Source organism: Nostoc sp., assembly GCF_036917455.1.
Lineage (GTDB): Bacteria > Cyanobacteriota > Cyanobacteriia > Cyanobacteriales > Nostocaceae > Nostoc.
The window spans coordinates 1-57,671 of the sequence record NZ_JBALDK010000141.1; the positions used below are offsets into that span (position 1 = coordinate 1).

At 42.9% G+C, this 57,671-nt stretch carries 52 protein-coding genes and 2 pseudogenes; 23 read left to right on the forward strand and 31 right to left on the reverse strand.

The window, feature by feature from the left end; genetic code table 11:
- Positions 1 to 526 precede the first annotated feature (526 nt).
- Together V7K42_RS14300 and V7K42_RS14305 are read right to left on the reverse strand one after the other, a co-directional pair.
- Positions 527 to 1,606 (reverse strand): hypothetical protein, encoded by a 1,080-nt coding sequence (locus tag V7K42_RS14300; protein ID WP_334917179.1) that lies wholly within the window; start codon positions 1,604 to 1,606, stop codon positions 527 to 529.
- 53 nt (positions 1,607 to 1,659) lie between these two features.
- Positions 1,660 to 2,643 (reverse strand): hypothetical protein, encoded by a 984-nt coding sequence (locus V7K42_RS14305; RefSeq protein WP_334917181.1) that lies wholly within the window; start codon positions 2,641 to 2,643, stop codon positions 1,660 to 1,662.
- Between the two features lie 576 nt (positions 2,644 to 3,219).
- Here V7K42_RS14305 and V7K42_RS14310 point away from each other — a divergent pair.
- From V7K42_RS14310 to V7K42_RS14330, 5 genes are all read left to right on the forward strand, one after another.
- Positions 3,220 to 3,972 carry a winged helix-turn-helix domain-containing protein gene (locus tag V7K42_RS14310; protein ID WP_094345638.1) on the forward strand — a complete coding sequence of 251 codons (753 nt, stop codon included), beginning with the start codon at positions 3,220 to 3,222 and terminating at the stop codon, positions 3,970 to 3,972.
- Positions 3,973 to 4,025: 53 nt separating this feature from the next.
- Positions 4,026 to 5,345, forward strand: a complete 1,320-nt coding sequence (locus tag V7K42_RS14315) for a sensor histidine kinase (protein WP_334917183.1) — start codon at positions 4,026 to 4,028, stop codon at positions 5,343 to 5,345.
- Positions 5,346 to 5,373: 28 nt separating this feature from the next.
- The gene (gene phoU, locus V7K42_RS14320) at positions 5,374 to 6,042 is read left to right on the forward strand and encodes a phosphate signaling complex protein PhoU (RefSeq protein ID WP_334917185.1); all 669 of its coding nucleotides are present in this window, start codon (positions 5,374 to 5,376) and stop codon (positions 6,040 to 6,042) included.
- Positions 6,043 to 6,560: 518 nt separating this feature from the next.
- A complete protein-coding gene (locus V7K42_RS14325; RefSeq protein WP_334917187.1) occupies positions 6,561 to 7,193 on the forward strand; it encodes a Crp/Fnr family transcriptional regulator in 633 nt (210 codons plus the stop codon).
- 133 nt (positions 7,194 to 7,326) lie between these two features.
- Positions 7,327 to 8,973 (forward strand): iron uptake porin, encoded by a 1,647-nt coding sequence (locus tag V7K42_RS14330; protein WP_334917189.1) that lies wholly within the window; start codon positions 7,327 to 7,329, stop codon positions 8,971 to 8,973.
- Positions 8,974 to 9,055: 82 nt separating this feature from the next.
- Here the strand turns inward: V7K42_RS14330 and V7K42_RS14335 are convergent, their stop codons facing one another.
- Positions 9,056 to 9,316, reverse strand: a complete 261-nt coding sequence (locus V7K42_RS14335) for a hypothetical protein (protein ID WP_094330293.1) — start codon at positions 9,314 to 9,316, stop codon at positions 9,056 to 9,058.
- A 375-nt stretch (positions 9,317 to 9,691) separates the two neighbouring features.
- Between V7K42_RS14335 and V7K42_RS14340 the strand changes: the two genes are divergently transcribed.
- On the forward strand, positions 9,692 to 10,297 hold the full coding sequence (locus V7K42_RS14340; RefSeq protein WP_334917191.1) for a DUF3318 domain-containing protein: 606 nt from the start codon (positions 9,692 to 9,694) through the stop codon (positions 10,295 to 10,297).
- A 373-nt stretch (positions 10,298 to 10,670) separates the two neighbouring features.
- Complete coding sequence (locus tag V7K42_RS14345; RefSeq protein WP_094330291.1) at positions 10,671 to 10,862, forward strand: hypothetical protein; 192 nt, start codon at positions 10,671 to 10,673, stop codon at positions 10,860 to 10,862.
- A gap of 211 nt (positions 10,863 to 11,073) precedes the next feature.
- Here the strand turns inward: V7K42_RS14345 and V7K42_RS14350 are convergent, their stop codons facing one another.
- From V7K42_RS14350 to acpP, 4 genes are all read right to left on the reverse strand, one after another.
- Complete coding sequence (locus V7K42_RS14350) at positions 11,074 to 11,478, reverse strand: hypothetical protein (protein ID WP_334917193.1); 405 nt, start codon at positions 11,476 to 11,478, stop codon at positions 11,074 to 11,076.
- Positions 11,479 to 12,230: 752 nt separating this feature from the next.
- A complete protein-coding gene (tkt, locus tag V7K42_RS14355) occupies positions 12,231 to 14,258 on the reverse strand; it encodes a transketolase (RefSeq protein WP_334917195.1) in 2,028 nt (675 codons plus the stop codon).
- Positions 14,259 to 14,509: 251 nt separating this feature from the next.
- On the reverse strand, positions 14,510 to 15,760 hold the full coding sequence (fabF, locus tag V7K42_RS14360; protein ID WP_334917196.1) for a beta-ketoacyl-ACP synthase II: 1,251 nt from the start codon (positions 15,758 to 15,760) through the stop codon (positions 14,510 to 14,512).
- Between the two features lie 295 nt (positions 15,761 to 16,055).
- On the reverse strand, positions 16,056 to 16,310 hold the full coding sequence (acpP, locus tag V7K42_RS14365; RefSeq protein ID WP_094330284.1) for an acyl carrier protein: 255 nt from the start codon (positions 16,308 to 16,310) through the stop codon (positions 16,056 to 16,058).
- A gap of 422 nt (positions 16,311 to 16,732) precedes the next feature.
- On the opposite strand from acpP, the gene V7K42_RS14370 reads away from it, so the two are divergent.
- The 4 genes and pseudogenes from V7K42_RS14370 (at position 16,733) to V7K42_RS14385 (ending at position 21,676) form a co-directional block, all read left to right on the forward strand.
- Entirely contained in the window at positions 16,733 to 17,644 is a 912-nt protein-coding gene (locus V7K42_RS14370; RefSeq protein ID WP_334917199.1) for a CoB--CoM heterodisulfide reductase iron-sulfur subunit B family protein, read from the forward strand.
- 443 nt (positions 17,645 to 18,087) lie between these two features.
- Positions 18,088 to 18,447: a hypothetical protein gene (locus V7K42_RS14375; RefSeq protein ID WP_334917201.1), complete on the forward strand. Its 360-nt coding sequence runs from the start codon at positions 18,088 to 18,090 to the stop codon at positions 18,445 to 18,447.
- Between the two features lie 67 nt (positions 18,448 to 18,514).
- A pseudogene (locus V7K42_RS14380) lies at positions 18,515 to 20,044 on the forward strand (efflux RND transporter periplasmic adaptor subunit).
- Between the two features lie 417 nt (positions 20,045 to 20,461).
- Entirely contained in the window at positions 20,462 to 21,676 is a 1,215-nt protein-coding gene (locus tag V7K42_RS14385) for an ABC transporter permease (RefSeq protein ID WP_442938570.1), read from the forward strand.
- A gap of 57 nt (positions 21,677 to 21,733) precedes the next feature.
- On the opposite strand, the pseudogene V7K42_RS28945 reads toward V7K42_RS14385, so the two are convergent.
- The 3 genes and pseudogenes from V7K42_RS28945 to V7K42_RS14395 all read right to left on the reverse strand — a co-directional run.
- Positions 21,734 to 22,024 (reverse strand): annotated as a pseudogene (locus V7K42_RS28945) (CHASE2 domain-containing protein); the annotation flags it as partial.
- An 87-nt stretch (positions 22,025 to 22,111) separates the two neighbouring features.
- Positions 22,112 to 23,773: a PRC-barrel domain-containing protein gene (locus tag V7K42_RS14390; RefSeq protein WP_334917205.1), complete on the reverse strand. Its 1,662-nt coding sequence runs from the start codon at positions 23,771 to 23,773 to the stop codon at positions 22,112 to 22,114.
- A gap of 23 nt (positions 23,774 to 23,796) precedes the next feature.
- Positions 23,797 to 23,994 carry a hypothetical protein gene (locus V7K42_RS14395; protein ID WP_334888449.1) on the reverse strand — a complete coding sequence of 66 codons (198 nt, stop codon included), beginning with the start codon at positions 23,992 to 23,994 and terminating at the stop codon, positions 23,797 to 23,799.
- Positions 23,995 to 24,581: 587 nt separating this feature from the next.
- Between V7K42_RS14395 and V7K42_RS14400 the strand changes: the two genes are divergently transcribed.
- Positions 24,582 to 24,707, forward strand: coding sequence for a hypothetical protein (locus V7K42_RS14400; RefSeq protein ID WP_334917207.1), 126 nt, complete (start codon positions 24,582 to 24,584; stop codon positions 24,705 to 24,707).
- 109 nt (positions 24,708 to 24,816) lie between these two features.
- Here the strand turns inward: V7K42_RS14400 and lpxD are convergent, their stop codons facing one another.
- Both lpxD and V7K42_RS14410 read right to left on the reverse strand, forming a co-directional pair.
- Positions 24,817 to 25,869: a UDP-3-O-(3-hydroxymyristoyl)glucosamine N-acyltransferase gene (gene lpxD, locus V7K42_RS14405; RefSeq protein ID WP_334917209.1), complete on the reverse strand. Its 1,053-nt coding sequence runs from the start codon at positions 25,867 to 25,869 to the stop codon at positions 24,817 to 24,819.
- 134 nt (positions 25,870 to 26,003) lie between these two features.
- A complete protein-coding gene (locus V7K42_RS14410; RefSeq protein ID WP_334917210.1) occupies positions 26,004 to 27,095 on the reverse strand; it encodes a hypothetical protein in 1,092 nt (363 codons plus the stop codon).
- A 291-nt stretch (positions 27,096 to 27,386) separates the two neighbouring features.
- On the opposite strand from V7K42_RS14410, the gene V7K42_RS14415 reads away from it, so the two are divergent.
- Positions 27,387 to 27,872 (forward strand): SMI1/KNR4 family protein, encoded by a 486-nt coding sequence (locus tag V7K42_RS14415; protein ID WP_334917212.1) that lies wholly within the window; start codon positions 27,387 to 27,389, stop codon positions 27,870 to 27,872.
- 140 nt (positions 27,873 to 28,012) lie between these two features.
- Here the strand turns inward: V7K42_RS14415 and V7K42_RS14420 are convergent, their stop codons facing one another.
- From V7K42_RS14420 to V7K42_RS14430, 3 genes are all read right to left on the reverse strand, one after another.
- Entirely contained in the window at positions 28,013 to 29,257 is a 1,245-nt protein-coding gene (locus V7K42_RS14420) for an NAD(P)/FAD-dependent oxidoreductase (RefSeq protein ID WP_334917214.1), read from the reverse strand.
- Between the two features lie 49 nt (positions 29,258 to 29,306).
- On the reverse strand, positions 29,307 to 29,471 hold the full coding sequence (gene rd, locus V7K42_RS14425) for a rubredoxin (RefSeq protein ID WP_334917216.1): 165 nt from the start codon (positions 29,469 to 29,471) through the stop codon (positions 29,307 to 29,309).
- 141 nt (positions 29,472 to 29,612) lie between these two features.
- On the reverse strand, positions 29,613 to 29,807 hold the full coding sequence (locus V7K42_RS14430; RefSeq protein WP_012410758.1) for a hypothetical protein: 195 nt from the start codon (positions 29,805 to 29,807) through the stop codon (positions 29,613 to 29,615).
- A gap of 420 nt (positions 29,808 to 30,227) precedes the next feature.
- Between V7K42_RS14430 and V7K42_RS14435 the strand changes: the two genes are divergently transcribed.
- Entirely contained in the window at positions 30,228 to 30,785 is a 558-nt protein-coding gene (locus tag V7K42_RS14435) for an SRPBCC family protein (RefSeq protein WP_334917218.1), read from the forward strand.
- A 449-nt stretch (positions 30,786 to 31,234) separates the two neighbouring features.
- Here the strand turns inward: V7K42_RS14435 and V7K42_RS14440 are convergent, their stop codons facing one another.
- The 8 genes from V7K42_RS14440 to V7K42_RS28950 form a co-directional block, all read right to left on the reverse strand.
- Positions 31,235 to 33,208: a hybrid sensor histidine kinase/response regulator gene (locus V7K42_RS14440; RefSeq protein WP_334917219.1), complete on the reverse strand. Its 1,974-nt coding sequence runs from the start codon at positions 33,206 to 33,208 to the stop codon at positions 31,235 to 31,237.
- Positions 33,201 to 35,351, reverse strand: coding sequence for an ATP-binding protein (locus V7K42_RS14445; RefSeq protein ID WP_334917221.1), 2,151 nt, complete (start codon positions 35,349 to 35,351; stop codon positions 33,201 to 33,203). The genes V7K42_RS14440 and V7K42_RS14445 overlap by 8 nt, the downstream gene beginning before the upstream one ends.
- Before the next feature lie 419 nt (positions 35,352 to 35,770).
- Positions 35,771 to 36,775 carry an anti-sigma regulatory factor gene (locus tag V7K42_RS14450; protein ID WP_334917223.1) on the reverse strand — a complete coding sequence of 335 codons (1,005 nt, stop codon included), beginning with the start codon at positions 36,773 to 36,775 and terminating at the stop codon, positions 35,771 to 35,773.
- A gap of 1 nt (position 36,776) precedes the next feature.
- Entirely contained in the window at positions 36,777 to 37,175 is a 399-nt protein-coding gene (locus tag V7K42_RS14455; RefSeq protein ID WP_334917224.1) for an anti-sigma regulatory factor, read from the reverse strand.
- Positions 37,162 to 37,623: an STAS domain-containing protein gene (locus V7K42_RS14460; RefSeq protein WP_334917226.1), complete on the reverse strand. Its 462-nt coding sequence runs from the start codon at positions 37,621 to 37,623 to the stop codon at positions 37,162 to 37,164. The genes V7K42_RS14455 and V7K42_RS14460 overlap by 14 nt, the downstream gene beginning before the upstream one ends.
- A gap of 10 nt (positions 37,624 to 37,633) precedes the next feature.
- Positions 37,634 to 38,512, reverse strand: a complete 879-nt coding sequence (locus V7K42_RS14465; protein WP_334917228.1) for an STAS domain-containing protein — start codon at positions 38,510 to 38,512, stop codon at positions 37,634 to 37,636.
- 209 nt (positions 38,513 to 38,721) lie between these two features.
- A complete protein-coding gene (gene clpB / locus V7K42_RS14470; protein ID WP_334917230.1) occupies positions 38,722 to 41,340 on the reverse strand; it encodes an ATP-dependent chaperone ClpB in 2,619 nt (872 codons plus the stop codon).
- A 125-nt stretch (positions 41,341 to 41,465) separates the two neighbouring features.
- Entirely contained in the window at positions 41,466 to 41,621 is a 156-nt protein-coding gene (locus tag V7K42_RS28950) for a hypothetical protein (RefSeq protein WP_442938571.1), read from the reverse strand.
- A gap of 330 nt (positions 41,622 to 41,951) precedes the next feature.
- On the opposite strand from V7K42_RS28950, the gene V7K42_RS14475 reads away from it, so the two are divergent.
- The 6 genes from V7K42_RS14475 to V7K42_RS14500 all read left to right on the forward strand — a co-directional run bounded on the left by V7K42_RS14475 (position 41,952) and on the right by V7K42_RS14500 (position 47,048).
- A complete protein-coding gene (locus V7K42_RS14475) occupies positions 41,952 to 42,335 on the forward strand; it encodes a hypothetical protein (RefSeq protein WP_334917231.1) in 384 nt (127 codons plus the stop codon).
- A gap of 48 nt (positions 42,336 to 42,383) precedes the next feature.
- Positions 42,384 to 42,638 carry a TIGR02450 family Trp-rich protein gene (locus tag V7K42_RS14480; RefSeq protein WP_094342498.1) on the forward strand — a complete coding sequence of 85 codons (255 nt, stop codon included), beginning with the start codon at positions 42,384 to 42,386 and terminating at the stop codon, positions 42,636 to 42,638.
- Positions 42,639 to 43,305: 667 nt separating this feature from the next.
- Positions 43,306 to 44,172: a ferredoxin:protochlorophyllide reductase (ATP-dependent) iron-sulfur ATP-binding protein gene (gene bchL / locus V7K42_RS14485; protein ID WP_012410753.1), complete on the forward strand. Its 867-nt coding sequence runs from the start codon at positions 43,306 to 43,308 to the stop codon at positions 44,170 to 44,172.
- A 32-nt stretch (positions 44,173 to 44,204) separates the two neighbouring features.
- The gene (locus tag V7K42_RS14490) at positions 44,205 to 45,005 is read left to right on the forward strand and encodes a DUF5331 domain-containing protein (protein ID WP_334917233.1); all 801 of its coding nucleotides are present in this window, start codon (positions 44,205 to 44,207) and stop codon (positions 45,003 to 45,005) included.
- A 176-nt stretch (positions 45,006 to 45,181) separates the two neighbouring features.
- Positions 45,182 to 46,585 (forward strand): ferredoxin:protochlorophyllide reductase (ATP-dependent) subunit N, encoded by a 1,404-nt coding sequence (locus V7K42_RS14495; protein WP_322645198.1) that lies wholly within the window; start codon positions 45,182 to 45,184, stop codon positions 46,583 to 46,585.
- Positions 46,586 to 46,817: 232 nt separating this feature from the next.
- Positions 46,818 to 47,048 (forward strand): hypothetical protein, encoded by a 231-nt coding sequence (locus V7K42_RS14500; RefSeq protein WP_334917357.1) that lies wholly within the window; start codon positions 46,818 to 46,820, stop codon positions 47,046 to 47,048.
- A 26-nt stretch (positions 47,049 to 47,074) separates the two neighbouring features.
- Here V7K42_RS14500 and V7K42_RS14505 read toward each other — a convergent pair whose 3' ends face one another.
- The gene (locus tag V7K42_RS14505) at positions 47,075 to 47,329 is read right to left on the reverse strand and encodes a XisI protein (RefSeq protein ID WP_334917359.1); all 255 of its coding nucleotides are present in this window, start codon (positions 47,327 to 47,329) and stop codon (positions 47,075 to 47,077) included.
- A gap of 385 nt (positions 47,330 to 47,714) precedes the next feature.
- On the opposite strand from V7K42_RS14505, the gene V7K42_RS14510 reads away from it, so the two are divergent.
- Both V7K42_RS14510 and V7K42_RS14515 read left to right on the forward strand, forming a co-directional pair.
- Positions 47,715 to 48,272, forward strand: coding sequence for a hypothetical protein (locus V7K42_RS14510; protein ID WP_334917236.1), 558 nt, complete (start codon positions 47,715 to 47,717; stop codon positions 48,270 to 48,272).
- Between the two features lie 77 nt (positions 48,273 to 48,349).
- Positions 48,350 to 48,994: a DUF3318 domain-containing protein gene (locus tag V7K42_RS14515; RefSeq protein WP_094342488.1), complete on the forward strand. Its 645-nt coding sequence runs from the start codon at positions 48,350 to 48,352 to the stop codon at positions 48,992 to 48,994.
- Between the two features lie 216 nt (positions 48,995 to 49,210).
- On the opposite strand, the gene V7K42_RS14520 is transcribed toward V7K42_RS14515, so the two are convergent.
- Positions 49,211 to 50,008, reverse strand: a complete 798-nt coding sequence (locus tag V7K42_RS14520) for a 7-carboxy-7-deazaguanine synthase QueE (protein WP_334917238.1) — start codon at positions 50,006 to 50,008, stop codon at positions 49,211 to 49,213.
- Positions 50,009 to 50,206: 198 nt separating this feature from the next.
- Between V7K42_RS14520 and V7K42_RS14525 the strand changes: the two genes are divergently transcribed.
- The gene (locus tag V7K42_RS14525) at positions 50,207 to 51,256 is read left to right on the forward strand and encodes a sugar transferase (RefSeq protein WP_334917240.1); all 1,050 of its coding nucleotides are present in this window, start codon (positions 50,207 to 50,209) and stop codon (positions 51,254 to 51,256) included.
- Between the two features lie 121 nt (positions 51,257 to 51,377).
- Here the strand turns inward: V7K42_RS14525 and V7K42_RS14530 are convergent, their stop codons facing one another.
- The 6 genes from V7K42_RS14530 to V7K42_RS14555 form a co-directional block, all read right to left on the reverse strand.
- A complete protein-coding gene (locus tag V7K42_RS14530; RefSeq protein WP_334917242.1) occupies positions 51,378 to 52,835 on the reverse strand; it encodes a YcjF family protein in 1,458 nt (485 codons plus the stop codon).
- A 42-nt stretch (positions 52,836 to 52,877) separates the two neighbouring features.
- Positions 52,878 to 53,360 (reverse strand): group I intron-associated PD-(D/E)XK endonuclease, encoded by a 483-nt coding sequence (locus tag V7K42_RS14535; protein ID WP_334917244.1) that lies wholly within the window; start codon positions 53,358 to 53,360, stop codon positions 52,878 to 52,880.
- Positions 53,361 to 53,798: 438 nt separating this feature from the next.
- Positions 53,799 to 54,752 carry an asparaginase gene (locus tag V7K42_RS14540; RefSeq protein ID WP_334838077.1) on the reverse strand — a complete coding sequence of 318 codons (954 nt, stop codon included), beginning with the start codon at positions 54,750 to 54,752 and terminating at the stop codon, positions 53,799 to 53,801.
- Between the two features lie 94 nt (positions 54,753 to 54,846).
- Positions 54,847 to 55,347, reverse strand: a complete 501-nt coding sequence (locus V7K42_RS14545) for a CGLD27 family protein (RefSeq protein WP_334917246.1) — start codon at positions 55,345 to 55,347, stop codon at positions 54,847 to 54,849.
- Positions 55,344 to 55,802, reverse strand: a complete 459-nt coding sequence (gene rsfS, locus V7K42_RS14550) for a ribosome silencing factor (protein ID WP_334917248.1) — start codon at positions 55,800 to 55,802, stop codon at positions 55,344 to 55,346. Before rsfS ends, V7K42_RS14545 begins: the two co-directional genes overlap by 4 nt.
- 513 nt (positions 55,803 to 56,315) lie before the next feature.
- Complete coding sequence (locus tag V7K42_RS14555; RefSeq protein WP_334917250.1) at positions 56,316 to 57,596, reverse strand: glycosyltransferase family 4 protein; 1,281 nt, start codon at positions 57,594 to 57,596, stop codon at positions 56,316 to 56,318.
- Positions 57,597 to 57,671 lie beyond the last annotated feature (75 nt).

Genomic DNA, 57,671 nt, shown 5'->3' on the forward strand with positions numbered 1-57,671 from the left:
CTTCAGGGTTCATAGTAATTGCACTTGCCTGGGTATTGTGAGTGTAACTATCTTCCCTCAATTACACCTATATTTGCAAAAGTGAGATGCTCCCAGGGAAACAGGGAAACCCGCCCACAGGAGTGGCTTCCCTACATATACTTAAATTTTTTCATTAATCAAATCCGATTCCTACATTAAGATTTATATTTATCCCGTTCAAACTTAAGGTTCTTACAGTGGTAATATTATTTACTAACTTTTTTTAGCGAAACTTAAATTTTATATGATATATTTCTGTAATCAACAATACTCGTGATGTAGATAATATTGTAGTAAATTTTCAAATTCAGTATTATGTCTAGTCAAGAGCCAAATTCTAAGCAAGCATTTCAGCAAACACAGGCTACCGGAACAAAGAAGAAACTACAACCCCCCCCAGACATCAAAAAACCAAAGAAAACCGAATAAGAAACGTTATATATAGTTCGTAGTAGAGACTTAATTTAAATTAAGTCTCTACTAATATCATCAAAAAGAAATCAGCTTATTTATTTTTCGCTTGAGTTTTTGCCTGTTCTAAAGCTATTTCTTTGATTGCCTGATAGGAATTAACATTTGAAGTACCTTCAATCGCTTTCACTGCCAAATCCTGAACTTGTTTGAGAGCAGATTCAAGTTGTTTAGAAAGATTTTGAATCCGCGTCTCTTGGTTAGTAATAGTTTGTTCTAGAGATTGCAGTCTCTGTTCATAAAAACGCTTTTGCCCTTCCACTTCCTTAGAATATAAATCTGATTTTACTTTAGCTTGGTAGTGGGCGATGCCTTTGCCTTCTTCTGTAGCTTTCTTGATAGCTGCTTCTTTATCTTTCGGAAAAGCCTCTACCTTAGCTTTTAATTCTTCAAATTGTTTCTCTCTTTCAGCAATTGCTTTCTCTCGTTCAGCCCACTGTTTCTCTGTTTCTTGTAGTAATTCTTCCAGTTGTTTATATAGTGCTTTCTGCTGTTGTTCGTATTCGTCACTTTGTAGCTGACGTTGAAGTTCTAAATTATATTTATACTCTGATGCATCGCGTTGCCGAGTTTTATTCAAGTTTTCATTTCGTTCTTTTATCGTTCGTTGATGTTCCTCCTGTTCTTTTACCCAAGTATTCCTTTGTTCTAATATTTCTTGGAATAACACTTCAGAACGCTGGCTAGATTCTTCCTGATAAGCTTTCGTATTATCTTCATAAGCTTGGATGAGAGTATCCAATATATCATCAGAAACTTCCAACTTGTGCAGTTGTGTTAATTGTTGGATTTCCTCTTCTAAATTTCGCCTGATTTCTTCTAACTTAGAGGCTTTTGTGGTTAGCTGTTCTGATAATTCATTAGCAGCACTGCCAAAACCTAATTGAATCTTCGCCAAGCTTTCAATTGTATTGTTCATCTTCTGTTGGACGCTAGAAAGCTGATTCATAGCTATTTTTTGTTCTAATTTTGGCTGTTCTTTAGTTACAGACTGGTTTTCTTTGGCAACTTTTTCAAGTTCCGATTTCAGCGCTGTTTTTTCTTTAGCTAACTCCTCAAATGCCTGAAGAATTTCTACTTTAGTATTCTTATCAGTCGGCTTTTTCACCACCACAACAAACCTCCTCTTCAGGAATTAAAAATGGTTAAGATGCTAAGAACTTGTAACTATTTAGGATTAGAACTACCAAAAGCCCTCATAGCTAAGTCTTGTGATTGTTTTAATGCTGTCTGCAATTGAGCAGAAATCCCTTCTATTTGCTCAGATTGTTTCTTAATTGTTTCTTCTAGAGATTGAATTTTTTGCTCGTAACTCTGTTTGTTAGATTCCCATTCTCTCTCAAATAAATCAGCCTCAATTTTAGCTTTTTGGCTTGTTTCTTTAATTGCTTCTTCCCTAGCTTTCTTAACGGATTCTTCCAGTTCGTTAGGAAATATAGCTACTTTTTGTTGATACTCTCCAAATAGTGGTTGGCGTTCAGCGAATATCTTCTCTCGTTCTGCCCAATCTTTCTCTTTCTTTTGAGAATTTTCTTGGATTTCTCTTTGTTGTTGACGTTTTACTGCTTTGTAGCTGTCTGTATTGAGTTTACGAGTAGTTTCTAACTTATATAGAGATTCTTCTTGTTCTTGTTGGCGATCTTTAGCTAATAAATCATTATATGCTTGCAGTTTTTCTTCATACTCGGCTTGTTCTTTTTGCCATTCTTTCCGCCTAATTGTAATTTCTTTCTCTAATGCTTCCCTTTTGCTGATAGTATCTTGTTCTAGGGTTTTTAATTTTTCTTGGTGTTCTTGACTTAGAATATCTAGAGTATCCGCTACAACTCTGATTTGTTGAAGCTCTTGTAAGCGTTGCGTTTCAATTTCTATACCTCGGTTCAATTCATCTAGCTTGGAATTTTCCTGAGCTAGTTTTTCAGATAATCCGTTGAGAATACTGCCAAACTCTAATTGTAAATCAGCTAAACCTTTGACAATACTATCAACCGTATATGCAGAAGCTACTTGCAGAATTTCTTGACTTTTTGCCTTATCTGCTTCCTCTTGTTTGGTTGCTATTTTAGATTCCAGCTTTTTTCTTTGGATAATAATTTGTTGAAATGCTTGCATTAGTTGTTGTTTGCTGTCCTTGACTCCAACTGTAGTCATCTTCCAACTCCCTTCAATAGGCAAATGATTTATTGGGTAGCAAGCCATACCAAGGACTACCCTATGCAGACATCAGAGTAGCCTTTGAATTGACATTTTAACGCAGTGTAAATACTGAAATGATCAACAGATGACACTTAGGTGATCCGAATTTTCCACATATTTGTCCTTCTGTTTTTAGGTATAGCAGTTCCCGCTATTGTGAGGTACGTTCTTAGTCCTGAAAAACTAGAAAAGGCTAGAGGAGGTAGCGGGGAGGGGAGAAACTGTACTTCATAACAGCAGGAAGCGCTGTATAGTTTTCCCTTTAAGTTTTTATAGTATTTTTGTACTAAAATAAATATACCCAACGTAATCTCTTCTTGTCAAGACAATCTTTCATGTAATTGCGTCACACAACAAAATCTTAAAAACTGGCAGTCACAGTGATTTAAAAGAGTGACGTAGTGTGTGTCACTTTTTGTAAAGAAAATCTAAAAGAATTAACTCTAGCAGAAACGCCGTTGCACTAAGACGAGATAATAGATTTAATCATGCCAATTGATACAAGCACAGTCCTAGACTTTTGTGATATCAATGTATACCACTGAATCGACCAAATACTCTGCCAGAACGGACATTGGGCAAACCAGCCGTATTCTAGTAGTAGAAGATGAAGAATTAATCCAGGAAATGCTAGCTGTAGCCCTGGAAGAGGAAGGTTACGGGGTGATAACTGCCCCCGATGGGCGGTCTGCTATAGAGTATCTCAAAAGTTTTGAAACCAACTCAGGGGAAGTTCCCTTCGATCTGATCGTTCTTGATTTGATGCTACCGCAAATCAATGGGTTAGATATTTGCCGTTTGCTGCGTCATCAAGGCAACCCAGTACCTATTTTAATGCTCAGTGCGAAGGGTAGTGAAACTGACCGCGTTCTGGGGTTAGAGGTGGGAGCAGATGACTATCTGACCAAACCTTTTAGTATGCGTGAGTTAGTGGCTCGTTGTCGCGCTTTACTCCGCCGCCAACGCCTAAGTAATTTACCACCAATACCAGTATTAAAATTCAAGGATGTCACCTTGAATCCTCAAGAATGTCGGGTGCTAGTTCGCGGTCAAGAGGTGAGCCTTTCGCCTAAAGAGTTCCGCTTGCTAGAACTGTTTATGAGTTACGCCCGTCGGGTATGGTCGCGAGAACAATTGCTCGATCAGGTTTGGGGGCCAGATTTCGTTGGTGATAGTAAAACCGTAGACGTTCATATTCGGTGGTTGCGCGAAAAACTAGAGCAAGACCCCAGTCATCCCGAATATATTGTGACTGTACGAGGTTTTGGCTATAGGTTTGGATAATTAGTTGGGATAGTTGTTAGTTTTTAGTAGTCACCAAGAAACTAACAACTCAAATGCTTTTATTGGGATTTTCTCTGGGTTTAGCGGTAGGCATTGGGTTTTGGGTTTGGCAACAGGTTCAACTTAACCGCTACCTGGGGCGCTTACTCCGACCGTTAACCTCCCATTCCTCCAAGATGGGACTGCTGCTGATTCCTGGGTTGCGGCAGGAAATAGCGATGGTGAAGCAGCAACGGCAAGATTTGCAGCAATCATTGCAAACCTACCAAGACTTGCTAGATTTTGCACCAGTGGGATATTTGCAGGTGGATGAGGAAAATCAACTGCTTTGGTGTAATCGGCAAGCGCAGGAAATTTTGTATCTGCAAAGGTGGCAACCAGAACAGGTACGCTTGTTATTAGAGTTAGTACGGTCTTACGAACTTGACCATTTAATTGAGCAAACTCGCGATCGCCAAAAACCACAAACGGGAGAATGGATATTTCATCCATCTTGTGATGATGCAGCAGAGATGCAAACAATAAAATCTCTGGCTTTGCGGGCATCTAGTTTGCCTTTACCCAATGGACAAGTGGGGGTGTTTTTAGAAAATCGTCAACCCCTATTAGATATAAATCAAGTCCGCGATCGCTCTTTTTCCGATCTAGCCCACGAACTCAGAACGCCCTTAACTTCGATTCGCTTGGTTGTGGAAACGTTACAAATCCGCTTGGAACCGCCTCTCAATCGTTGGGTTAACCGTTTGATGCAAGAAGTCGATCGGTTGATTAACTTAGTGCAAAGCTGGTTAGACCTGACCCAAATGGAAGCAAACCCAACCATGCAATTACAAGCCAAAGCTGTAGAATTGCGATCGCTAATTACATCTGTTTGGGAAACACTAGAACCCTTAGCACAGCGCCAACATCTATCTCTTTGTTATTCTGGCCCAGAAAATCTCTGGATTAAGGCAGATCAAGCCCGAATTTTCCAAGTTTTTCTCAACTTGCTAGACAACAGTATTAAATACAGTTCTCCTTCTACAAGTATTTATGTTGAAGCGAAAATCTTATCAACAAAAGATAATGATGGGGCCTCTCCAATTCTGGAAATAAATCTTATTGATTCTGGAGTTGGGTTTTCTGAAGCAGATTTACCCCACGTTTTTGAGCGATTTTATCGAGGAGATAAAGCGCGAACCCATTCCCCACAAGATAGTAACTCCATTGGAGCGATCGTTGGCAATGGTTTAGGATTAGCGATCGTTGAGCAAATTCTGATTGCCCACGGTGGTTCAATCAAAGCTATGAACCATCCAGAAACTGGGGGGGCGTGGATGCAACTCCAATTTCCTCAAGTTATGGCAAACTCCTTAAGCCAAGACTATAGTTAGTAATATCTTCACGTTTGAGACAACAAGTGTGAAAGCTGTCGATTATACTCCCAATCCTCAAAGACCCCAACTCGCACGCGCCATTAGGCGCTTAGAACGGGATGTATTACGCATGGGTGCTTTGGTAGAACAATCATTTCGCCTCAGCCACCAAGCCTTATTTGCTCGGAACTTAACAGCAGCGGAGGAACTCCCCCGATTAGATAAAAAGATCGATCGCTTTTATCGGCAAATCGAATCAGATTGTACGGCGATTATGACACTGCAAGCACCTACGGATCAAGATTTGCGCTGCTTGAGTGCTTTTATGCAGTTAGTGCGAGACTTAGAGCGCATTGGTGATTATGCTGAAGATTTAGCTGAGATTGCAATTAAAATTTTTCCTTATGCGCCTCATCCGTGTATATCTGAGATTGAAGCTATGTCCCTTCACGCGCAGGCGATGCTAGCAACTAGCTTGAAGGCTTTAGGAGATTTTGATGAAGGCGGTGGTCGCCGTTTAAAGCACCTAGATGATACTGTAGACGATGCCTACGATCGCGTTTATCTAACTTTAGCCCAACAACGGGATGTGCCTGGTGTAGTTGAGCCAATTGTGCTGCTAGCACTGGCAATTCGTTGTCTAGAACGGATGGCAGATCATGCTACTAATATCGGTCAAAGGGTAGCATATATTGTCACCGGTCAACGCTCTTAATTGAATTGCTGCCCAGAACCCCCACTTTTTTAAAAAGTTGGGGATCTAAATCTATGTGAAGTAAGCGCCATTTCACCCTAGTCTCTTCATAATTATTTGTGCCTACACACTTACTTAGTGTTCAGCAAACACTCAAGAATTAAAAATAAGTTAACTAAACATTTTACTAAAAGCTTACCTTTTCTTAAACTTGCACAATTAAAGTAACAAATATAGCAAGAGATTGGGGATTAAGGACTGGGGACTGGGTGAAAAGCCTTCTTCTGTCTAAGTTTCATCATCTGTTGATGTCCTAACCACCTTGGCTGTTGCTATAAATAACCGAAAAGTTTTGTTCTATCTCTATTGATAGATATCTAAAATCAGAAGTTATTACCATCGGAAAATTTTGAGCTAGTCCCTAGCTCAAACTGAGAAGAGTGTCCTTCAATTATGTAGGTAAATTTTGATACCAATTATTAGAGCATCTTAATCATTGTAAATAGCGAGATTTCCTGATAATTATGTAGTTACGGTTAATGATATATTCCACAACTACTACTTCAAATTTTTCTGCCGTGTCAAATAGCTCTGCTTTAAGCGGACAATTACCCCAGCAGATATTTACCCGTAGGGAAGTAATTCCACATCAAAATGACGTACTTTGGCGTATTGAATACGGTGCAGTTCGTACCCTAACGTGGAGTGAAGATGGAACATTCATCACTCTTGGTTATTGGGGATTAGGAGATTTGATTGGCTATCCTTTGTCTAGAGTCAAGCCCTACCAGATTGAATGTCTCACGGGCGTGGAACTAAGCATTGTGCCACCTCATTTGTGGCATCAAGATATTAATGCTTTATTGTCTCATATTCAACAGGCAGAGGATTTATTAAGCATTGTGCATCAAAAACCTATTTCGCTCCGTTTGTGGCAGTTTTTAGTGTGGTTAAGCGAAAAATTTGGACGTGATGTAGATAAGGGTAAGCTAATTGATTTAAATGTTACACATCAAGATATTGCTGAAGTTTTAAATACTACACGAGTAACAATTACCCGAATCCTACAACAGTTGGAGGAAGAAGGAACAGTTTTACGTCATAAACGCCGCATTATTTTGCGTTTACCAAGTCGTAAGTTAATTAAAAATTATGGTTCCGCAGTATCTTAACTAAATTGCTTGTAATAATCGGAAGATATAAGGTATAATCATCGCTGTGGATGTGTGTATAATCCCTGAAAGTAAAGTGCCATAAGCACTCTATAAATGACTGGATTATCTAAGTGTGAGTGAGAGTAAAAACATGACAAAACGATTCTGGAATCTGATTAAGGTTAGTCCGGTTGTTCTAGCTGCGACATTTTTTGCTGCGAATAATGCCTTAGCTGCGGAAGTAAACGAACCAGTAACAAATGTTACCCAGTTATCTGAGGCTCAAGACTCTAACAGTATGAATCAGGTAACATCAGTTTCGCAATTTTCTGATGTGCAGCCCACAGATTGGGCATTCCAAGCTTTACAATCTTTAGTTGAACGCTACGGCTGTATTGCAGGTTATCCCAACAGTACTTATCGTGGGAACCGTGCTTTGACCCGTTATGAATTTGCCGCAGGTTTGAATGCCTGTTTAGACCGGGTTAACGAACTGATTGCTACAGCTACTGCTGATTTGGTCAGCAAACAAGATTTAGCTACTTTACAGCGCTTACAAGAAGAATATTCTGCTGAACTAGCAACCCTGCGCGGTCGGGTGGATGGACTAGAAGCCCGAACTTCTGAATTGGAAGCCAATCAGTTCTCCACTACCACCAAGCTGGTTGGAGAAGCAATTTTCGCCGTGTCTGATGTTTTTGGTGGAAATAGGGCAGTTCCTGGTGGTGGTAATCAGAATCAAGATTTGGATTCTAACACCACTTTTAGCGATCGCGTTCGTTTGAACTTGTTCAGTAGTTTCACTGGTAAAGACCAGTTACAAATCCGTCTGAATGCCAATAACACGATCTCTAATGCTGCTGTGAGCGGTACTAACATGACCCGCTTGGCTTTTGATGGTAACAACAACAACTCTGTTGTAATCGATAAAATCAACTATGCCTTTAACTTGACTGATGCACTACGTGTCAAAGTTGATGCTAGTGGTGGCGAATTATACGAAAACGTTAATACCTTCAATTCTGACTTTGCTAGCTCTGCCAGAGGTGCGCTCTCCCGCTATGGACGTTTCAGCCCCATATATCGCCAAGGTCAAGGTGGCGCTGGTGTAACTGTTACTTTCAATCCTAAAGGTGCCATCAGCTTGAGTGGTGCTTATCTAGCTAGGACTGCTAATGACCCTACCCTCAATAATGGGTTGTTGGATGGCGATAACGCTATTTTTGGTCAGTTATCTTTCCAGCCCACCAAAGCCTTTAATATTGGTCTAACTTACGCTCGTACTTATCAAACTAATCTTGTTAACAATACTGTTAACAATAACCTTTTCCAAGGTACAGGTAGTATTTTTGCTAACAATCCCTTTGGGAATAACACTCGTACTCTATCCAACAACTACGGTGTAGAAGCTACCTTCCAATTTAGCCCTAAGTTAGCTATTAGTGGTTGGGGAGGTTATACAACTGCTGATGCGATTACTGGTGCAAATGCGGGTACAGATGCAGATATTTGGTATTGGGCTGGAGCGCTTGCTTTGAGAGACTTTGGTGGAAAAGGTAATGTCTTAGGTGTGATCTTTGGTCAACCACCCAAAGTTACTGGTGGTAGCATCAAAAATGCTGCTGGCAATATTAACTTAGATGACAATACATCTTATCACTTAGAGGGTCTTTATAAGTTCAAGGTTTCCGATAATATTCAAGTCACCCCTGGCTTATTGGTAATCTTCAATCCAGAGCATAATGACGCTAACGACACTGAATATGTAGGCACTTTACGTACTACCTTTACCTTCTAAAACTAGGTAATGGGAAATAAAGCTCAGAATTAGATAAACAAAAGCCCGCCTGAAGGTGGGCTTTTGTTCAGGAAAAAATTAGTTATGTGGGATTATAATCTGATTGATTAGATATATCTTTTGGAGGGCGATCGCTACTCCAAGCCCACCACACAGTACTACAGTGACAGGAGTAAAACTCTTGCCATTTGCGACGACGGTCTTCTGTAAAAACAGGCGATCGCCGATTTAGCCAAACTTTTTCAGCTTCTCGGCTAGTTGAGTGGCAGTTAGGACAGCAAAATTCAGATGCATGTACTGCCTTATTCGTCCATTCAGGTGGGAGGGTAGCAAAAGCGTCCATGTCGTTACAACTGTAGTATCAATGATTATCCAAAACTTTGAGGTTTTGAACTTAGAGGCAAACGGATACTATAAAATCCCGCCACACTATCGAACTGCTTAATCAATATTCTTATGGCTTTGTCTGAACTATATATATAGCAAGGGACTGGGGACTAGGGACTGGCGACTGGGTGAAAGGTTTTTTTGTGTCTAAGTTTCATCATTTGTTGATGTCCTAACCACCAAGGCTTGTGCTATAAATCGCCATTTATAGAGATTTTCGCTAAGTAGAATAATTATTTAGAAAGACTGCGAGAGCATCTCACAAATCAAAGGTTAACACAAATGGTAACTAAAATAATTACTATGCACATGATGGCTAATAATTAAATTTATGGAGCCAAATGTTGAAATTCGCCGTTTATTAGATGTGATGCCTGCTTCTGGTCGGATGACGACAAAAATCGTTAGTAAGCCAGAGCAAGCAAAAGTAATTTATGCCTCCTTTCCCCAACCCTGGAATCAGGCGCGACCGATATATATTAATTTTGATTTGTGGCCTCGCCTAGCAAAGCCGCAACGAGATTTGCTGCTGTTGCAGATGGTTAGCTGGTTGACAGGGGTGAAGTGGTTTAAACCCGACATTTATCAAGGTGTGATGCTGGCGGGTCTGTTAGGTGGATTCTTGGAAGCATCGCAGTCAGATGTAGTGGGTGTCGCCGTAGCAGGGGGGTTAAGTGCGATCGCTGCTTTTCGGATCTGGCGCACTAATAAATCTCTTGAGTCAGAGTTAAATGCCGACGCAGCAGCAATTCGCATAGCACAACGGCGAGGTTATTCCGAAGCAGAAGCAGCGCAGCAACTGTTATCTGCCATTGAAGCGGTAGCCAAAATTGAAGGGCGTTCTGGTTTAAATTTTACTGAGTTGATTCGTTGCCAAAATCTCAGAGCGATCGCAGGTTTATCATCAGTGGGTATGCCAGAAAGTTATGATAAGTAGAATAAATGTTTCTGGATATGGGTTTTTGAGAGCGATCGCTCCCAAGATACCTAAAATTTAGATGAGGTTTTGGTATTGTCTAAGCTTAATTTTTAGCATGATTGATACTTTATTCCTGACTACAGCAAGTTTTTAGCCACAAATACGGCTTTGTATATTTAGCTCAAGGCTTCTAACAAGGTGCGAGACATGAGCCTCCAACTAGCTGCAATGCATGGGGCTATCCTACACTGGAATAAGAGAATGTGTGTTTAACTGACTTAGATATAAATGGGGAGTTCTATCATACCTTCTCGGTGTTGCTTATGAAGTGCTTACCTAGTGTGGTAAAACTTAACTTAAATTCTGTCAGTTACTAACGGGGTTGATAGGAATGGGTACTTTAATTGTTATTGGCTTGATAGGGGTTTACGGAGGCGGCGTTTGGAAATTTTGGAACGGGTTTGGGCGGACTAATTTTAATCCAACTTTGACCAATCGCATTGGTTTGTCTTTGCTATGGCCAGCTTTGTTTCTTACAAATCAATCCTATCGTCGAAACTTTCGAAAAGCGTTGAAGGGCTAGAGTTTACTATTAAGTTTAAAGTCATCTGAACTTGATGGTGGCACACATCCCAATATAAATCTAACCCACCAGCCCCCTATCCCTAATAAGGGTAGGGGGCTGTATTTGCTCATCCTAAAAGGAGAGGAATTAAAGGAAGGATAAGTTCGTAGTGTTTACAAGTTGCACTTGTAAACATCTGGGAAGTATTTTCGCTGATGAATTTACAGAATTATTTGCCATTGGTGAGCAGATGGATTGCTGCACCTACAGCTGCACCATCAACAGCATTCCCAAGGGTATCTCTGCCATCGCCAGTAACTACGCCAGTTACTGCGCTAGTGCCTGCACCAACTCCCACATCTTGAACAACGCTCCGGTGACGGCGATTGCGAGTGTTTCTCAGACCATTTGCACCGTTAACGGCTGCACCAGTAACGCCACCTTTGACGGCATTGCCTAATACATTACCATTTCCTCTAACGGCTCCAGTGACGACGTTGGTAACAGCCCCAATACCTGCATCTCGTAGTACTTGATCATCAGCAGCAGCCGGTTTAGCGGGAACCAAAGTTACGCCGGTTAAACTTGCAGCCATGAGGCTGGGTAGAAGTGTGCGCTTTAGGATGTTATTCATTGTGTTACCTTCTCAAAACATCAAACAATTGGATAAATCTAAAGTTACTGGAGTCAGAGAAAATCATATTGTTTCAACTGGACAACAGCAACTATCTATTGTTTGAGGACATATATATAGTCGCATTTATAAAGTCATAACTGCATCCACTGAAAGCATGAATATAAATTAAGTCCACAGGAGGCCCTGCTGATTGAATAAACAATGCTAAAGATTACACATTGACAAAATAAATTCAGTATCCACAGAATATTCTCTGGGATGCAAATTTCATTTTTCATTACTAGCAAGCCATTTCTGACGACGAGCCGCGTAGTATTTCCCCTATCTGTCTAAAGATAGTTGACAAAATAATTAAACTCAGGAAACGGGGTTAATGGTTTAGTAGCCAAGCGTTGCGTAGGCATAGCCCGTTGTAGGCATCGCTTACCAAAGCAAATAAGACTTTATGGTTGTTCTTGGTGATGCCTTAGGTAATCTTCTTCATCCAACCATTCATGGCAAAACTCACATCGGTACTTTTTCATTGTCTACCCTAATCAATTTAAATATAATGCTTGATTATTCAAATCCAACACGACAAAAATTTGATTGAGAATACAATCTACAGACATAGTTAGGTTTGATTCTCTACATTTTCATTATTCCCAAAATAAATATAAAAATTAAAGCTTACATAAATCAAAAAGCTTCGTAAAAAAAGGCGGGCATTTCAGCCCACCCTACAAAATTTTGAGAATATTCTATTGCTATTAACCCAACAATTGTTTAGCTTTAGCTAAAACATTATCAACGCTAAAGCCAAACTTCTCTAGACAAACATTACCTGGAGCCGAAGCACCAAAACGATCGATACTAACGCAATCGCCTTCAGTACCCACGTATTTGTGCCAACCGAAACTGCTAGCAGCTTCTACAGATAAACGCTTGGTGACAGCTTTCGGTAGAACAGACTCTTTATAGGCTGCATCCTGTGCTTCAAATAGTTCCCATGAAGGTAGGGAGACGACACGGACTTTCTTACCTTCGGCTTTAAGTTTTTCGGCTGCGCCAACGGCGAGGCTCAATTCTGAACCAGTACCAATCAAGATAATCTCAGGTGTACCTTCGCTATCTACCACGGTGTATCCACCTTTCGCTACGTTCTCAATTGATGTACCTGCCAAGTTGGGGACATTTTGACGGGTTAACGCCAACAGAGATGGAGCGTTTTGCTTGGCTTTCTCGATCGCTATTTTATAAGCGCCAGAGGTTTCGTTACCGTCTGCGGGACGAAACACCGTTAAATTAGGAATGGCACGCAAGGAAGCCAGAGTTTCAATGGGTTGGTGTGTTGGGCCATCTTCACCTTGTCCAATGGAGTCGTGAGTCATCACCCAAATTACACCCGCTTGGGAAAGGGCAGATAAGCGGATGGCAGCACGCATGTAGTCTGTGAAGATTAAGAAGGTAGCACCGTAAGGAATTAATCCCGAACTGTGCAGCGCTATGCCATTACAGATTGCGCCCATAGCATGTTCTCGGACACCAAAGTGGATGTTGGGGTTTTCGTATTGCCCTTTTTGAAAGTCGCCTTTGCCCTTGACTTCGGTAAGGTTGGAGTGGGTCAAGTCAGCCGAACCACCAATCAATTCAGGTAAAACTGCTGCTAATTTGTTGAGGCAGGTTTCTGAGTGCTTCCGGGTGGGCAATCCTTTGTCTTCTGGGGTGTAGGCTGGTAGTACTTTATCCCAACCATCGGGTAGTTTGCCGCTAATGTAGCGTTCAAATTCAGTTGCTTCTTGGGCATACTTAGCTTTGTAGTCGGCAAATGTTTTGTTCCATTCGTCTTCGTAACCTGCGCCGCGCTCAACTGCTTTCCGTGTGTGGTTGAGGGCTTCTTCGGGAATAACGAAAGGCTCGTATTCCCATTTCAGTTGTTTACGAGTCAAGGCAATTTCGTCTGCACCCAAAGCAGCACCGTGAACGCCAGCAGTGTTTTGTTTATTGGGGGAACCATAACCGATGGTGGTTGTCACCTTAATCATTGATGGTTTATCGGTGACAGCTTTAGCTTCTTCAATTGCTTTAGCGATCGCTTCTAAATCTGTATTACCATCTTTGACATGTAAAACGTGCCAACCGTAAGCTTCAAAGCGCTTAGAAACATCTTCGGTGAATGCCACATCTGTGGAACCGTCGATGGAGATGTGGTTGTCATCATACAAAGCAATGAGTTTGCCTAATCCCAAGTGTCCTGCGTAAGAACAAGCTTCACCAGAAATTCCTTCCATGTTGCAACCATCACCTAAAATTACGTAGGTGTAATGGTCAACAATCTTGGTATCGGGTTTGTTATATTTAGCGGCAAGGTGTGCTTCGGCGATCGCTAAACCGACTCCATTGGCGATTCCTTGACCCAAGGGGCCAGTTGTCACTTCCACGCCTGGGGTCATGAAGTTTTCGGGGTGTCCGGGGGTTTTAGATTCCCACTGACGGAATTGTTTGATATCTTCGATGGTGACGCTATCGTAGCCTGCGAGGTACAGTAGGGCATACTGCAACATTGAGCCATGACCGGCAGACAAGACAAAGCGATCGCGATTAAACCATTTAGGATTCTTGGGATTAAACTTCAAAAATTGATCCCAGAGGACAAAAGCCATCGGAGCCGCGCCCATTGGCAGTCCTGGGTGTCCTGATTTTGCTTTTTCTACAGCATCAACAGCCAAGAAGCGGATCGAGTTAATACAAAGTTCTTCGAGGGAAAGTTCTTTGAGGGATTGGGTTGCAACAGTCATAATCTCTTGTTTTTAACGACGGGTTAGCACTCTTTGTAGCATCTCTTGCTGGGGTTATTTTAGATTCCCCACAGTATCCTCATCATCCCATTCCCACTTGGCGATGGACAAGCGGGATCTCCTGAGTTTCTAGTGATAAATCAAGCTGATAATTGGGTCATGCTGAACGCTTAAGTTATATCGGAATGATATTTCTGATACTTTTAGCGCAGTCATTTCAGGAGAGATGACTACGATAAAATGGGAAATTTTTAGACGTATTTCTTAAAGGCCAGTGTGACATTATGACCGCCGAACCCAAAAGAATTCGATATTGCCACCTCAACTTTTTGAGCGCGGCTGGAGTTAGGCACGTAATCTAAGTCACATTCAGGATCGGGATTTTCCAGATTGATTGTCGGTGGAATTTGGTCATTAGCGATCGCCAGTACTGTTGCTACTGCTTCAATACCTCCAGAACCGCCTAATAGATGACCTGTCATCGATTTAGTTGAGCTAATTGCCACCTTATAGGCATGTTCTCCGAAGGCTTTTTTGATGGCTGAGGTTTCAGTTGAATCATTAGCCGAGGTACTAGTGCCGTGGGCATTAATGTAGCTAATTTGTTCGGGGGTGATACCGCCATCTTTGAGCGCCAATTCTATCGCTCTAGCGGCTCCAAGTCCACCAGGGACGGGGGAAGTAATATGGTATGCGTCACAGGTCATACCATAGCCGATCATTTCGGCATAAATGTGAGCGCCGCGACTTAGGGCGTGTTGCAGTTCTTCTAAAATTAAAATTCCTGAACCTTCACCCAAGACAAATCCATCGCGATCGCGGTCAAAGGGACGGCAAGCATGAGCCGGATCGTCATTGCGAAAAGAGAGGGCTTTGCAAGCGGCAAACCCAGCCATTGATAATGGTGTCACAGCTGACTCTGTTCCACCGCAAATCATCGCTTGGGCATATCCCCCTTGAATTAAGCGAAAAGCATCACCTACAGCGTTGGAGCCAGCAGCGCAGGCAGTTACTGGGCAGGAATTTGGCCCTTTAGCACCCGTGTGAATTGCCGTTAATCCTGCTGCCATATTGGCGATCATCATCGGTATCATGAATGGACTACAGCGATCAGGCCCGCGGTTGAGGTAGATAGTTTGCTGGTCTTCTAATACTTTAATGCCGCCAACGCCAGAACCGATCATGACACCTACCTGTTCTGCATTCAGTTCATTAATAACTAACTGCGCGTTAGATAGAGCCTGTTTTGCTGCTGAAACCCCAAATTGGGCAAATCGATCCATGCGCTTCGCGTCTTTGCGCTCTAAATAATCATGTGGATCGAAGTTTTTTACCTCACCAGCAATCCGGCAATCATGGCGAGACGCATCAAAAAATGTGATGTAGTCAATGCCATTGCGTCCACTCAATAATCCATCCCAATATTCTGTTGCTGTGTTACCTATTGGTGTAATCGCGCCAACACCAGTTACAACAACGCGTTTACGTGTATGATCTGTCATGATTCAGTTAAATGTGGCGAAAAAGCAGCAGGCATTAAACAGTGCTGAGTTTCAAGTTGTGAGTTTTAAGTTTTGGAAGCACCCAAAGATAGAGAAAACTCCAAAATTTTGCCTCCTAAAACTCTAACTCTTAAACTTTTAACTATTCAGCACTCAGCGAAAAGTCAAAGCAGTGGTTTTTGCCATCAATGCCCAGAGGGGGTGAGACAAAGCCATCTGAACTTCTCCTTTGGCGCTAGCCTCTCCCTTTGGGAGAAGGGGAAACGCCAAGGGCGAACAAAGACTCAAAACTTTTTTATGCTGATGCGGTAACTTTGTTATTGATGTAATCTACTGCGTCTTGAACCGATATAATCTGCTCGGCAGCTTCGTCAGGAATTTCGATATCAAATTCTTCTTCCAAAGCCATCACCAGTTCAACGGTATCTAAGGAGTCTGCTCCCAGATCGTCCATAAACTTTGACTGGGGTGTGATTTTGGCAGGGTCGTCAACACTCAGTTGTTCGGCGACAATTTTCTTGACCTTATCAAAAAGTTCCGTTTGGCTCATAAATAGTAAAAGTCCTTAACCAGTTGCTAGGAGCTGCTCTTTACAGGAGACATTGTTTTGAGCATATACATCTTATCGTCAAGCGCGATCGCCCGTACACTACCAAGGGTCTTTCTCTTAGAAAACCCCTCCCATCCCTCAAAAGGATAGGGTAAGTTTTCTGGGAATTGGGTAGGGGAGGAGGCTACGCCATCGCCGATACCGTATAAATGCTTCAGTTGTCTAAGTCTATTGCTAAATTTTTTTACAGTGTCTTGGTCAGTATTCACAGCCTTGCTAGCAATCATAATATATAGACGCTGTGGCTTTTAACCTAGATGGTTAAAGGGTCACTGAATGTCAAACATCAGAACTTTAGTGCTAACAAGGAGTAATAAAACAGTTATTGTTTAGAGCGATCGCCCTAACCCAAATATACCTCTATGCTATCTCAGACACTCAAACTCAAATACGCTTACTTCCCTGGTTGTGTTGCCCAAGGGGCCTGTCGGGAACTTTATCAGTCAACTCAAGCTCTTACCAAAGCACTGGGTATTGAATTGGTTGAACTTAAAAAAGCTGCTTGCTGCGGTTCCGGCACATTTAAAGAAGATTCCCAACTGCTGGAAGATACAGTCAACGCTAGAAATATTGCTTTAGCTGAAGAATTAAATTTACCCTTACTTACTCATTGCAGTACTTGTCAGGGTGTTATTGGTCATGTCAACGAACACCTGAAAGAATGTAAGACAACTGACCCTAACTACATTGAACAGGTTAATGGTTTGCTGCATAAAGAAGGCTGTTCGCCTTATCGTGGCAGTACTGATGTAAAACATCTCCTCTACGCTTTGGTGACAGATTACGGTTTGGAGGAAATTACCAAACGTGTCACCCGAAAGTTAACTGGATTAAAATGTGCGGCTTTTTATGGCTGCTATCTGCTCCGCGCCCAAAAGTCCATGCCCTATGACGACCCATTTCAACCGGAGGCGATGGAAAATATGTTTCGGGCGGTGGGTGCAACACCAATTTATTACCGAGGCCGGACACAATGTTGTGGTTGGCCCCTAGCTAGCTATGCGACTACCCAATCTTTCAAGATGGCGGGGATGCATATTCAGGACGCTTTGACATCTGGTGCTGACTGTATAGTTACACCTTGTCCGCTGTGCCACTTAAATTTAGACTCGCGTCAGCCAGAGGTGGAAAAGGTTATTGAGCAAAAGTTAGGTTTACCAGTGTTGCATTTACCCCAGTTAATTGCTTTAGCACTTGGGGTTAGTCCAAAAGAACTGGGTTTAGAACGTCATGTTGTTTCCACTAAGCCAGTGCTGGAGAAATTAGGATTTTAGTTTGTGGAGTATAAGGTATGGGCACAAGTTGATTAGTATTAACTTAAGCAAAAGCCTGCTTTGTTTCTCCTCAATAGTTGAAAAATCAAAGGTTTTTAGGTAATGTCTCGTGTAGCTGCGACCGTCGCTTCGCGTAAACATAGTTTTTGGTCGTAAGCTCTTGTTCCTTGTTGCGAACGCGCATGAGTTCTTGACAGACCTAATAAAACTCCTGTCTCATCTAGAAATATCAGCCTACGCAAATTTCCGAACGAGAAAGAAATAATTAATCAGGTAGGGGCGCACAGCTAGCTGTGCGCCCCTAACCATATAACTCATTCAAATAAATGAGAATCGCTATTATTACAAAATTGTAATTAAGGCAAAGGGAAAGCTGTCATATTGGGCTGGTGTAATTAAAACTATCAACTCTTTCCAATCTCAGCAAAACAAGATTGATTGTTATGATTATTCGTCAATTTCTAGCTTTGGCAGCCATTTCCCTGGCACTTGCATCCTGTGGTCAAGCAGCCAGTAACCCAAACCTGACCGCCCAAAACCCCTCTCAAGCGGGTGAGCAATCACCGCAAGGAAGGCGATCGCACCGTCAGATTGATTTTACCACCGCAGCTCAAAAACTCGGTGTTACCGAAGCCAAGTTAAAAGAAGCTTTGGGAGTACCTACTAATTCAACTAATCCACCAGATGGAGAGCGTCGCCGTCCCGACTTGAAAGCGGCAGCTACAAAGCTTGGTGTCACCGAAGAAAAATTGCGGGAAGCGTTGGGGATTCCGGTACGTCCTTCGAGCAATTCTTCTAGTTAATCATTGCTTGCAGGAGTCGATCGCAACAACTCAATTTTTGTTTACAACCAAGGTGCATTCATAGCGTATGACACTTAATTCTCCCCAACAAATTACACTCAAGCCTTTTAAAGAAGGCTTAATAAAAGGCAAACTGACGAAATGGCTGATGGGGTTATTGATACTCAGTTCCCTTACAGGTGGTGGATACCTCATTTACCGTCAGACGATGATTTCTTTCACTCAGTCAGCCAGAAGTAAAATGCAGACAGTCCCAGTCGAGCGAGAAACGTTACCGATTACAATCTCAGCCAACGGTACTGTTGAAGCTAAACAATCGACCAACGTTAGCCCTAAAAGCTCTGGACAACTAAAGAAATTGCTGGTAGATGAAGGTGACTCTGTAAAAGCGGGGCAAATCCTGGCATACATGGATGATTCAAATCTGCAAGGGCAACTAATTCAAGCACAGGGATCTCTGGCTGCTGCTCAGGCGAATTTGCAAAAAGCACAAGCAGGTAATCGCCCTCAAGATATTGCTCAAGCACAGGCACAATTAGAACAAGCCCAAGCGACTTTAGAAAAAGCAGAAGCAGGTAATCGCTCTCAAGATATTGCTCAAGCTGACGCACGTTTAAAAAGCGCCCAAGCAAGTTTAACAAAAGCCGAAGATGATTTGAGCCGCAATCAGCAACTATACAATGCTGGTGCTATTTCCCTTCAGACTTTAAACCAAAAACGTGCCGACCGCGATAGCGCCAAAGCTTCCGTAAATGAAACCCAGTAAGCGCTAGGATTGCAAAAAGCTGGGTCACGCAAAGAAGATATCGAGCAACTAAAGGCAGTAGTTAAGGAAAAACAGGAAGCTTTAGCACTACTGAAAGCAGGAAACCGCCAAGAAGATATTGATGCCGCACGCGCTCAAGTAGTTCAGCAACAGGGCAGTCTAAAAACGATTCAAACACAAATTCAAGACACAGTAATTCGTGCGCCATTTAGTGGCATTGTGACTTCCAAGTATTCCGATCCAGGTGATTTCGTTACACCTACAACATCTGGGAGTTCGGTTTCGGGATCGACCTCTTCTTCGATTCTGTCGCTGGCATCAACTTATCAGGTGGTGGCAAATATAGCCGAAACCGATATTAGCAAAATTAAGGTAGGGCAGTCGGTAAGCATTACAGCCGATGCGTATGCTGACAAAACCTTTAAGGGAAAAGTTGCCCAGGTTGCGGCTCAGGCAACTGTAGCAACTAATGTTACCAGCGTTAAAGTTAAAGTGGATTTCACTGACCCTGAGACTCTCCTGCTTCCAAGCATGAATGTTGATGCCAAATTCGATGCAGGTGAATTAAACAATGTGCTTGTTGTACCAACGGTAGCGATCGCTCGTCAGAGCAACGGGACAGGAGTGCAGGTGCTTACAGAAAATGGTAGTACTCGATTTGTGCCAATTAAAACTGGAGCTACGGTAAATAACAAAACCGTTGTGCAATCCGGTTTACAAGGAAATGAAAAGGTTTTGGTGAGTGCGCCAGCGGATTCTAAAAAAAATAGTAACACTAACAAGGGCAGTTCTCCTGGTGGTATGGGTGGCCCTCCTCCTGGTGGCCCTTAGTACAGTTTTACTTTGCCTAAAAACATAGCGTTTTTTATACAGGAGAACACATTAACAATGCAAGCTGAGACATTAAGAATGTAAGCCGATACATTAACAATGCAAGCTAATGCATTAATAATGTAAGCCAATACATTAACAATGTAAGCCGATGCATTAACAATGCAAGCTAATGCATTAACAATGTGAGCTAATACATTAACAATGTGAGCCGATACATTAACAATGCAAGCCGATAAATGGCATTGCAGGGTACGACCAAATTTAATTAGCTACGAATTAATAAAATGCTCTATTTAGATTTAGTTTCACAAGCAAAGTTTAGCAATGATCAAATCACGCAATCACAAACCACTGGTTAAACAGGCATCTACTTTAATCCGCAGTTCTTCGGTATCAGCCGTGGAAATTTTGACAATGGCGTTAGAGACATTGTGGAGTAACAAACTCCGCACTGCGCTAACAATGCTAGGCATTATCATTGGCATTATGGCAGTGATTGCTGTCACCGCTATTGGTCAAGGCACTCAAAAAGCAACCGAGCTACAACTACAATCACTCGGAACCGACATTTTGCAAGTGCAAGCTGGTGCATCTAGAAGTGGTGCGGTGCAACAAGGCGCTGGGAGTGCCACAACATTAACATTGGAAGATGCTCAGGCGATCGCGCAACAGGTTTTAGGAGTTGACCGAGTATCAGCGATTCTGCAACAGTCTGCCCAAGTCGTCTATGGCGAAAACAACGACTCGATGACGATTATTGGAACTGATGTTAATTATCCAGATGTACGCAACACTCATCCTCAAACAGGCAGATTTTTTACTGAAGAGGAAGTCAATGCAGCAAAACCTCTGGCGGTTCTAGGCCCTACCGCCCGCGATGAACTGCTAGGGTCAGGAAGTATTGCAGAAGGCGCACAAATCCGCATCTCTGGACAAACCTATGATCTGATTGGCGTTATGGAGACAAAGGGAGCGCAGGGGCCACAAAACCCGGATGAACAAATTTATATCCCGCTTACCAATATGTCTGCTCGGCTAGTGGGAAATAATGCCGTTAAGGGAATTGCCATTAGAGGAATTTATGTCAAAGTCAAAAGCCAGGAACAGCTAGACGCTGCTCAGTATCAAACTACGAATCTCTTGCGGGTAAGACATGGCATTTATCCAGAGAAAGGAGATAAAGATGATTTTCGGACTGTAAATTCGGCTGATATCATCAACACGCTGACCAGTACATCTAAGCTTTTTACGGTGATGATAGTTGCGGTTGCGGTAATTTCTTTAATTGTTGGCGGTATTGGTATTGCCAATATCATGCTTGTGTCAGTGGTTGAACGAACGCGGGAAATTGGGATTCGGAAAGCGATTGGAGCAACTAGCACTGCGATTTTGAGCCAGTTTTTAGCCGAGGCAGTTGTGATTGCGGTAATTGGCGGGGTAATCGGTATTGGACTAGGAATTGCGATCGCCTTCGCCGCCTCAAATTTATTTAAATTTCCCTTCGTGATTTCGCTCTGGTCAATACTGTTTGGCTTTGGTTTAACCTTTGTAATTGGGTTGCTGGCTGGTGTAATTCCGGCTCGTAATGCTGCCAGTCTTGACCCAATCACAGCGCTTAGAAGTGATTAAAACATTCTTGAAGTAGAGAATTACTAATATGGCAACGATGATTTGGATGGAAGAAATTCACATCAATCCTGGTATTTCCTGCTTATGCTCAGTACCCGCATTTCTCACAAGCTTCAGGGGAAGGATGGGCAGAAGGGCAGAGGGGAAAGAACTTGGTATTTGAACTCTCCTCTGCTCCACTGCTCCCCTGCCCCCCTGCTCAAGCGCAGGCTTAATCAAGATGTGGTGAGAAATGCGGGTGTAAGGGGTAGAAAAATAATCATCGGCGCTTTGGTTAGTAATACTAATAAATACAATCCGATTCTTTACCACATTCGGATCGATCGCACCCCTGAGCAAATCTTTTAATTTAAGGTAATTTGCTCGACAGCTTTTAACAGAGAGTCAGAGGAACGGTAATTTAGTAATAGTTTACAAGTGCTGTAAAGCCGAGGATTAGTTTACCGAGATTGATTTGACTTCAATTTGCGATCGCCCATTACCGTGATGCGCCAGAGCTGCCATTCCATGTTCTTCGGCACGCAGTTCTCGATCGGATATTTCTGGCTCCTTAATATAGACTGAACTCACTAAGATATTCAAAACTCCACTTTCTTCAGCCTGACGGACAGCGCGATGCGTAATCAATTCGCCCACATTCAGAATCACATTGTCTTGTGGATCGAGAATGACGCGGGTAACTGGACGACCCAGGGCTTGTTCAATTCGCTGCTTCTTCATCGCCCGTGTGCTGCGTCCTTGTAACTTTTCTGCCTGCTCTTTCAAAGTTTGCCAGAAAGTGTTGAGATTCTTTTGGGCAACGCTTGCTCGATCGCGCAGTTGAACTTTGGTTTCTAACCACGTGTCGCTTGCGCTAGAACTAACTGCGGTTGCCAGAGCCAGACCAGCAGCGCTCAGTAATTCTACTTCTTTGCCATAAATTTGGGCCCGATCGAGGATGGATTCAGTTACAATCTGCCCAGATGCCGCAATAATTAAGCCATCGTCAGCACGCACTGTTTGTAAGACTCTGCGCCCTCTTACTTGCTGAATCGCCAGACGCGCTTGTGCTGCCAGCCCATCAACCGAATAACGTAGGTTAGCAGCACTGTTTTGAGTTATGCTCTGAATTTGATTGCTGGTAGATTCTGTTACTGCTTTCAAATTCCGGCTAATGTTTGCAGTCAGACTGCCACCTGTAGCTCGGTAGAGTTCATCAAGGATACCCATGCGATCGGCGGCTTCTGCCTCGACTATGGTGACTTCCTGCCCCTGTAGTAACAGTACACTACCATCTGGAGTCAGCACATCCCGCTCAACATGCTTGCCAATCACGTATATTTTTTGCTCCGCAGGGTCAACCAGATTATTTGTTAGTAAAGCAGATGCATCTCGATTGAGGTCTTGCAGTTTGCTGCTAGTAGTATCAGTTGCGGCTTGCAGTTGTTCACCTGCCGACTGGCTTGCTGACTGTAGCGTGCGGTTCACATTGTCTACCGAGTTTTGCAGTTGCTCACCTGCTGTCTGGCTGGCTTTTTGTAATCTCCGGTTAGCTGTTTGGGCCGATTCTTGCAACTTGTCTTCAGTTGCTTGAACGGCTCCTCGGATACCACCGATCTGTTCTTGCATCATCTGAGCAGTTTGTGGAGGCACAAAAGCAACATCATAACCAATTGTCAGCGTTTCGGGAGCGGGAACAAACGATCGCCCAGAATAAGCATCGGCAAATACACCGCCAGAAACTTCGTATCCTTCCACCAACCCACTATGCTCGTCAAAGAACAAATCAACTAATACACCAAGGTTAAGTCCCTCAGTGGTCAGAATTCTCGTTCCTTTTAAGACCATATTCTGGTGCAGAATCTCTTTAATTGCAGGGACACGATGTACCTTAACAACAGATTCTTTGGAGTTAACAACGATCGCATCTAACCCAATCGCTTGCACCTCTTCTAGGGGGATGACTTTGGCATTCCGAAACAGTCCCTTCTCTTCAACCAGAAAACCCAAAATTTGATTGTGTTTTTGATCAAAAATTAAGTCTATAATCCGCTCAATTTTTTGACCCTTGTCAGATGTAACGACTACTTTATCGATAACATCACTACCTTTACGCATTTATCTATTCCTCGCAGTTTTTATTATTGATTGGGTTGTCCAGTGACTTGTTCGTTGGTTGGCTGAATTTTTAGCTGAAAATATCGTCCCTCTCTGCCGAAACCAGGAGCGATGTCAATAACGCCAAAGTATTCGAGGAGTACCCCAAAGATAGCCACAAGGGTAATTAAAACGGTGATATTGGCTCCAGTATTAGAGCGCTGTCCTATGAGCCTAGGCATTTTCCCTCCTTAATTAATTTCTTGTTTTTTTGTTACTAAGCTTGCTAGAAAAGTTAGACAATTTAGTTTATATCATTATTAATTAGACGAACATATCTATCTCTTGGGATATGCCATTGATTATTTTCTCTTTCGGAAAGATATTTTCCAAAGTAGATATATTAGTTATTCATTATCCCAATTTCTTTATAAAGAAATAAATAAATATATCTATTTATAGTCTTAATAAAGGATATTGTAATATTTTAATAAACAATAGTAAATAACATCTCTTGTAATTTATCGTTATCATTTTAGTTTTCTCGTACAAGATATACAATTTATCCGTTATTAAAACATTTGTTGAAACATTATTTGAAAAGGATTTAATCACCCAGAACGCATTTTTTAGGGTGGTCAGGCAGAACGCCGCAGGGTAACTGCAAGACCTCAAAATGAGGCGTTAAGCTGTTCTAGATGGAACTGGAAACAATCGCGTGAATGGCGGTGCGGGTCATTATTCCGTAACTCTTGCGTAAGTCCTATTACTTCTAAAGCTTTCAGTCTCAATCTACGTAGAGACACAAAGTTTAATTGACTTGCCTAACATGACTGGGAGGGAACAACTAGCAGCAATTAGAATTCTGGCTAGTACAAATTCAACCGCTTATATTGCTCGTCCAGATGATGACTTAGAAAAAGCACTATCCAATCTTTTATTCTGTGAAATTTAGTATAGGCACAGCATTGCTGTGCCCCAACAAAAGATGTGATTCAAATACATGAAACCTGTTGTTAATCAGCATTCATGATTGCGTATAAAGAATCTCCCAAGCTTTTTTATTAATCATTGCTATTTTTAGATTTCCGTTGCAATTGTTTTAGCGATTGATACATCTCTGGCAGGCGACCATAAACAGCACATACCTTGAGATATAGTTTGTAAGGAAGGGCTGGAGTTCCGCAGACAACTTCTCCCGGCGCAACATCGTTGTGAATTCCACTTTGAGCAGATGTCATTGCTCCATCTCCTATCTTCACTTGATTGACTATTCCTGTTTGTCCCGCTAAAATCACGCGATTTCCCAGTTGAACACCTCCCGCCATACCAACCTGACCTGCGATCGCACAGCCAGAACCGATTTTGCAACCGTGACCTATTTGCACTAAGCTGTCAATTACTGTATTGCGACCTACCCGTGTTTCTCCAACGGCGGGACGGTCGATACCACTGTTGCAGCCAACTTCCACGCCATCTTCTAAAACTGTATAGCCAGATTGTTCCATTTTGAACCAACCAGTCCGGGTAGGAACAAAACCAAAGCCTTCTGCACCGATGACAGCACCACTGTGAATGACGCAATCTGCACCGATGTGGGTGCGTTCGTGGATGGTACAGTTGGCGTGTAGGGTAGTGCGATCGCCTATTTTGACATCTGGATAAATCACCACATTGGGATGAATAATTGCGCCATCGCCAATTTCTACACCTTGCTGAATCACAGCATGGGGGCCAATATAAACATCACTACCAACTTTGGCGGTGGAGTGAATCACAGCAGTGGGATGAATTTCTGGAACGGGGCGATATGGTTGGTAAAAAAGTGCGATCGCTTTGGCAAACAACAGTCGCGGATCTGGAGTTTCTAGCCAGACAATACCTCTCTCTTGTGCGATCATCTGTAATTTTTCGTCTTTGGGAAAAATTAAAGCACTAGCATTGGTCTTACCGACAAAAGATCCAAATTTTGGCCCTTCTACATAGCTGAGAGTACCAGTGGTAGCTTCATCAATAGCTGCTACCCCTGTAATTTCTGGGTCATGGTCTGGGTTGCTAATCAGGCTATGATTGCTAGCAGCATCACCAAATTGGCGGATAATTTCGCTGAATTTCATTGTTGGATGTGTTCAAAATTAATCTACAATGGCAAGATAATTTTCCCTCTTTATGCTCCAATAGACTAATTTTGTAGACACATAGTGGTGAGGCAATCAGACCATACCTAATCTTCGCTTCAGGTTAGAGTCCTTCACCGACATTCTTCTGTTGATGGCTCTCGTTGTAAAGATGAGCCTACTTTCAGTGAATCTTGTTTCAGTAGCGTTTTGAGGCGTTGATTATCTTCAGCAGCGATCGTCTCACCATAGTGATGAAGTTGAAAAAGTTGGCAATAACGGTTTTGTTTGGCGCAAATCAAGCAGCCATAAGCATGATTGCCGTTAGTACCGCATAGCCGATGTCCCATCACCGGACCGAGAGAAATATTTTGTTCGCTAGCAACAGTGCTGAGAATTGAGCGCAGTTTTGACTCGAACTCTAATGACAAGTATTCCTTACGTCCTGGTTGTGTACGATCCCATTCTGGAACGATTAATTCCTGTTTTAACAGACTCGCTTCAATCTCTTCAGACATCACAAGCCCAGACAGAATAACATGATGGGAGACATGGGGCAGTAGCGTGCGTGCTAATTGCCACATTAAAGCTTCATCAAACCACTGTTCAACCAGTGGACGTAGATACCAACAACACGGAATGCCAAGTTTGACTAAATCTTGCAGCAACTGTATCCGACTCTGAATTGAGGCTTGCTCATAACCTGGTTTCAAAGGAGGTAAACTTACAAAGACAGTGACTCGAAGGGAATGAGGTTGCTCTAGAGTTGTTTTCAGGCGCTCTAGAAAAGATTGGCCAGGATGAACTTTGGTAGTGATGTAGACTATGTTAGCTGCTTTACGCTCAATCAGTGCATCTAAGATTGACAGTACACGTTCTCGATGAGCTGGAATAAAGGGATCGGAGTAGTCGCATAGTGAAATCGGAAAGCCCTTTTGTCCCTCCTGAGTAGTAAAAATGCGATCTAGCAAAATATCAAGGAGGTCAATCGGAGCTAAGACATCCTGAAAGTTTTGGGGATAATGGTGCCAGTCACGGTCTTGATGACAGACACAATAGGCACACTCAATTGGACAACGATTCTGGGCATTTGGTAGAAATGGATTGAGACTGAAGTATTTTACAGCACGCTCATCATCAGGAATACCAAGCACTGGAAAGCCATTTAGCATATACTGGCTACCTTGCAACGTAATTTCAGACGCAGTTTTTTTATCAGTGTTCATACATTATCTAGGAAAAACTAATACACCCTGAAAAATTTGCCTTCTCTAGAGTGGCTGGTGTGAATGTGGAGTGGCAAGGTGAGAAATGCTAGATAATTAGTATGAACTTTGATAAGTAAATATAGCTAATAGCGATCGCTTATTTATAAAGAATTGGTAAATATGGTGAGGCTAACACTGAGACGCTCTTAATAACAAGTTTTAAGAGGAGACTTTTGCCATTTTGTACTAATCAGATAATTAATAATTAAGATAGAGATTATTTATTCTATAGACAGTTCAAGTTTTGAAATGATTAATAATATACAAGAATTAAGAGAGCGCTTGTTTACTAGTGGAATAGTAGAAAATGAGCAAGAGCTACAAGGATGTACTTCCGAGGAAATTGCATACATTGAAAGTAAATATGGAATTTTACCAAGGACTTACAGGGAAATCTTAAGCTTACTTGGGCATAGCGCCGGAAAGCTTGTTAGCAGATCGGAATTTGAGTTTTACTTCGACCAAATTATCAAAATGAATGAGTGGCGGCGAGAGAGTCTCCTTGAGTCAATTGCTGAAGGAGACGAATGTACAACCTTGCCTGAAAATGCTTTCTGTATCTGTGCCTTATATGGAGATCCGTGGTTTATTATTGCCGATGGACAAGATGACTCTTCTGTTTATTTTCTGCATGAAGATTGCATAACAATCAATGAGTCCAGTAAATCTGTGATGGATTGGATAGAGGAATTTGTAGAACAAGTTGAATATTTAATAAGGAGAGGATTGAGATAACATTTCAAAGTTATCTTTTTGAGAAGAAATAAATTTTAACGATAACGGTTATAGTATTATGCTACATTAATTTTTCTAAGTTCGTAGTAAGCACTTTAGTCCTGATTTTTTAACCACTAAAGTGCTTACTACGAACTCTTTTAAGCTATCTGGCTAGTGGCCATTGCTACCCCTGCTAAATAACCGGTTGTCCAAGCACTTTGGAAGTTAAAGCCACCGGTAACGCCATCAATATCTAAGATTTCTCCAGCAAAATAAAGACCAGGAACTAATCTACTTTCCATAGTCTTGAAGTTGACTTCTTTGAGCTTAACGCCACCACAAGTTACAAATTCTTCTTTGAAGGCTCCTTTGCCATTGATTAAGTATTGTCCTTGAGTAAGTTCTTGCACCAGTTGATTTAAGGTTTTACTAGATATTTCTGCCCAACGGTCTTCTGTGGTAATACCTGCACGGGCAATAATATATTGCCAGAGACGATGGGGTAGTTCAACGCCGCGATGCAGTGCGATCGCTTTTTTTCCCCATTCATCCTTAACTGCTAAAACTTTTTCTCGCACTTGTTCTTGTTGCATCATGGGTAGCCAATTAATCGATAATTTGGCTTGATAGCGGCTTTCGTGCAGAACTCTCGCACCCCAAGCAGAAAGCTTCAAAACAGCCGGGCCACTCAAACCCCAGTGGGTAATTAACAATGGCCCAGTTTGTTGTAATTGGGATTTTCCGCCCGCAGATAACCTTAATTGGATAGGGTTAACGCTAACTCCAGCTAACTCCCGCAACTTTTGATCGAGAATGTTGAAGGTAAATAATGAGGGTACTGGTGATTCAATTTGATGACCTAACTCTTGGACAATTTTATAACCCGCAAGGCTGCTACCAGTTGCGAGAAGTAGGCGATCGCATTTAATTGTCTCTCCCGATTTCAGAAAAATATCAAATCCCTCATCTGCTGCGGTTCGTTTCACCGAAGTTACATGTGTGCCAATCCTGAGTTTTACCCCAGATTTCGCCACCGCTTTGATTAGACATTCCACAATGGTTTCTGAAGTATTGGTGACAGGAAACATCCGGCCATCAGCTTCAGTTTTTAGATAGACTCCACCAGTAGCAAACCAAGCTACTGTATCTTGAGGACCAAAGCGAGTCAAAGCACCCCGCAAAGCTTTTGCACCTCTGGGGTAATTTTGGACTAACTCCTCCGGGTCAAAGCAAGCGTGAGTCACGTTGCAGCGTCCCCCACCAGAAATTAGCACTTTCGCCAGTGGTTGACGACTGGCTTCGAGTAAAGTAACTTGGGCATCAGGATTGGCTTTAGCACAAGCGATCGCGCCAAAAAATCCCGCAGCCCCACCCCCAATAACTACGATTCGTAACGGTAGCAAGTTCTAAAATTTCTCAATAGCACGTACTTTACTAGGCTAGCGGTTATCTTCACTCTTCAACTGGTTCAAATTGATCTTTTGTAGCACCACAAGTAGGACATGACCAATCTTCTGGTATATCTTCAAAAGCTGTTCCCGGCGCTATATCGCTATCTGGATCGCCTAATTCTGGATCGTATTCATAGCTGCAAACGGTACATATATACTTTGCCATGTCCCTATCCTCTGGTAAATTTTTGGCATTACTTCCCTATTAAATACTTCTGGCAGTGAGTAAAAATAGCTACGCTACAATTCTTAAACCAGAGTATACGTTTACCTTTGGGGGAAATTTCCCAGATTATGAGAAATCAGATTACAAGCGCCACCAAGTCCTTTGGGCGTAACTGATAATACCGATCGCGATCGCCCCTAGTAGCAGTAGCAAAATAATTCCACCTGGAATAAAAGTAAGAATACCAAAGCCTCTCAGTACCCATACGGCTACGCTAACACCAAGAAGGATACCAAAAATCTGGATTAATCTACGATTTAAAGAAGATTGACTCACCTAATTTTCCTCTCAACTCAATAGAAATTACACTTGATATTTACCATTAGATATGAAGTTATCATGAAGTTGTAGTTTCGTCATAAATAACACTTAAAAATAGAGATATTCTATCCATATTTTGGGGTAATATGCTTGATATTAAATAGTGTTTATGCCATTTTAGCTGTTAAGAACTTAGTTTTTCATTTATAATATTGCTATTATCAATCCTACTTAAGTATTTATAGTGTGAATTGTGATAAGAATTACAGGTTTTACAGTAAAGAAACTGAAATAATTACCAAAATCTCACCCTTTCCGGAAAGGATAGGCATTACACTGGAACTAAAATTTAATGGGTTGGATCGAAATCAAGTTTTATAACTTGTAGTTTTAACTCGATTTAGGTGGGTGAGTTGAGGAGTAACTAAAATCATTATGTCTGCGTCTTGTAGATCGGATTCAATTATTGAAGGTTCAGGTATGGCTTGGAGTCAAGACAAGCAAAAGTTGCTGGTACAGGGTGAAATTTTGGTAGAAACGCGATCGCACAAAACCTGTGGTGGCGCGGTGACGGCTTGGATGTATTTGCCGATGGTGCGATCGCAAGTTTGGCAGCAATTAACCGATTATCCCCGGTGGGTGCAATATTTTCCTGATATCACCAAAAGCGAGATATCACACAAAGGTGAAGTTAAACGCCTATATCAAGCAGCACAAAAAGCCTTTTTCTTTTTCACGGCTCAAGTCGAGATTTACCTCAGCGTTGTCGAGGTGCTGGGGCAACAAATCCAATTCCGCATGGAAAAAGGGACTTTTGAAGATTTTAACGCCAATTTAGAACTCCAAGATTGCGGTAACGGCACGTTGCTTGCTTATACCGTGCAAGCTACACCTCTGATTCCGATTCCATCAATTTTTATTCAACAAGCAATGAACCTTGAGTTACCTGCAAATATGCGTAAAATGCGACAAGTTATTTGTAAGACTCAGTAATAACAATGTCATTGGCAAAAGCTATTTTGGAATTTCGGTTTGAGTTTTTGCAGCGATCGGGTTCGATATTTTAGTTACTGCAAAGACGCTTTCTTCTATATAGGAAGCGTCTTTATATTTTGCTGGTCAAAAATTTCATTGCTTATACCAATTTGAAAAATGATTACAACAGATGGATTAATATAACCCAGGTAGAAAATGCCATTCACAATCCATCTAAAATCCAAAATGGTAAGCTGTCGCGCCTACAAGTTGCCTCGTAATCTTTTAGGTAAAACCTGTAAACCCTCTCCTGTGCCCCTCTGCTCCTCTGCTCCCCTGCTCCCCTGCTCCCCTGCTGTCTCAATGTGCAAATTAAAAACACAACAGCTTATTATTTTTATTGTTATTGGCGATCGCAAGTCAAGAAGTTGGTGCAGATATAACTCAGAATTTTTCCCCAATCGTTGTTATACCCCGACTATAGTTAAAATAGCCTGGATTAGTACCTCTGGCTCAATTGGTTTAGAAATATGCTGTTGAAATCCGGCTGCTAGTGCAAGTTGTCGATCGATTTCTCCTGCATAAGCAGTGAGGGCGATCGCGAGAATTTCTCCGCCGCGATCGGGCGACTGGTTTCTAATTTGACGAATTAGTGTGTAGCCATCCATATCAGGCATCCCAATATCACTGATTAGCAAATCAAATTTTGTTTGCCCCAAACTGCTTAGAGCTTCAGTAGCTGATTGGGCTTGAGTGACTTGTGCCCCGTACTGTTCTAGCAAGAAGGCAATGAACTCCCGCGAATCTCTGTCATCATCTACAAGCAGCGCTTGCAATCCATCAAGATTGAAGTCTGAAGGATTATGAAAGGCATTATTATTTTGATTGAGTTGGGCCGCAGCGATCAATGGAAACTTGACTGTAAAGGTTGCTCCTTTACCTTCTCCAGAGCTTGCTGCCTGAACAGTTCCTCCATGCAATTCCACCAAATGCCGCACGATCGCTAACCCTAACCCCAATCCTCCAAATCTTCGGGTTGTTGTCCCATCAGCTTGGCGGAAGTAGTCAAAGACATAAGGCAGAAAGTCACCAGAGATCCCCATCCCAGTATCGCTGATAGTGATTTGAGTGTATTCACAAGGATGAGTCTCTAGTTCATCCTTGATCTTTTCTAACCGCACCTCTACTTGACCACCCTGTGAGGTAAATTTAATAGCGTTGGAAAGTAGATTCCAAACAACCTGTTGCAAGCGACCAGAATCACCTAAAACTTGTCCAACGTTCGGTTCAAATATTGTTTTAATCTGAATGGATTTAGCTTCAGCAGAAAGTCGCACGGTTTCCAGGGCAGCTTTGATCGTAAAAGTTAGACCGACTGGAACTGTATTTAAACTTAACTTGCCTTGGAGAATGCGTGACACATCTAGCAGGTCTTCAATCAATTGCGCTTGGAGTTTAGCGTTGCGCTCGATTGTTTCGAGTGCATACTGAGTTTTGGCTGCATCCTGTTGGCGCGTTTGCAAAATTCTTGCCCATCCTAAAATCGGATTCAGGGGCGATCGCAATTCATGAGACAACACTGCCAAAAACTCATCTTTAATCCGATTGGCTTGTTGGGCTTGTTCAGTTTGTTGTTGCAAAGAAACCATCAGCCGATTCAGGTGTTCGTTCTGCTCTTGCAACAAGGCTTCTGCTTGTTTGCGTTCGGTGATATCGGACAGAATGAAAACGACACCTGTGAGATTCCCATGTCCATCAAATACCGGGTCGATGGTTTTGGCAAACCACCGTTCTCTGGACTGAAATTCTAGAACTTGGCGTTGGTGAGTTTCTTTAGCACGGCGAAAGCAAGCGCCATCACCAATTCCCAATTGTGCGCCCATCAACTCATGGTGAACACAACCTAAGATTTCCTGGGCGGGCTTGCAAAAAAGCTGCATCATCGCTCGATTACATCGGAGAATTATCCCTTCTTGGTCTACCAGACATACGCTGTCTTTGATAGAGTCAAAGGTGGTTTGCCACTCTCGTGCTGAGGACAAAGCAGCTTCCTCGGCTCGGCGAATTCGCAGGAGCGATCGCACCGTAGCCAGCAGTTCAATGGGTTCAACAGGTTGCGCTAAATAAGCATCGGCACCACTATCTAAGCCTTCTGCTTTATCCTGACTTTGAATAAAACTTGCAGACAGGTGTAGCACTGGAATAAAAGCAGTTTCGGGATTTGCCTTAATTTGGCGACAGACTTCAAAACCGCTGATATCTGGTAATTTGACATCTAAAATCACCAGAGCAGGCTGATGTTCAGCAGCAGCCTTTAATCCTGCTGTTCCGGTTGCCGCTTCTACGACGGTAAAGCCTACATTTTGCAAAATCCGGGTGACAATGTAACGATTGGCTTCGTTATCGTCAACATGCAGGATCGTAACCCTTGCCTCAGACATGACTTTCCTCGCAAGCATCGAGAACAAGTCCGGCTTTAATCAGTGCATGTTGAAGTTGGGCGATCGCTGCTGTTTGAGAACCTGTTTCTTTAGAAAGAATGGCGATGCTTTTTTTTGCTAATTGGCTGTGCGTTTCTGCATCCAGTTGTGCAGATGAGTGGACGATCACAGGAATCGACTCAGTGACAGAATTGCTCTTAAGCTGCTTGAGGACATCAAAACCGCTCAACTCTGGCATCTCCAAGTCAAGTATGATCGCGGTTGGTTGCTCCCGTTGTGCCAAATTTAATCCTTCCCATCCGTTCATGGCTTCTAGAATACTCAATTGTGTATTTATTAACAACTGTTTCACCAAATACCGATAGGCAGGGTCATCGTCAATTAACAAGATTTTTTGAGGCTTGTTCTGATTAATTAGCGTATTAAGTTTATTCAACAGCTGTAATCTATCTACTGGCTTAATTAGAAAACCGTTAGCTCCGAGCGCTAGTGCTTGCTTCTCGTTATCAATGATGGTAATGACGAGTACAGGAATGTTACAGGTCGTTTCATCTCCTTTGATTTCTCGCAAGAATGTCCAGCCGTTTTGCCCTTCTAGCATAATATCTAGCATAATTGCCGCCGGTTGAACTTGTTGTAAGACAAGCCTAGCCTGAGCTAAAGTCCGGGTAGCAATTAATTGATAAGTTGACTCCTGAAGGTGCTTTTCGTAAATAAATAGCGTTTCTGGATGATCTTCAATCGCCAGAATCGGCAGGCCAGTTGGCTCAAGTGATGCAATCGGTTGTCTGAGGGTAGGAAATTCAGTTGCATGAGGGTAGGCGATCGGAATCGATGCTGTAAAGGTGGAGCCTTGACCCAGCTTACTTGTAACTGAAATGCTGCCACCGAGTAGCTCCGTTAGCTTGCGCGATAACGGTAATCCTAACCCGGTTCCCTTCACCTGCTTTTGCAGAGAAGACTCAATTTGGACAAAATCTTCAAAAACTCGTTCCACATCGGTTGGAGCTATACCGATGCCCGTATCAGACACGGAGAAGGTCACGGTATGACCTTTTTGCACAGCACTCACGCGCACTTCTCCCTGCTCGGTAAATTTGAGCGCATTGGAGACAAAGTTTCTCAGAATTTGCGCGACTTTGCCCTCATCGCTATATATCTGTGGAATGCCGTCAGGTTCCTCGACAATCAGCGCCACAGAGGAGCCTTGAACCAATAATGGGCGAAGCATTCCCCGCAGCGTGGCAAACAAGTCACTAACTTCAAAAGAACTGGGACGCACTTCAATTTTTCCAGCTTCCACTTTTGCCAAATCCAGCAAGTCGTTGACTAGTTCTGATAATCCACTCGCTCCCTTTTGGATGAATGTTACCTGCTTTTCTTGCTCGGCGGTCAAATCACCATCCATCCGTGTCAGCAGCATCCGAGATAGGGACAAAATAGAATTGAGCGGTGTGCGAAACTCATGGCTCATGTTCGAGAGAAAGCGGGTTTTTAGCTCGTTTGCCTTTTGCAGAGAGTCTGCCTTCTCATCAAGTTCCGCGTAGAGGGCAAGCACACCACGATTAGTATCTTCTAGTTCCCGGTTGAGTTGGGTCAGTTCTTCCTCGCGCTTGCGTAACTCTGCCATTGCTCGCAGTAACTCCTGGTTTTGTCGCTGGATCTCTTCATAGGGATTTTGGGGCGATCGCTCCATCACCCTTTCTCGAATCTGCTGCAATTGCAAATCGCTGAAACTAGGTATGCGCTTCGACAACCTTTTGCTCATTACCACCGTTGTTCCCTCTGGCGGCAGCGATTCGATCTCAAAGAGATCCATCAGCTTGCGGCTGCCCATAATGCCTAATCCCATCCCGGTATCAGAGGTGTAGCGTCCTGCCAAAACATCTGCCAGATGAGGAATGCCCTCACCTCGATCCTGAATCCGAATCAGAAACGTCTGAGGCTTTCCTACCACACAAAATTCCACCGTTCCACCTTTAGCATACTGAAAGGCGTTGCGGGCAATTTCGGAAACTGCCGTTGCCAAGCGTGCTTGATCTTGAGCATCAAAACCCAATTGCTCGGCGATCTCACGAGTTCGTTGTCTAGCTTGGACAACATCTTGTTCGTAGTGGATTGCGATCGCCAAAAGGATTGTCACGTCGCTTCACTCCCATTCAAAATTGCACTTTCTTTAGGGCTTGTAACCAGCACCTAGGGTCTGTCTCATTAATTTTACCGGGTTTGAGATCCCCGACTTCTTTAAAAAGTCGGGGATCTGAACACCTTAAGAAGCATTACTGAATTTTAATTGATTATTCTTTGTGAGTGCTGGTCATCGAGTCTCTTGCAGAAAGAATATAAGTCAAGACGGAAGCTGCTACAAGTTGCGCGAAACACGGAAACGTGAACGCAGAACCTCTTACAGGCAAGACGGAAGCTGCTACAAGCTACGCGAAACACGGAAACGTGAACGCAGAACCTCTTACAGGCAAGACGGAAGCTGCTACAAGCTACGCGAAATACGGAAACGTGAACGCAGAACCTCTTACAGGGAAGACGAAAGCTGCTACAAGCTCCTTAACTACCCATTCCTTTCGCCACTAACACTGTCACATCGTCCCGATCTCGGTTAAAATCTCGGTATAAGACACCTGCAATCAAACTGGGATGTTTTTGACTTAAACCGGGATAGCGATCGAGTTGCCACTTAGTATCTAATCCATCAGAATGCATAATTAAAAGTCCGTTGGCATACCAGGGGTAGCTAAACTCTTGAATTTTGCGGATTTCATGTCCGACTATGCCGTTATGAGATAGGAGATGGTGGTGTTCCGTAAACGAGAAAATGCTGGTAGTGATATTGCCAATTCCAGCAAAGCGGACAGACTCTTGTTCAAAGTCGATTTCGGCAATGGCTAGTACTGCTCCTCGGGTACTTCGCAAGGCGGCATGAGCAGCTTCGACGATCGCAGCAGGAGATCGATGATGTTCTTGAAAAATTCTGACGGCACTTGAAGCAGCAGTGGCAGCCGCAGGCCCATGCCCTAAGCCATCGACTACTAGCAACAGGCTGCGGCAACGATCCACTTGACAAGCCCAGGCATCTCCAGAAACTTCTTCGCCTCGTTTGGGCAAACAGACCGCCCCAATTTCTAAGGTCTTTTTTGGCGGATGGGGTGTAGAGTCTGACCAGAGGTGAGCGACCAGAGCCGTCCCTTTGTTGGGAATGGAGTAAATTTCAAATAAACCAGAGAGACGACGAATTGCGCCTAGTCCATTGCCTAATGTTCCAGCTGTGGAAAAGCCATCTTGCAAACACTCATCCACATCGACCATTCCCCGTCCTTTATCTAACGACAAAACTTCAATACCGATGGCTGAATTGTGTTCGATCGCTCTTAGCAATAACACTCCACCCTGACCGTGCTGGATTAGATTGCTCGCAACCTCTGTCACCACAATTCCAACCTTGCCCCGTTCTGTTTCCTGAAAGCCGAGGCGAGTTGCTAAAGCGATCGCTACCCGTCGCGCTTCTCCAGTCTGGCTAGATTCAGTAATTGTAATGGCGACAGATTCTCGCATTTTATTTCCATCGTACAATTGTTACCCGCGTTCCTTCTCCCACAGCAGACTGAATCTCAAACTCGTTGGCAAGTCGTTTGGCACCGCCCAGCCCCATACCCAACCCGCCGCCTGTGGTAAACCCATCTTTCAGCGCCAGTTCAATATCGGGAATTCCCGGCCCCCGATCTTCAAAGGTCAGCCGCAGTCCTCGCCGTCTCCCTTCCTGAAGCGTTTCTAGCTTGACTGTGCCACCTCCCCCATAGTCTAAGGTATTGCGGGCTAACTCACTGGCGGCGGTCACAATTTTAGTTTGGTCTACTAAGCTAAAGCCAATTTCCACCCCCAACTGGCGCACGGCTTGTCGAACTAAGACTACATCACCAGAAGATTGAATGTTGAGCGTTTCAGTCTTCTCCATTGTCATCTGCACTCCCTTTGGTGGCAGCGACCTGATTTGTGGTTTCATTGAGTGACGGTGGTGTCCCGCCCGCTGGAAGCGTTCGGCCCTGCCGTGCCGGAGGCAATCGCAACAGTGCCATGCCCTTTTCTACGTTTAGGGCAGTGCGAATGCCTGTCAGCGACAGCCCCAATTCCACCAGGGTAATTGCCACAGCAGGCTGCATACCCACGACAACTGTTTGGGCATCTAAGACTCGTGACGTTTTGGCAATGTTGGCTAAAATCCTCCCAATGAATGAATCAACAATGTCTAATGCAGAAATATCGATCAAGACACCCTGGGACTGAGTTTGGGCGATGCGGTTGGTTAAGTCATCTTGTAGCGTCATGGCAAGGCGATCGTGCATATCCACTTGGATCGTCACAATCAAGAAATTGCCCATTTTGAGTATAGGAATGCCTTCCATTGGTTCCTACCTATTGAGGTTGAGAGTGGGTAATGGTCGCTCCCAACCGTTTTAGCGCTATGAGAAAGGCATCGGCTAACGTCGCCTTGGTTGTGACATTTGCCAAATCAATGCCGAGATAAACGATGGTTTGGGCAATTTGAGGACGAATCCCACTGATCATACAATCGGCTCCCATGAGACGGGCAGCAGTAACGGTTTTGAGCAGATGTTGAGCGGTGAGGGTATCGACGGTAGGAACCCCAGTAATGTCAATAATGGCAACTTCTGACCCAGTTTCGACAATCTTCTGCAATAACGACTCCATCATCATTTGAGTGCGGGCACTATCCAGGGTGCCGATAATGGGTAATGCCAAAATTCCCTCCCAGAGTTTAATCACTGGGGTAGACAACTCCATTAATTCTTCCTGCTGCCGCAAAATTACTTCTTCCCGCATCTTTTGATACACTTCAATGGTCAGCAATCCTAGCTGATCCAGTAAGCTTGTGGCTAGCCATATCTCGTCACCCAATTCAATGGGGTCTTTTAATTGCTGCCGCATTCGGTTGAAGAGGGGTTGCTTGAACGAAAAGACGAATGTAGCGGTTTCTGAAGGTGTGAAACCTTTTTGCGATCGCGATCGAGAAATGCTAGTCAGGATCTCCCGCATCTCCTGCCATGTCCCTGCCTGAACATTGGTCAACTTGCCATGCCCAACGGCGATCCGAAACAAGCTAAGGAATTCCCGGCACTCTTCCTTTAGCTCGCCTTCTTTAATTAAGCCTTTACGAATATTGACATTGGCTAACTCCTGAGTCCACTCCGACAGCAGTTCTGCCTCGAAGGTTTCCAGGATCTCTGGTATTTTGCTTTCGCTCATCGTTAGTATAAGTGCAATCGTTTTCATTAGTCCAAAATCAGTGTATGACGATTCAGCTCAACGTCAAAGCTGAAGTTGGAGAAGGATTTTTTTCACAGAGATGGGCAACATTCTGCCGTTGGACTTAAGTTTTAAAATTTGTCTGAAAAAGTTTGGATGAAAATGAGTTTAATAAAAAACGCAAAGGCGGTTTTGTGTAACTTAGCGTCTTTGCGTCAGGTTTTGAATGAATTTAATTAGCTAGTAAACACTTCAGCAGGTAAGCGGCTAAAAGAAAGACGCTCATTTTGCACATCTACAAAGATGGTGTTGCCGTTGTTGAATTCACCACGCAAGATGGCTTTAGCAATTTGAGTTTCTAACTCGCGCTGAATCGCCCGCTTCAGTGGACGCGCCCCATATACGGGGTCATACCCTACTTCTGCTAAAAAGTCAAGTGCAGTATCCGAGAGTTTCAGGGATATTTTGCGATCGCTCAATCTTTGGCGCAATCTCTCAACTTGCAATAGTACAATTTGGCGCAATTCCTTCTTATCTAAACCGTGGAAGATGATGATTTCGTCAATCCGGTTTAGGAATTCTGGACGGAAGCTATTTCGCATCGCTTCCATTACCCGACGGCGCATTTCATCGTAGTGGGCATTATCCCCAGCGACATCAAGAATATACTGCGAGCCGATGTTGCTAGTCATGATGATAATAGCGTTTTTGAAGTCCACCTTATGACCTTGGGCATCAGTGACGCGACCATCATCGAGAATTTGCAAGAAGATATTGAATACATCCGGGTGTGCTTTCTCGATTTCGTCGAAGAGAATCACTGAATAAGGACGGCGGCGAATCGCTTCTGTAAGTTGTCCGCCTTCTTCGTAACCCACATATCCCGGAGGCGCACCGATTAAGCGGGAGACGGCGTGTTTCTCCATGTATTCCGACATATCGATTCGCACTAGCGAATCTTCGCTATCGAACATAAATCCCGCCAGCGCTTTTGCCAACTCGGTTTTACCCACACCTGTTGGCCCAAGAAAAATAAAGCTAGCGATGGGACGATTGGGATCGGCTAGTCCAGCGCGCGATCGCTGAATGGCATCCGCTACAGCTGTGACTGCTTCTTCTTGTCCAATCACGCGGCGATGCAGTTCATCTTCTAAATGCAGCAGTTTCTCTTTCTCAGATTCCACCAACTTGCTGATGGGAATTCCTGTCCATTTAGAAATAATTTCAGCAATATCACCTTCTGTAACTTCTTCCCGTAATAGTGATTTACCACTTCTTTGGGCGCTTGCCAATTCAGCTTCTACTGCTTCTAATTGGCGATGCAAACTGGTTAAATTGCCGTATTTCAACTCCGCAGCCCGATTAAGGTCATAATCGCGTTCTGCTTGCTGAATCTCTAAGTTGACCCGTTCAATCTCTTTTTTAACCGACTGAATTTTGTCAATAATATCTTTTTCAGACTGCCATTGAGTATTTAGGGTTCTTTGGTCTTCTTTGAGATCGGCAATTTCTTTTTCCAATTTTTCTAGACGTTCGCGAGAAGCGGCATCACTTTCTTTTTTCAGCGATAGCTTCTCCATTTCCAATTGCAGAATCTTGCGATCGATTTCGTCGAGTTCTTCTGGTTTGGAGGTGATCTCCATTTTCAATCTCGCGGCGGCTTCGTCTACCAAGTCAATGGCTTTATCAGGAAGGAAGCGATCGCTAATATATCGACTCGACAATACGGCGGCGGCGACTAAAGCACTATCAGAAATCTTCACCCCGTGGTGGTTTTCATAACGTTCTCTCAAGCCGCGCAAAATCGAAATACTATCTTCTACACTAGGCTGATCGACATAAACTTGCTGGAAACGTCTTTCTAGTGCGGCATCTTTTTCGATATGTTTGCGGTACTCATCTAGAGTTGTCGCCCCAATACAGCGCAATTCGCCCCGCGCCAACATCGGTTTTAATAAATTACCCGCATCCATCGCGCCTTGAGTTGCACCAGCGCCGACAACGGTGTGAATTTCATCAATAAATAAAACAATATTGCCGCCAGATTCAGTAACTTCTTTTAATACTGCTTTCAGGCGTTCTTCAAATTCACCCCGGAATTTTGCCCCCGCAATCAAAGCACCCATATCTAAAGAAATTAGCTTGCGGTCTTTGAGAGATTGGGGTACATCACCTGCAATAATGCGTTGGGCTAATCCTTCGGCGATCGCAGTTTTACCAACACCTGGTTCACCAATTAACACAGGGTTATTCTTGGTGCGGCGAGAGAGAATTTGCACAGTGCGGCGAATCTCATCATCTCGCCCAATTACTGGATCGAGTTGACCTTTACGCGCGGCTTCTGTAAGGTCGCGCCCGTATTTTTCCAGTGCTTCGTATTTGCCTTCTGGATTTTGATCGGTCACTTTTTGACTCCCACGAACTTGTTTAATAATATTTTTTAGTTTGCCTTCGTCTAAAGCAAACTCTTGGAATAAAGCTTTGCCAAAACGGTCATCTTTGGCATAACCCAGCAATAAGTGTTCAATTGAAATATATTCATCTTGAAACTCTTTGCGATACACGTCTGCTCGATCTAGAAGTGTATCTAAGCTACGTCCCAAGTATACTGAGGTACTATTACCAGATACTTTCGGCTGACGTTGAAAAAATTGTTCGGTGCGATCGCGCAGTTTTTGAAGGTTAACACCCGCTTTAGTAAGAATTCCGGTTGCTAGACCATCTTGTTCTAGCAAAGCTTTCATCAGGTGTTCGCTTTCTATCTGCTGTTGTTGATATTGTTTAACAATATCCGGGGTATGGGCGATCGCTTCCCAAGCTTTTTCTGTAAATTGGTTAGGATTAGTAGGTTGCATAGGCTTTTTCAGGAACGTAGAGGTGCAGCACCTTGTCAGAGGCTACCACCAGAACACTAAGTAAAGATAATTTCTGCTGTTAATAGATATTGTATGAAGAGGGGAGCGATCGCCTAGATCGGTGTTCACATCTTTAAAAAGTGGTATTTTCCCCTAGTTCCGATTTTCCATTTGCAATTCTCAAGTATTGCACTTAAGGCAAGGGTTAAATTTGCTTCATCATTTTTATCTTGCCGAGAGAGCGGGATGATATGCTCAACCTCAAACGGAAAATTAAAGATTAGTTAGGGAGCAATGCGATTTTGTGAGGTGAGTAAGCAGGGGAGGCAGAGGAGGCAGGGGAGGCAGAGGAGGCAGGGGAGGCAGAGGAGGCAGGGGAGGCAGGGGGAGAGAAATAATTTAAGTATATCTTTTAGCCTTTTAGTAGTAAAATATACTTAAATTTTTCTTTACTCCCCCTGCTCCCCCTGCCTCCCCTGCTCCCCCTGCTCATTAGACGATGATCTCACTTTTTCGCGTTGCTCCCGATTAGTTAAGTGGCTTGGCAGTACTCACAACGATGGTTGACTGGTTGTGCGATCGCAGTGTAATAATCCCAGGTCGCCTAGTGGATGTTGAAAATGATTGACCCCTACGACTTTGAAGATGATGACTTTGACTTAGAAGATGAGGATTTTTTGAAAATAAAACCCATCAGCCAAATGACTGAAGGGGAAAAGCTACAGCGATTTAAGCGATTCTTCGACAGTAGTAGCCGTGCGATGTTGCAAAACTGTCTATTTCGCATCGTTAATGACAAAGATGATATGGGTACGTTAGAAATTCTTTGCCCTAATGAAGTTGTAAGACAACGCCTTTCTAAAAAAAAGCGCAAAATTACCAACAACATCAACACCTGCTGGAGCCATATCAGATGGTTTTCGCTATGCGTTCAGCAAGATAATGAGTTGGATTGCCAGAAGTTTACCCGTAACGGTGATTTAGTGACATTTTAGGTGGGGAATGGGGAATAAAGAAAGTGTTTTCCCAATGACAAATGACAAATGACTAAAAAACAAAAATTTCCTTATTTAGTTGGTTCTAAGTGGACAGCACAGCAGAAAGTTGATGGTTGGAGACACTTCCAAGTTGTCAATCGGAAAAATCAGGCTAAGTGGGTTTACGCCGAAATGGTTTCTGCTTGCGATCCTAAAGTCCGTTTTTGGATAAATGCCAAATTATTACAAGATAACTCCCAGTGGCAAGCTGGCTGGCAAACATTACAAGAAATCCAAGAAATTAAAACTGAAGTGTCCTAATTAACTTCCTAATTAGGACTTACGTACACTCGCCGATTATTCTCTTACTCTTATTAGCGCACAGAGGTGGGCTACCCGCAGGTAGCCGCAAATTCTATTCGCCTTGGCTTAGAATTAGGCAATATTTGCCAATTTAATAATATTTTACAAAATCCCACTAACTCACTCTCAAGCAGCAATTAAATGGTTTGGGCTACCGACTGAAAACAGGCAATTTATCTGCGATGCCTTCAGTGAGCTACGCTAACGCAAATTCCAGTAGTATTTCCAGTATCAGGCTGCATATACCTCTCTTTACCCTTGACCATGCGTCCCAATGCCGTGAAAACACGTTGCACGAACATCAGCTAATTCTATGAAAACCATTCAAAAATAACTATTTCATTTTTTTTATTTTGTAACTATTTTTATAAAAATAAGTAATAAAAACTTTTTATAGATAGCTTTTAGAGCAAAATAGGACTTTTAAGGGAATTAAAACCCAAATACCCATAATTAAGTTCTAATCCATCGGATAAAACCGGTTTAAAAATTAAGAGCCACTTTCTTTTCTATGTAATTTGCCCAATAATGACATCAACAGACCTCACGCATCGCCATCTCAGGAAAGGTGAAGGCAAATGTTTGAGCCACAAGTTTGACAAGAAGCTATAAGAGGGAAACAACAGTGAAACTAGCAGTCTACGGAAAAGGTGGTATCGGTAAATCCACAACTAGCTGTAATATATCCGTCGCCCTAGCTAAACGTGGCAAGAAAGTGCTGCAAATTGGCTGCGATCCAAAACATGACAGCACCTTCACCCTGACTGGGTTTTTGATTCCCACAATTATCGACACCCTCCAAGAAAAAGACTATCACTACGAAGATGTCTGGCCGGAAGATGTAATTTATAAAGGCTACGGCGGTGTGGATTGCGTAGAAGCTGGTGGCCCACCAGCTGGTGCTGGATGTGGCGGCTACGTAGTCGGTGAAACCGTAAAATTACTTAAAGAACTCAACGCTTTTGATGAGTACGATGTAATTCTTTTTGACGTTCTGGGTGACGTAGTTTGCGGTGGATTTGCTGCACCACTCAACTATGCAGATTACTGCCTGATTGTTACAGACAACGGCTTTGATGCTTTGTTTGCGGCTAATCGGATTGCTGCTTCAGTCCGCGAAAAAGCCCGAACTCACCCACTGCGTCTAGCAGGGTTGATTGGCAATCGCACCTCCAAGCGCGACTTGATTGAAAAATATATAGAAGCTGTGCCCATGCCAGTTTTGGAAGTTTTACCATTGATTGAAGATATCCGTGTTTCCCGTGTGAAAGGTAAGACTTTGTTTGAAATGGCAGAGCAAGATCCTTCCCTAGACTACGTTTGCGACTACTATCTCAACATTGCCGACCAAATTCTGGCGCGTCCCGAAGGTGTTGTACCTAACGACACACCAGATCGGGAGTTGTTCTCTTTGTTGTCCGATTTTTATCTAAATCCGGGTAAACCCCAGGTTCCTAATTCAGAAGAGGAACTAGACTTGATGATTGTATAAATCACCAAGTTCTCAGGATGGGGGACAATAACATGGCTTTCTTTCACAGCTTTACGGATTCAATAAAACAAAAGTGGTTGCAATTTTTCCAGAATAATCGAGACTGGATTACCCTGCACATGGAAGTGGAATCAGTGTACACCCCTGATGGCGGGAAGCGACCACCTTCTTACCTCATCCTGGGAGTTCTTAATGCCCTAGAGCCAAAGCTAGCGCAGTTAATGTTGCCCTTTGCCAAACTTAATCCTGATGCCGATACCCTAATTGAGGTGCTGGATTTGCATTTTGACCCAGATTTCGCTCTCGGTAATCGCTTTGCTATCAACTCAGATGTAGAGAAATACGTAGAAGAAGCAGCAGCGATCGTTGATGAAAAGCCTGAAGATGAAACATTGACACATTCTCATACCAATGGCTATACCAATGGCTTTGTGGCGGAGGTGGTAGTTCAAGAGTTCGCAATCCTGGATTCCGACGATCAAAGTTTGGAAATCAGCGAGTTGGAGGAAACCGAAAATGACTTTGGCGATATTTCCTTATCCAACGGACACACATCAAAAGATGAGTCTCTCGAAATCTCTAGTTTAGAAGCAGATGAGTTTGGGGAAATTGCCTTCGATACCTCAGATGCAATGGAAGTAAAGCTGGATGATGACCAGGCGCTTGAAGATAGTTCACTAGATGAGAATGCGTTTAAAGACGTGTTGTCAGATGTCTGGGGTGATGAAACAGCTTTGCAAAAGGCTGAAGAAAATAACGATTTGTTAGGGGAAGAACTACCAGCAGGCGTTTTTGATGAATCAGAAATTGCCCGTCTCTTCCCCAACGCTTAATTATTGCTGTTCTTCGCAATTTTAAGTTTTAGATTTGGGGTTTTGGATTAGGAGTTAGGGAAATTGTCGTTAGACAGAGGATACTTTTGTTGTCCCAGTCTTCAATCCAAAATTATCAATCTAAAATCTAAAATTCGTCGATCTGCCATTAAATATCAAGGGGAGAAAAAACCAAAATGACTGTCGCTCAACAACCAGAAGCTTTAAACTTTGAGTGTGAAACTGGGAACTACCATACCTTTTGCCCAATTAGCTGCGTGGCGTGGTTATACCAAAAAATTGAAGATAGCTTCTTTTTGGTGATTGGGACAAAAACTTGTGGCTACTTCCTGCAAAATGCGATGGGGGTGATGATTTTTGCTGAACCCCGCTATGCAATGGCAGAGTTGGAAGAGGGCGATATTTCGGCACAACTGAGTGATTATGAAGAGTTAAAGCGGTTGTGCTTGCAGATTAAACGCGATCGCAATCCTAGTGTAATTGTCTGGATTGGCACTTGCACCACCGAAATTATCAAAACAGATTTAGAAGGTTTAGCGCCGAAGCTAGAATCTGAAATCGGGATTCCTATCGTTGTAGCGCGGGCAAATGGTCTAGATTACGCCTTCACCCAAGGGGAAGACACTGTTTTAGCAGCAATGGCTAACCGTTGCCCTGATAAGGCTCCTGTGGCGGAAACAGAGAAGAGCGAACGGAATGCGATCGCTAAATTGCTCAACTTCGGTAAGAAGAAAGAAGATGTCGCCCAAGATGAATCTGAGTATGTAGATCATCCACCCTTAGTTCTCTTTGGCTCCCTTCCCGACCCCGTAGTTACTCAGTTAACTTTGGAACTGAAGAAACAAGGCATCAAAGTTTCCGGCTGGCTACCGGCGAAGCGCTTCACTGAATTGCCAGTATTAGAAGAAGGGTATTATGTCGCTGGTGTCAACCCCTTCCTCAGCCGCACAGCTACCACCTTAATGCGCCGCCGCAAGTGTAAACTTATTGGCGCACCCTTCCCCATTGGCCCCGATGGAACCCGCGCTTGGATTGAGAAAATCTGCTCAGTGTTCGGTATTACTCCCAAGGGTTTGGATGAACGGGAAGCACAAATTTGGGCAGGTTTGGAAGATTACGTGAAACTGATTCGCGGTAAATCTGTATTCTTCATGGGTGATAACTTGTTGGAAATTTCCCAAGCAAGATTCTTAATCCGTTGTGGGATGACTGTTCACGAAATCGGCATTCCTTACATGGATAAGCGCTATCAAGCTGCTGAATTGGCATTGCTGGAGAAAACTTGCCAAGAAATGAATTCACCCCTGCCAAGGATTGTAGAGAAGCCGGATAATTACAATCAACTTCAGCGAATTTATGAGTTGAAACCAGATTTGGTAATTACTGGTATGGCTCATGCTAATCCGTTGGAGGCACGCGGTATTAATACTAAGTGGTCTGTGGAGTTCACTTTTGCTCAAATTCACGGCTTTACCAATGCGCGTGACATATTAGAGTTGGTGACTCGTCCGTTGCGTCGGAATAATAATTTGAAAGATTTGGGTTGGGATAAGTTGGTGAGAGAAGAAGCGAAAATTTAGATTTGGGTTTGGATTGAGCAACATTATAAGACTATGTGAGTAGGGGCGAACTTTCGGGTTCGTCTTTTTTTACGAACCGCAGAGGCGCAGAGAACGCAGAGTAAATTGCGTCATATATAAAAATATCGGCGTTGCTGAATCATGGGATGATTTCGCTCAATTTGAAACGAATTATCAATAGTTTCACTCGCCAATTCATCCCGCATTTATGCAACGCCTGCAACGCCAAATTATGCTTAGTGGAATTAAGCAAAAGGCTATTGTCGGAAAAGATGGCAAAATTGAACTTTCTACAACTGAATTACCAGAAGAAACTGTGGTAGAAGTTATTATACTAATTGAACCACCAACTGAAAAAGATGAAACTACTTATCTTCTCAAATCAGAATGTAACAAAAAATATCTACTCAAAGCTTTGGATAATGTACAAGAAGAAAACCTAATTTATCTCGATTTAGATTAGCGAATCGCTATTTTTAATAAATTCAACTAACTAACAGTAAAATCTGTATGTTTCCGCACAGAGGGTAACTGAAAACCTAAAACAATATCCTCTTTCGGGACACCTAATTCAACTAATTCATTAGCAATTTCTACCTCTATCCCATCTTGCTGAATCCAGATTTTTTCGCTAATAATATTTAGATGGAGAATAGGGCAATATATGCAGTCTTGCTCCCGCCAACCTACATAAACTAGTTGGTAACGATCGTGTTCTGTATCAAAAATTGTCTCTGCCTGAATTCGATTATCCCAAACAGTACTAGCGTGTTGTTAAAGTAAATTATTAATATATTGTCGATATTTGTCTAGATTTGCCATTGGTTTATCGCCTCCTGTTCAATATTATAAATTAGTAAACAGAGTTGATGACTTTGAAATTTCAAGAATACATTGACAACCTAGCGAGACAACAATTTTAAGTGTGCTTTTTTAAGAATGAGCAAAAGTCCTTCAGCAAATATCATTCACAGCACCGAACGCTCATCTATTTTTTCTATCTTAAATTCCCAATTCCCTAATTGCATACTTCTATGTAATCAGAAGTATCTACACCAACCTAAACAACTCCCCTGACAGGTTAAACTAGGTCTGGTAACAGCTGCTCCACGTTCCTTATGAGGCTTTTATGGGAGCTAACCTCAAACAAATTGCCAAGTATTTAGATAATCTTGGTTGGGACTACCGTTTTGATGATGAAGAAGACCGAATTATAACAGGTGTGGAGGCTGATAACTTAGAAGATTTTCTAATAGTTGTTCAGTTAGATGAAGAGGGAAAATTTTTTCGGGTATTTGCCCCTCAAGTTCTGGCAGGAATTCAAGATCATCCTCACAAGGCAGCTATCCTACAGACAATGCTTGCCATTTCCTGGGAAACCAAAATGTTGCAATGGGAGTATGACCCATCTGATGGTGAAATTCGTGCCATTATTGAGTTTCCACTAGAAGACTCGATTCTCACAGAAAAGCAATTTCACCGTTGTCTGAGTGGGTTAATTCAGATTGTGGATGGGATAGCGATACCTCGCCTGAAAGAAGTGATGGCGACAGGTCTCGATCCGGGGAATATAGAACTTGGGGAAAGACTGTTACTCAGTATCCAGGAAGAAGCGCCAGGATTACTAGATTTGCTAGAAAAGGCAATGGAGGCGCGGAAAAAACGAGGAAGTTTTCCCAACGACTGAGACGGATCATCACTTAAATAGCTATACTCCAAAGTGATACCCTCACTATATACTGAAATTTTCTGGGGCTGGATATTATGACATCCTATGCAACCTCCTCTGCCAAAGCGGAAATGAGTGAACTACGGCGGTTGAAAGGCTTACTACCGCCAGAATTACAGAGCTGGGTCACGGTTGAAGGCACAACTGAGGTCAATCCACCCCTGGTTCGCTGCGAAGAAATTGGTAAAGACCAGGTAGAAATTCAAATTGATCTGGTGAAATGGGATGCCCTCGCAATGGATCAGCGTAATCTGCTGTTCTGGCATGAAGTTGCTCGCGTTCAAAATGACACAATTCCTAAAGATGGTTGGGAAATGGCAGCACTAGCCATCGGTTTAGGTGGTGCTGTCGGCGAATTGTGGGTACAAGATGGATTGCTGCTGGTGTTAGCTTTGTCGCTATGTGGCGTGTCAGGGTGGCGACTGTACCAAAAGAATAGTGGGGAAAAGCAACTAAGAGAATTGCTCAATGCTGATGAGAAAGCGATCGCCTTAGCAACTCGTTTTGGTTATAGCCTCCCCAATGCCTACAAGAGTCTCGGTAGCGCCTTGAAAACCCTGATTGACAATACTCCTAGTAAGCGCCAACGGTCGAAATACGAAGCAAGGCTCTCTGCTCTCAAACGCAGTGCTAATAAAGCAAAAGCTAAATCCAAAACTCCAGATGAAGGCGGGTTGTAATTAGTTAGTCATTTGTCATTTGTCATTTGTTATTAGGAGTTAAGAGGTAGGAGTTTGGAGTTTAGTGTGAAATCTAAACTTCAAACTCTGACTTTGGCTGGGAATGGCTGCTGAGGCGGCTGCTGCTTTACTGATTCGCGGCAGCAATGACTATTTCATCGAATCTTACTTTTTTCTTGACTACATCTTTATCAAACTCAAATTTTACAGAAGCTTTTACAGTTGGTTAAGCATCTTATGCGTCTGAGGGATCACACGCACGTGCTTGATAAACCCCTTCATCAAAGCTTGCCAGGTCAAAACTTGATCGGCCGTAGGTGCAAGCATCGGTATTGGGGAGAATTGTTCAGATACTGCTAAAGGCGTAACAGGTTGTAAAAATACTGAGATATCTGGACTAACCTCTGCCACCAAGGAAGCTGAACGTTCCAACTCGGCTGGATCTGTGTTTTGAGACACAATTATCTTGACAAAAACATTTAAATATGAAGCATGACATAATTGGAGAAATTTAGCATGTTCTTGCCAATGGCTTTCGCCGCTAACACTGGGCAATTTGAAATCCATACCCACAGAGTCTAAATAGGGAAGAATCATCGCTAGTTGTTCTGGGCGATGTCCGCCAGTTTCTAAGTATATGGGTAAACCAGTTATGTCTCGCACTTGGGGTAGAAACTGCGTTAAAAATGGGGCATGAAGAAGTGGTTCGCCTCCAGTTAAGCTAATGCTATCGTGTAGATAAGGTAGATTTTGCTGTTTTACCCATTCGATTAATATGGGTAAAGAGACAGGGTTAGAGTGGATTTCAAAGTCGCGCAATCCAGGCGATCGCTCTATCCGACAAGTAACAGGTGCATTCCAAGTTTGGGCACTATCACAAAAGTGACAGCGCAAATCACACAAGGCAAAACGAATAAATATCTGACGCGTCCCTACATTCAGTCCTTCCCCTTGAATGGCAGAAAAGACCTCAACTAGGCGTGCGGTAGGTGTAACCGTAGTTTTAGCAATCATTTGATGAGAGCAACGCGATCGCGCTGCGTCGGCACAACAGCAAGGATATTTTTTGGCTTCTTGTTCTATTGTGAATCGTCGCTAGCGATCTCCAATCTCAGCCCCGGTAAATAAAAATTAGTCCTTATTAATACTGATTCCAATATTCGGTTAGGTAATTTTGGAGGACAAAATAATGTTTGGCAGATTACATTATACATGGCAACGAAAGTGCAGAGCTTCATGACTAGCCAACCGACAGAGGTCGATTTTCCAGTTAATTCCCTAAATGACACGGCTATAATGCAGGTGCCCGCGCGGTTGAGCGTGCTGGAGGCTTTAGGCTTTAAGCAAACCTGCCAAAGCTTAATCCAGCACAATTTACATCCTAAGCAAATCATCATTGACTTTCACCAAACTACTTTTATGGATAGTAGTGGTTTAGGTGCCCTGGTCAGTAATTTTAAATATGCCCAGACTAAAGGAATTACATTAACACTGCGGAATGTAACGCCTCAAGTCATGGCAGTCTTAAAACTTACGGGATTGGATCAGGTTTTTCCCCTAGAATCGGTTGATGATGGGTTGTTAATAGAACCAGAAGACTTAGTAGATAATCGGAAGACTACTTCCCGCAAAGTAGAGCAGTTACCCACTACTCACCCTTCTGTGGCATCTTGGATGAAACGGTTCTTAGATATTGTGGGGTCTATGGTCGGTTTATTAATTACAGGAGTTTTATTTATTCCGATTGCGATCGCTATTCAAATTAACGATCCCGGTCCGATTTTCTTTTGTCAAACCCGTTGTGGTTGGATGGGGAAGCGGTTTGAGATTTGGAAATTTCGCTCTATGTGTGTGGATGCAGAAGCGAAAAAATCCCAAGTTAAAAACCAAGTACAAGGTGCATTTTTCAAGAATGAAAATGACCCCAGAATTACCAAGGTAGGGCGTTTTTTACGGCGCTCTAGTTTTGATGAATTACCCCAATTTTGGAACGTACTCAAAGGAGAAATGAGTTTAGTAGGCACTAGACCACCTACACCTGATGAAGTGGAACGCTATGAAGTACCAGAGTGGCAACGTTTAGATGTTAAGCCCGGTATGACTGGCGAATGGCAAGTCAATGGACGTTCTACAGTCCGCAGTTTTGAAGATGTTATTCACCTAGATTTGCAGTATCAAAAAAATTGGAGTTTGGTGTATGATTTAAAGCTAATTTTCAAAACGATAGCTATTCTATTTAATAGAAACAGTGGTGCTGTTTAGCTAACTACCCTTATTCACAATTTTTTTGTAACTCCCAACTCTCACAATAATTGTTAGATATACCCAAGTCCATAATCAGCTTGGGTATATTTTAAATTTCTACATCACCAAGTAAGTGCAATTATCCTACAGCTTTCTGAATACCTACTACTTCACCCTGCTGCACTTCTGGCAACAAACGCTTTACGCCTTGTTTAACAAATCCCTGCAAAAAACCAATCTGCTGATTTTGCTGAAACACTTTTTGCAAGGTTTGCCGCAAGTTCTCCAAATTCAAACCAGTTCCAGAATCTATTGCTATTTCCTGCTGTTGGAAATATTCAACTAGACTTAACCCAGCAACTCTAGTCAGATAAGCTGCACTTACTCCCTGCACTACGCCACCAGCAACAAAGGTAACGGCATTACTTTTAAGAACAGTACTAATTGCCTTTGTAGAAAGTTCAACTAAACCCAGTTTCAGCATCAAACTTCCCATTGTTCCAGCTACGGTTTGCGCTTGTTCCAAGGAAAATTTCTGCCGATAGATATTACCCAAATCCATTACCATTTGAGCATTAATTGCCGCAGTCGCCAGAATATCAAGGGCTGGAACTGGATTAGCAAAGGCAGCAGCCGCAGCTATCCATTGATATTGTTCAATAATTGGGATGGCGCGATCGCGTCTGGTTCTATTCAGCCAGTTTTTCGCTTCAGCTTTCAGCAATCTGGCTTTCCTCATGGTAGTTACCCAAACTAACCGTTGTCCCTGCTGTGCCAAAACTTCACCCAACTGCTGCGTCAACTGCTGGATATCTGCTGCTGGTTGTTCCATCCACTCTTGCACATTACCATCAGCCTCATGCTTTCGGACTTTGATTGCAATGGGAAAGGCGGCTGTTGCAACTACATTTCCCTGCATTCGCTGTTTCAATGACAGCAAAATACTGGCGCTTTCATCGGCTAAATACTGGTCTTGTTTGTTAAAAACCAAGATTGTCGGCTGATTTGCTGCTTTTAGCTGCTGTATGGTTTGAAATTCTGAGTCTGTCAAATCACCGTTTGTCAGGAACAGAACAAAATCAGATTTTGCCACTTCTGCTAAAACATCGGCATCTAAATTGTCAGCCGTTTCTCTAAACAATGGTGCTGTTTCTTCTAAAGACACCAAATTTTGTGTCTCTAGATTTTGGTTTAACACTTGAATTAAGGTGCTTTTACCTACGGATTTCCCGCCAGTCACAGCCACTTTAATTTTTTGTCTGTCTAATTCAAAGAACAATTGGGCAACTTGTTCTCGCAGTGTCTGTAACGCCGGATGGTTGTCTGATTCTTGTGCCAGTTGGTTAATTACAGTTTCAGTTTTAGCGATCGCACTTTCTACAGTCGCCCGATCCACGAGCATACCATTTAGCTGCTCTAAACTGTCTTTCTGGCGATTTTGCTGGAATAACCACAAACCACCACCGACAGCTAAGGCACTCAACAAACCAAACTCACCCACCTGCACTATAGAATCGTGCCAACTTTGTAACATCCACAGAGAAAAGGAAAGTCCCAATCCTCCCACTAAAATTGGTCGCTGCAACTTCACAACCATGATTTTCCGCGCCTTTTAGATGGCTATTTCTTCCAGAATAGATTAAAATCCTGCTTCTGGGAATTTAACAGGCGATCGAACACAACTTTCTTTACCTAGAGATTTTGTTAAAATTAACTCCCAAGCATTCCGATATTGTGCCGAACGTGGTTTCCTCTGTCTTTTTTCAGCTTCAACTAGGTGTACTTCGCTCCCATAATCTATGAACACATTTACGGAAAAGACATAGAAGAGGTCAAGTTTCTCTATATATACTAGGGCAAAATCAAAGTCTGATAGCTGATATACTTCTCGAACCATCAGCCGTCGATTAGTTTTAGTGCGGCGATTATCTACAACATAATTCCCGGAAGGCTCATCCAACCAAGCATATTTGACTTGGATTTTAATTAGAGTTCCCTCTACATCAAATGCTAGATCGTAAGGTAGGCGATCGCCAAAAGGTTTTAAAACTCCCCAACCACGCTTTAAGGCATGAAGAACAGCAGCTTGTTCTGCTATGTCCCCTCTAAGCTTTGTGTCCATCTGCAAAATAAAAATAATTAAATAAAACAAAACCCCAGAATCTTTTCAAATTCGGGGGTTTTATTTTAATTTGGTGGCGGGAAGTGGATTTGAACCACTGACCTTCGGGTTATGCTTACCAACTACAACTTTCGTTGCCCAGTTATACTAGTTTGTGGTCTGGACTGTCCCTTCACCCTCGTCATTATCGTTAGGGTGTCTGCCTTCCAGTCTCTACACCTTCTCCATTTCTGAAGCTTGGTTCGGGATTACCACGCTATTGGCTTCCCCGAGTTTGACAGATAAACGCACATAAGTTTCTTTATGTACCGCCCATAGCAAACTTAACTAATAAGCGTGTAGTTAACTTTGCCCGTTGAGCCCGACGAGCTACCAGGCTGCTCTATCCCGCGTTGCTCTCGACTTATTTATAGTAACCTATAGTCAAGAGTTTGGCAACTACAAAAACGATAATTCTCCAATTACTTCTAAACGGGTGTATTTTCCCAAGGTGGCAAACTTTTCTGAGAGGCTTTCGGCAGCGCTAGGACTAATCCAACCCATTTGCTTGAGTAAGTGAATTGCAACGGCATGTTTGGCTCGTTTTGTTCCATCCATGACTTTGATTGCTAATCCCAAGCCTTCACCGAGTCTACCAATGCACTGCACTCCTTCGGCACCACTTTTACTGACCAGTTCCCCTGGAGTTAAGCGCATCAGTTCCGTATCAAATTCTCCATCTCCTGCCACCATCGCGGGGTGATGAGTCATAGCCCGAACGATACGCTCCATATCCAGATTGGTACTAGAAGCTAGTAGCGCATATAAAGATGCCATGTGACCTAGTTGCATCAAATAAGTTGGTGCGCCACAGTCATCATGAGCGCAGATAAATTCGGCAGCTGGCATTCGCAGCAACTCTGCTACTTTGCCCAAAATCAATTGCTGTATTGGGTGCTTGCGATCCAAGTAGTTATTCAAGGGCCAACGGCGTTGCTGACAAACGGCTAACATTCCTGCATGTTTTCCAGAGCAATTGTATTCCAAAGGACTGTGCTTACCTTCAGGAATTGGACACTGGAGTATGGTTGGGTCAAGATCGGCCCGCCACAGGATGTTAAATACCTGTCGGACTTGATCTATGCTTCCTTTATGGGAACTTGTAATAATTGCTAAGTCGCGATCGCTAAGGTCATAGCGTTCCAGTGTTCCTGTTGTAGTTACAGCGAGTGCCTGAAATGGTTTGAGGGCTGAACGGATAAATGCAGCAGTTTCAGAATTGCCGGCAACGGTTAAAACCCGTCCGCGTTCGTCGCATACAACGGCTTGGACTATATGCCTGGATTCAGTAATACCTTCCCGCAGCAACCGGACTTCCAGTGCTGTGGCTTGAGTTCGTTTTCCCATTGTCATGGGTTTATATTTATTACCTTTTTTAATTAATTAGCCATTGGTCATTAGTCATTAGTCCTTAGCTAATGACTAATGACCAATGATTAATGACTCTTTAAAACAAATGCCAAACTATCGTACCAGTAACGTACATTCCCGCCAAGCCAGCAAAGGTAAATTGTAACCGCCGCAGAATAGGTTTGATTTCGTATGCAACAATTAAGCGATCGCGGTTAAGGATTTCTTGTGGTTTCGTCCAAGTTTGGCCGTCATACCAGCCGGACTCTTCATAAAATACTGTGGGACTGCAAAGGCGATCGCACACGTAGAACCAGCCTAAGTACAACCTTACTAATGCTAGTACTACCCCAACACTGGCGGCGGCGGCACCACAAAGGATAAAATGTGCAATATACTTGTGGGGAGGAAAACTTGCTGCGGCCACAGGTGCTGCAATCAGCCAAGATAAACCCCAAATCCAAGCAATTTTCGTGATGTACTCGCGCAAATCTAAAGTACTATCACGAAACAGCCAGGAAGTTTTTAACTCTTCGTACTCATTGAGTGGTTGTTGATCTATGGGAACTGGGCAATTTGAAACCGAAGACCTAATCATGTTGGCTTACCTTCACCCTCATCAGATTCTGGAAGGGAAATACGTTCTGCATGAATCCAAAACGCTTCTAAATTATAAAACTCCCGTTCTTTGGGCATCATGATGTGAACGATCACATCACCGTAGTCTTGTAGTACCCAACTCCCCTCGACTTTTCCTTCTGTCCTTATGGGACGACGTTGCAACTCAGTTTCGACTTTTCCTTCAATTGCTTGAGCGATCGCTCTGACTTGTACCCTAGAATAGCCAGTCATCATCACAAAATAATCGGCTAGGTAAGATACCTCTGCTACTTTGAGCAATAAAATCTCACCCGCCTTGCGATCTGATGCAGCTTCTGCTATTTTTGCAGCTAATTTTCCGCTCTCCTCTTCGGTATGGGCATGGCTCTCTACCACACTCTTCGTCAGTGGGACAGATTGTAATGGGAAATTTCCTTGGAAATAATCAGTCATTAAACCTCAGGTGCTTTTTTCCTTTTGAAACAATTGTTTACATTTACTTACAAATCACAAACAATTGATCTGACAAATGTGTCAATAGGTTTTTTTGAATACTAACAAAAAAACAGGTGTTTATGGGGACTAGTTTAATAATTGCTATCTACTAAAAACTACAATACAACACAGCAGATTTATGCCTGGTCGACCAAAAGTATGACTGGTATAAATGATTTATTAGTACCACTGGATACCAACTAATTCCTGTTGTCTAGTTAAAAAACTGATGTTCTCACAGATTGAATGAAGTGAAGCTGTGGAATTTTGGGTTCAAAACGCACCTAAAAACTAGCTTGTCTATTTCTCAATATCTTTGGGTTAAGCCTTTTTCTTTGCCTCTGCTTCAACACATACATTTCCTTAGCCCAAAGATATTGGTCTATTGCTGTATATAAGTTAACCACCCTCAAAATCTGCTGCTATTTAGAGAGTGAGGGTATAATTGTGACTTTCGGAGTCGATGCACCCTCATGGGCTTTCTGCTCTAGATACTGTAACTCTTGTAGACTGAATTGCTCCATGCTCTGCTGTCAATGAGTAAAACAACGACTCATACTGATTTAAAGCTTGCTCAAAAGCATAGTTTTCAACAGCATATTGGCGACTTTTATAACCCAGAGTTTTGACTTTTTCGGGGTTTTGGTACAAATCTAAAATTGCCATTGCTAAAGCTTGGGGATCTTCTGGAGGAACGATCGCTCCGCCGCCACTTTGCTTGATTGCTCTTGCTGCTGTACCATTATCAGGCACAGAAGCAACTAATGCCGCTCCACTAGCAAGTAGTACTTGAATTTTTGACGGCATATTGAAAGATACAACATTTTTCTTTTGCACTACCAAGCCAACATCGGCAGCTGCCAACATTTGTGGCAAAGATTTGCGGGGTTGAAATGGCAGTAACAAAACATTATCTGCACCGCAGTCTAGACATTCTTGTTGCAATCGCTGTAAACCTTTTGCCTCTCCAACGATGACAAAAACAATCTCTGGGATATGGCGCAACACAGAAGCAGCTTTGATAACGCTTTCTAAGCCTTGGGTTAGGGCAATGTTACCAGAATAAAGAACTACAAATTTGCCATTTAGATTATGTGCTTCGCGGAAAGGGTTATTTTCTTTAGGCAAAGGGCGGATAAAATTTACATCAACCCAGTTGGGAATTTGCACAATTTTGTTAGCTTCTACGCCTTTAGATCGCAAATTCTCCACAAACCCATCGGCGATGACACTAATTTTACTAGCAGTGTGGTAAGCAAATTTTTCCAACACTGTAAATAACTTTATAAGCAATTTATTTTTCAGTAGACCGACATGGATGGCTGCTTCTGGTAATATATCTTGTAGATTTAAGATCACAGGACAAGCACGTAACCATCCTAAAAGAGCAACTGGTACACAGCTTGGCAAAGATGGCGATGTTGAGAGAATCACATCTGGATGCCAACCTAAGAGTGCAGGCACAAAACTAGTAACAACAAAACTAGCGTCTAGTAACACCCGATCTAATAGGTTGGGTTGGGGGCGAATCCAAACGTAACTACGTTGGATTTGAACGCCATTTTTATATTCGTTGACATACCAGTTGCCCCGATATTCTTGGTAAATTTGCCGCTCAGGATAGTTTGGCATAGCGGTGACTACACGTACTTCATGCCCACGCTTCACTAGTCCCTCTGCTAATTCAGTCATCAGTGGGGCAATACCAATTGGCTCTGGATAGTAGTTGTAGGAGTAAATTAAAATCCGCATAAAAGTTAGTCTGAAGTACCCCGGTTTTTTGTTGAATGACAAATATTTGTCTTCAACATTGTTTTAGAGCTTAGA

Bases quoted from the DNA above. Each gene is read 5' to 3' on its own strand.
- V7K42_RS14400 (WP_334917207.1), top strand. From the start codon at position 24,582: ATGACTGGGAGGGAACAACTAGCAGCAATTAGAATTCTGGCTAGTACA.
- rd (WP_334917216.1), bottom strand. From the start codon at position 29,471: ATGGCAAAGTATATATGTACCGTTTGCAGCTATGAATACGATCCAGAA.
- V7K42_RS14465 (WP_334917228.1), bottom strand. From the start codon at position 38,512: ATGAAAACGATTGCACTTATACTAACGATGAGCGAAAGCAAAATACCA.
- V7K42_RS14345 (WP_094330291.1), top strand. From the start codon at position 10,671: ATGGGTACTTTAATTGTTATTGGCTTGATAGGGGTTTACGGAGGCGGC.
- V7K42_RS14510 (WP_334917236.1), top strand. From the start codon at position 47,715: ATGGGAGCTAACCTCAAACAAATTGCCAAGTATTTAGATAATCTTGGT.
- V7K42_RS14375 (WP_334917201.1), top strand. From the start codon at position 18,088: ATGATTATTCGTCAATTTCTAGCTTTGGCAGCCATTTCCCTGGCACTT.
- lpxD (WP_334917209.1), bottom strand. From the start codon at position 25,869: ATGAAATTCAGCGAAATTATCCGCCAATTTGGTGATGCTGCTAGCAAT.
- V7K42_RS14315 (WP_334917183.1), top strand. From the start codon at position 4,026: ATGCTTTTATTGGGATTTTCTCTGGGTTTAGCGGTAGGCATTGGGTTT.
- V7K42_RS14475 (WP_334917231.1), top strand. From the start codon at position 41,952: ATGTTGAAAATGATTGACCCCTACGACTTTGAAGATGATGACTTTGAC.
- V7K42_RS14480 (WP_094342498.1), top strand. From the start codon at position 42,384: ATGACTAAAAAACAAAAATTTCCTTATTTAGTTGGTTCTAAGTGGACA.
- V7K42_RS14440 (WP_334917219.1), bottom strand. From the start codon at position 33,208: ATGTCTGAGGCAAGGGTTACGATCCTGCATGTTGACGATAACGAAGCC.
- tkt (WP_334917195.1), bottom strand. From the start codon at position 14,258: ATGACTGTTGCAACCCAATCCCTCAAAGAACTTTCCCTCGAAGAACTT.
- V7K42_RS14530 (WP_334917242.1), bottom strand. From the start codon at position 52,835: ATGGTTGTGAAGTTGCAGCGACCAATTTTAGTGGGAGGATTGGGACTT.
- fabF (WP_334917196.1), bottom strand. From the start codon at position 15,760: ATGACAGATCATACACGTAAACGCGTTGTTGTAACTGGTGTTGGCGCG.
- V7K42_RS14435 (WP_334917218.1), top strand. From the start codon at position 30,228: ATGTCTGCGTCTTGTAGATCGGATTCAATTATTGAAGGTTCAGGTATG.
- V7K42_RS14455 (WP_334917224.1), bottom strand. From the start codon at position 37,175: ATGGAGAAGACTGAAACGCTCAACATTCAATCTTCTGGTGATGTAGTC.
- V7K42_RS14520 (WP_334917238.1), bottom strand. From the start codon at position 50,008: ATGATTGCTAAAACTACGGTTACACCTACCGCACGCCTAGTTGAGGTC.
- V7K42_RS14335 (WP_094330293.1), bottom strand. From the start codon at position 9,316: ATGGACGCTTTTGCTACCCTCCCACCTGAATGGACGAATAAGGCAGTA.
- V7K42_RS14305 (WP_334917181.1), bottom strand. From the start codon at position 2,643: ATGACTACAGTTGGAGTCAAGGACAGCAAACAACAACTAATGCAAGCA.
- V7K42_RS14415 (WP_334917212.1), top strand. From the start codon at position 27,387: ATGATTAATAATATACAAGAATTAAGAGAGCGCTTGTTTACTAGTGGA.
- V7K42_RS14540 (WP_334838077.1), bottom strand. From the start codon at position 54,752: ATGACAATGGGAAAACGAACTCAAGCCACAGCACTGGAAGTCCGGTTG.
- V7K42_RS14525 (WP_334917240.1), top strand. From the start codon at position 50,207: ATGGCAACGAAAGTGCAGAGCTTCATGACTAGCCAACCGACAGAGGTC.
- V7K42_RS14340 (WP_334917191.1), top strand. From the start codon at position 9,692: ATGGAGCCAAATGTTGAAATTCGCCGTTTATTAGATGTGATGCCTGCT.
- V7K42_RS14450 (WP_334917223.1), bottom strand. From the start codon at position 36,775: ATGCGAGAATCTGTCGCCATTACAATTACTGAATCTAGCCAGACTGGA.
- V7K42_RS14325 (WP_334917187.1), top strand. From the start codon at position 6,561: ATGATATATTCCACAACTACTACTTCAAATTTTTCTGCCGTGTCAAAT.
- V7K42_RS14545 (WP_334917246.1), bottom strand. From the start codon at position 55,347: ATGATTAGGTCTTCGGTTTCAAATTGCCCAGTTCCCATAGATCAACAA.
- V7K42_RS14350 (WP_334917193.1), bottom strand. From the start codon at position 11,478: ATGAATAACATCCTAAAGCGCACACTTCTACCCAGCCTCATGGCTGCA.
- V7K42_RS14410 (WP_334917210.1), bottom strand. From the start codon at position 27,095: ATGAACACTGATAAAAAAACTGCGTCTGAAATTACGTTGCAAGGTAGC.
- V7K42_RS14385 (WP_442938570.1), top strand. From the start codon at position 20,462: ATGGCGTTAGAGACATTGTGGAGTAACAAACTCCGCACTGCGCTAACA.
- rsfS (WP_334917248.1), bottom strand. From the start codon at position 55,802: ATGACTGATTATTTCCAAGGAAATTTCCCATTACAATCTGTCCCACTG.
- V7K42_RS14460 (WP_334917226.1), bottom strand. From the start codon at position 37,623: ATGGAAGGCATTCCTATACTCAAAATGGGCAATTTCTTGATTGTGACG.
- V7K42_RS14515 (WP_094342488.1), top strand. From the start codon at position 48,350: ATGACATCCTATGCAACCTCCTCTGCCAAAGCGGAAATGAGTGAACTA.
- V7K42_RS14500 (WP_334917357.1), top strand. From the start codon at position 46,818: ATGCTTAGTGGAATTAAGCAAAAGGCTATTGTCGGAAAAGATGGCAAA.
- V7K42_RS14310 (WP_094345638.1), top strand. From the start codon at position 3,220: ATGTATACCACTGAATCGACCAAATACTCTGCCAGAACGGACATTGGG.
- clpB (WP_334917230.1), bottom strand. From the start codon at position 41,340: ATGCAACCTACTAATCCTAACCAATTTACAGAAAAAGCTTGGGAAGCG.
- V7K42_RS14390 (WP_334917205.1), bottom strand. From the start codon at position 23,773: ATGCGTAAAGGTAGTGATGTTATCGATAAAGTAGTCGTTACATCTGAC.
- V7K42_RS14395 (WP_334888449.1), bottom strand. From the start codon at position 23,994: ATGCCTAGGCTCATAGGACAGCGCTCTAATACTGGAGCCAATATCACC.
- V7K42_RS14495 (WP_322645198.1), top strand. From the start codon at position 45,182: ATGACTGTCGCTCAACAACCAGAAGCTTTAAACTTTGAGTGTGAAACT.
- V7K42_RS14555 (WP_334917250.1), bottom strand. From the start codon at position 57,596: ATGCGGATTTTAATTTACTCCTACAACTACTATCCAGAGCCAATTGGT.
- V7K42_RS14535 (WP_334917244.1), bottom strand. From the start codon at position 53,360: ATGGACACAAAGCTTAGAGGGGACATAGCAGAACAAGCTGCTGTTCTT.
- V7K42_RS14330 (WP_334917189.1), top strand. From the start codon at position 7,327: ATGACAAAACGATTCTGGAATCTGATTAAGGTTAGTCCGGTTGTTCTA.
- V7K42_RS14490 (WP_334917233.1), top strand. From the start codon at position 44,205: ATGGCTTTCTTTCACAGCTTTACGGATTCAATAAAACAAAAGTGGTTG.
- acpP (WP_094330284.1), bottom strand. From the start codon at position 16,310: ATGAGCCAAACGGAACTTTTTGATAAGGTCAAGAAAATTGTCGCCGAA.
- V7K42_RS14370 (WP_334917199.1), top strand. From the start codon at position 16,733: ATGCTATCTCAGACACTCAAACTCAAATACGCTTACTTCCCTGGTTGT.